The sequence below is a fragment of the Pajaroellobacter abortibovis genome, from assembly GCF_001931505.1.
GTDB classification, from domain to species: Bacteria; Myxococcota_A; Polyangia; order Polyangiales; family Polyangiaceae; genus Pajaroellobacter; species Pajaroellobacter abortibovis.
The window spans coordinates 1,049,986-1,107,656 of record NZ_CP016908.1; the positions used below are offsets into that span (position 1 = coordinate 1,049,986).

Here is a 57,671-nt window from a genome sequence, read left to right on the forward strand (position 1 = left end):
ACCATTTCCACCTTTACCTCCTTTTCCTCCTCTGCATCCAGAACCAGGACCACCACCTGCTCCTCCAGTTCCTCCCTGTCCCCCCTCTTGTCCATCTCCCCCTCTCCCTCCCTTCCCTCCTGAACCTACATAAATCTTTACTCCGTCAAGGAAATTAAGTTCGGACTCATAGGATACAATGCCAATACTCGCTCCTCCCGCTTCTCCACCTTTACCTCCACCCCCTCCGCATCCACCACAACCACCACCCCCTCCATAACCTATTGCACGATCACTACCGCCTGCTCCACCCCCACCCCCTTGACCTGGATCTCCAGCTTGCCCATCTGCGCCAGCTTGTCCCCTCCAGCCTTCATCTAACACTCGTCCAACGATTTCAGCACCTTTGCCTCCTAAACCATCGGAACCAGGGTTACCATTTTTTCCATCACCCCCCTCTTCTTGGCATCTCTTTCGACCCTGCCCCCGCTGCCCCCCTCCCAATGGAGGAAGTCCATCTTGAGCCAAATAATTTTCTGCTGTCCCACACCCAACTCCCCCTCTTCCACCTATCGACCCTTTATTATTTGAACATAGGTGGTTGCAGTCCGATTCTTCTCCCTCCACAGAGTCTCCTGCTTGTTTCCCATTATACTGCAAAAGCATTTCGGGATTATAATTAGACTGTGTTGTGCCATCCTTCCCATCTTGTCCATCGCCTACACTCACTTCTACGCTATCAAATGTAACAAGCGCATGATAGCTGATAGCCCCGACTTGATCCTTGCTCTCAGGCTCATTCTCTTTAGAGACAATAAATTGAAAATTCTTGATCAAGGCAGTATGGTTACGAATTGTCAGAGGGATGCTCCCTTTAGGAGGAGCAACTTGCACCATCTCCACTTTGTTGTATTTCCATCCATCCTTACATGAGAATCCGCCGTACAATCTTATTGCTGGATCATCGTTCAAGATGATACTTTTTCCTTCTATTATTATCGCCTCGTCATACTTTCCACCACATACGTATATGTTAGGCAGATTTTTCTCCGCTGCTAATTCAAGCGCCCGTTTAAAACTATTGACAGGTTGTTTTTGAGTTCCATCTCCCCCTTTAAACCCCTCAAAAGAGACAAAAATACCGCATCTATCCTGGACAATGTCTGGGGCCTCCTCAAAGTCACTCATACACTGCTGCTGCTGTGCCCCCGATGGCTTCCAACGACGCCCGCTCGAAGGTGCTTCCCCCCTCTTTTCTTTATCCGATGAACAGAACAAGTAGTCAGAACGCACCTCACAGTAGCCTTTGATATCTTCGTAGTTCGGGCAACCCATCAATCCGCTCCACACCACCATCCAAAGAGAACTCCATCCAAGACGATTGCAACGCCACGTGATCGCTTTCCAATGGTTTTTTTTTCGGCGTCGGCGAACCTCCATCCGCTCTTGCACCAAACGAATCGCAGTACCCATGAGAAACCCCTCCTTCAATAGCCACTTGCTATCTTCCAACAATTCAAGATAAGTTTTGATCCATTGAAAACAAATCAGAACTACAATTTACCTTCAACTTATTTCTCTGGATGAATCGAATTATTAATACATACATATCCTTACATTATTCAATAAAAAGTACCTCCGATGTCCACATGACCTAGCCCAAGCTGCACTTGCAACGTCGTCCCTACTCGGGTTTTACTGGAAGGAACAGCCGGAAGAGAAGGCTGCAGATCAGAAGACAATGGATAAATCCATTCGATTGCGGCTAATGTCCCCACACCCAATGCTCCTGTCCAAGCAAGAATGCTGATCACATTAAGCACACGCAGATAAGTCCTCTCTTTATCACAAAACCGATGCTGAAGACAGCTGTATCGCATCTCCTTCGCTTCGCTACTCATCAAGAGGTAGGTAATGGTTCCTCCGGTCGCCAGCGTTGCTGCCCCAACCGTCAATCCAATCGCCATCTTGTTGGATTTTTTCAGAACTACGCTGGATTCAGAAGTATCCGCTGGAGAAGGGATAGGCTCCAGCGCTTTGGCCACCCACGGCACTTCATAAATAAGACGTTCGCCTTCCTTAAAATCAATTTTCTTGGAAAAAGGTGGATAACCCGGAGAGCTCACGGAAAGCCAACGAGTGCCCGGAAGAATCCAAACGCCTTCATGCAAGATTGCGCGGTGGTCAAGCTCTTTCTCATCCAACTTGATCGCAATCTGTTGAGCGTGGAAGGCAGGCGGAAGAACAAGCTTCACGTGCGCCATCGGCACCAGTGACACTAAATGATCATGCACTTCCCCTTTTGCCAAATAGACCGAAGTCTCATAGGGAACATATCTTTCTGCATCCACCTCAAGCAAATGCATTCCAGGGGCTAACCACATCCCCCATTCATTTGTTTCAGAACCCCACATCATCAGTTGATGATCCAGTTTGATCGAGTCCACACGCTGAGAAACCCTCAGCCTGAGAAAAGCACCATATTGTTGCAGCCGCTTGATCCCCTCATGAGAGAGGCGAATCACTTGCATCAAAGTGTCCTGCCTTCTGATATTTCGCTTCTCCCGATTAAAAAGTTGCGCGGCAAGGACTTTAGCAGCTTCGTAGTCAACAAGCGCAGCGAGAGGCTGTTTCAGATTCTCCCTGCACCACCCCATGTGATAGCGAGCACTCGCAGACTCTCTCAAAGAAGTGATAAGCGTAAAACGCTCCAAAGCAATCTCCCACTCGCCGCGATCTTCTGCACGTTGCGCTTGGCTAAAGAGATCTTTTAAAGCTTGCGAAGGGGATTCCGAAGCAGTTGACTCAGACATATTAGCCCATACATCTGAAGTAGGCCGCACGATAACCCATAACCAAAGGCAAACAGACCATAGAACAGGATAATTACGCATCTTGAGGCAACAGCACTAAGCAATAAACAGAAAAGAGGATAAGAAGATAAAGAAGAGCAAGTAGGCACAAAGAGAGAGAAAATTACTTCATTCATGATCTGTCTGCTCTCGATCGATCCCGGGATAAGTAGGATCTCCTGGCTCGTGACGAGGATTCTGCGTTTTGGTTTCTCCTCGAGTATTGGTAAAACTTAAAAGTAGATCTTTGGAATAGATAAATTGATCGCGAGAATCGTAGGGGGCTGGATGGATCCCTGTATCCATTCGAATGGCATCACAGGGACATGCTTCCACACAATACCCGCAAAAGATACAGCGCAATTCATCAATGACAAACCGAACAGGATAGCGCTCATATCCCCGCCGCGGATCCCCCTCAAGATATTCTCCCGCCTCGATAAAGATGCACTGTGCCGGACAGGCAGTGGAGCAACAAAGACATGCAACACACCGAACGCTCCCATCTTCACGGGTAGTTAGGCGATGCACCCCTCGAAAGCGTTCCGGATAGGGGCGCTTCTGTTCTGGATAGGAGATCGTTACAATGCCATCCTCTAAACCCTCCTTCACAGGATCAGGACGTTGTGCGCGCACCATATCCTTAATGTTATGAAAGAAGTGCTTCATCGAGACCCCTATCCCTTTGATTACTTCTGGAAGATATGCCCGAATCTCTAACGTCTTAGCAGGAGAAGAGACCACTTTCACTTTCGGGTCAGGAGAAGACTTTTTCGGAAAGGTAACATTCATGAGACTTCCTTAGAGCAAAAAAATCTACAGGAAAATCATATTTTGCATTAGGGCTGCATTAACGATTGAGGAGACCCCCTAAAGCAGCCACCTGTCGTGCAGAAGAACCCATTGGATTCCATTCCGATTTCTTTTTGGGCTTGAAAAATCCAATGAATGCTTCCACAAAAGCAATCCATACTCCTAGCACAATGGCCGCTTGGCTCCAATCAGCAACAAGCTTTAAAAAGGAGGCACAAGCATCCCCACCCGCTTGGACGAGGAAATAGAGAACTCCTGTCACGAAAATATTCGCTAACGAGATAGGGAGGAGTCTTTTCCAACACAGTTTCATCAGCTGATCATAGCGAAACCGCGGAAGGCTCCAGCGGATAAAAGCCTGCATCCAACAGACCGCGAGCACTTTAACGAAGAAGGCAACCACACCCAACACAATCACACAGAGGTGAGGCAGCTCCCGATGGAACCACACAGAGTTCCCAAAAGAGATGGTCACACCGTCCGGATGAAGGAACGGTAGCTGCCAGCCCCCTAGAAAAATAGCCACCAACAGCATGGAACTCGTGACGATTTCCATATATTCAGCAAAGTAAAACATGCCGAATTTCATTCCCGAATATTCTGTAAAATATCCAGATACAAGCTCGCTCTCCGCTTCGGGAAGGTCAAAGGGAATTCGTTTAGACTCTGCAACCGATGCAACAAAAAAGATAAAGAAAGAAACAGGTTGGATAAAGATGCCCCACGTATTTTCTCCCTGCCATCTCACCATATCCTCTAAGCGAGTAGTCCCATAGATCATCATGGTACCTACAAGAGACATCCCCAAAACAACTTCGTAGCTGATCATCTGACTGGCTGCACGCAGAGCTCCCAACAGAGAGAACTTATTATCACTACTCCATCCTGCAATCGCAGCCCCCACAATCCCCTGCCCAGCCAATGCAAACATATAGAGAACGCCGATGTTCAAAGTGGAAATTTGGAGTGGGATCACCCATCCCCCATGCTCTGGATGAACTCCATAGCGAGGTACAGAAGGGAAAAAGAGATGTCCATCTGCCCCCATCTGCCAGAGAGAAGAGACAGAAATCGTATCTCCAAAGGGGATAACCCCCACTAACCCGAGCACAGCAACCATCACAAGAATCGGTGCGAGACCGAATAAAAGCCTATCCGCTTTGGGAGGTATAAAGTCTTCTTTAAAAAAGAACTTGATCCCATCCGCTACAGTATGCAGCAGGCCTGCCAATCTCCACTCTGTGCCAAACAATTTGATCATAGCTCGATTGGGACCGATTCGATCGTGGATCATCGCGCTTTGGCGCCGATCCAACCACGTGAGCACCCCCCCTACCGCAAGAAGGAAATTAACCATGACTGCGATTTTGAGAATCGTAGCTATCCACTCAGCGATCGTCATTAATTTCAACCTCCACAACAGAACCAGGGCTTATCAACTTGAAACATTTCTTACGAAGAAACGGGAGAGGCCTGAGAAGCAGGAAAGGATGAATTCGATCGCCCATGAGAGGAAAGAGAATACCCTGCTCGCAGAGAGGACCAATCCACTTCAAACCCTAGACGATGTGCCAATTTAGCCAATAATTGCCATCCTGGCTGAGTATCGCCTGCCGGCTTAATGGCCTTCTTCGATACCTGATGCAGCCCCTGCGCATTGACGTAAGTGCCATCCGCTTCCGCCCACGAGACAGCAGGTAGAACCACATGAGCCGCGTCGACGAGGGCCCCTTGATGAGCAGCTACCGTCACGAGAAAAGAGAGGGATCGGAGAACAGCCGCATCCGTTGCACGCTCCCCAGGCGTAGCCCCCCCCAATGCCAAAACGCCTGTGACCAAGCCAGAGCGCACGTGCTCCAGAAGCTCCGAAAAAAGTTTTACGTCAGGAACGAGGTGAAGTACTCCTTGCGTGTTTGAGTTTTTATCCCGGTGGATCAAGATATCGTCCTCATATCCCTCCCCCATCCCCGTCATGTACAGCCTGGTAGAACCACAGAGGAGAGCCCCTAATTGGAAGAGAGCCCAGTTATCCTCCAAGGAATGCTGAGCCGAAAAAAGTATCCCCATGGAACCGAGTGTTTTCTCATCAACCTGCTTTTGAATAAAGTCAAGCGCTTGCTCTATAGAAGTCGCCGTCCCTTGCACATGTGCTTTGAGAACACGCTCCTGGTGCGCGCGCTGGTAGGAAAGCATCCCATTATCACACATCCAGTATTGGTTGACCTCTTCGTTTGGGCGAGGGCGATAGCGATAGATTCGGTTGGAACGCGGGTCGTAATCTAAATATGCATTGCATCCTGTCGCACACCCTTGGCAAATACTTTCCGCGCTACGTAAAAACCAGACGCGCGCTTTAAAACGAAAATCTTTGGTCGTGAGCGCACCAACAGGGCAAACATACTCAGTCATAAACGTGTATCGACCATCTAACTGCCGACCTGATGCGACGGTAATTTCATTGAGATTACCGCGTTGCCGCATATCAAGCACATGGTCTTTAGCGATTTCATCCATGAAGCGAATGCAACGAGTGCACATCACACATCGCTCCGCATCGTACACGATTGTAGGACCAAACACCACCGCTTTAGGCTTATGGATAGGCTCATCGCGCATCCGTTTTTGAAAGCGACCGTATTCTAACCAATAATCCTGCAGTTTACACTCTCCCGATTGATCGCAAATAGGGCAATCCACAGGATGATTGAGCAGGAGGAATTCCTGAACCCCTTTGCGCGCTGTCGCCACATAAGGGCTCGTCTCTGAACGAATCTCCATCCCCTCTGCTGCCGTCAACTGGCAGGCCGGTTGAAGCTTCAGTTTGACGCGTGGGACATACTCGTTAAGGTGAGAATCCCACTCAAGAACATCCAACATGATAGGTCGCTGTCCAGGTGGTGGCACAACTTCCACCAAACACATGCGGCAATTGGCAGCAACGGACAGGCCTGGATGCCAACAATAGTGAGGAATTTCAATACCTTGCCGGTAAGCAGCCTTAATAATCGTTTCACCTGGCTCAAAAGGGATAGAGGTCCCGTCAAGCTGAAAAGTTGGCATATGCGTTTGTCCCATTCTCTTTGGATGACTGCTGAACTCCATCAACTCACTACCCTTGCAGGCGTCCTTTCTATGATAAGCTCATAGAGAGGACCGAACAACAGAAAGACCAGCGCGGATACCTGAAAAGAGGAGAATTTAAGTTAGGTTACTAAAGAAAGAAAAAAAATAAAAGGGAGAGAAAGAGTACTGGGCTGATTCCTGCTTTAAAAAAAGCACTTTGATTGTTAATGATCGCATTCCCCTCCTATCATATTGAGCGAACCAAATGTAGGGACCACATCACTCAAGAGGTGCCCTGTGATCAATTGGCCCAGTCCTCCGACGATCGAAAAACAAGGGGGTCGAATGCGAACGCGATAAGGGGTGCCTGTTCCATCCGAAACCAAGTAGAATCCGAGCTCTCCATTCCCCCCCTCTGTATAAGAATAGACTTCGCCTGCAGGGATTTTCACCCCTTCCATCACAATCTTAAAGTGTTGGATCGTTGCTTCGATCGTCGTGTACACCAAATCTTTGGGAGGATATACAAACTGAGGGTCCTCTACACAGACGGGCCCTTCATTGGACATCCGTTCTATACATTGCTGAATGATCCGAGCCGATTGCCGAATCTCTTCGAGGCGCACGAGAAATCGGTCCAGATTATCTCCTTTCGTACCGACAGGAACTTCAAAATCAATTTCATCGTATTTGAGATAAGGATGTGTTTTTCGAACGTCATAAGCTAGCCCTGTAGATCGCAAACAAGGGCCCGTCCAGCCCAAGGAGACAGCATCTTCTTGCGAAATGGACCCCACACTTTCCAGCCGGTCTAAAAAGATCCTGTTTCTGAGTAGCAGCTTTTCCCCTTCCTCTACAAGAGCCAACACTTTAGGCAAACCGAGTTGACACATCTCTTTAAAAGCAGCAGTAGGCGGTTTAGCCATCCCCCCAATGCGACCAAAAGAGTGCGTGAGCCGAGCACCAGTCTCTTCTTCGAGAACATCCCATACGATTTCTCGACCTTTCATGAACCACAGAAAGGGAGTGAACGCACCTAGCTCCATCGCGACAGCCCCATTACATGTGAGGTGATCGCTGATCCGAGCCAACTCGCTTAAAATCATACGGTACCACTGACATCGCTCAGGAACACAAATATTGCAGAGCTTTTCGACAGCAAGTGCATACCCAACATTGTTGAGCATCGGGGAGACATAATTCAATCTATCCGCATAAGGGAAGACTTGACACCATGTTCCCCGCTCACACATCTTTTCAAATCCACGGTGCAGATAGCCGATCTGCACGTCCGCTTTGGTAATGATTTCTCCTTCGAGCTCAACCACAATCCGCACTGTCCCGTGCATCGCCGGGTGGGATGGACCTATATTGAGACGCATAGGCTCGATAGGGAGCTCAAGGGGGTTTCCATCCACATCAAGATCAAGAGATTCCATACAATCTATCTTTCTTTTTCATCATTAAGAGAAGTGTTCCACACCTTACGACTAAAACTCATCCCCTCATCGGGACCAAAAGGAGGTAGTTTGTTGAGAGGGACGCCTGCTTCTTCTTCCGTACGATAAGCAACCAGCGGTTGCGTTCTATCCGCCGGGTAATCTTTGCGAAGCGGATATCCCACAAATTCAGGATACATCAAGATTCTACGTAAATCCGGGTGCCCTTGAAATACAACACCCATCATGTCATAGACTTCTCTTTCCAACCAATTAGCCGCCTTCCAAATGGGGACGAGCGAATCGAGCACTGCCCCTTCTCCATCCACACCACCTACCGCTGTCTTGATGCAAACGCGATGTTTTTTTGGATGGGAATAGAGATGCAGCACAACTTCGAATCGAGGCAACCTATTCGGATAGTCGACTGCGCAGAGGTCGACAAAAAAATCGAAAAGAAGCTCTGGATCAGAGCGCAAGTAGGCAGCGATCAGCTTCCACTGCGCAGCTTCCACCCAAGCTGTGTCATCACCTAATGCACTGTTCGTTTTTACAATAGCAGAGCCAAATTGAGCCTTTAATTTTTCGAGAACTTGAACACTCATGCTTATTCCTCTTTCCTAAGGAGAGCAAAACGAGCACTTTCGTGTTGTTTGCGGAGAGGGGTTAATACAGGATCTTGACGAGGTTTTACAATTCCTGGAGTACAATCCCCACGTGAAATTTTATCCTGCAGAAGCAGAAGACCATCCAACACCGCCTCTGGCCTAGGGGGACACCCTGGGACATAGACATCACACGGGATAATTTTATCGATCCCTGGGACAGTCGTATAGTTGTCATAAAATCCACCGCAGCTCGCGCACGTCCCGAATGCAAGTACCCATTTGGGGTCCATCATTTGCTCATAGATACGGCGCAAAACAGGGGCTTGACGCTGGCTAATCGTCCCCACAACCCACAGGAGATCCGCCTGCCTGGGCGAAAAACGGGGCACTTCCGCACCGAAACGGGCCACATCGAAACGAGGACCCGCTGTCGCCATAAATTCCATCCCACAGCAAGCTGTCACGAATGGATATTGAAAAAGCGAATATTTACGAGCCCACTGCAAAATGGAATCCAACCGGGTCGTTGCAAAACCAGTTTGATCGCCCTGAAGTGATATTAACTCTCCCATTCGAGAGCTCCCTTTCTCCACACATATATCAAAACCACAAGCATAACGCTTAGAAAAGCGACCATCGAGCTAAATCCTATCCACCCCAGTGAACGAAATTCAACCGCCCAGGGGTAAATGAACACAGCCTCAACATCAAACACCACGAATAAAAGGGCCGTCAGGTAGAATTTAACCTGAAGCCTCACATGATTTGCCCCTGTGCTCTCCGATCCACACTCGAAAGGGAGCATTTTCTCCGGTGTCGTCTTCTTTTTACCAAGTATACTAGCACCTAGAAAAAACAGCGCTGCAATCGTCAGAGAAATGAACAAAAGCAAAAAGATAGGAGCATACATCGCGTGCATGAGACATCACACTTATCGAGGTTTTTAAGGTTTCTTACGGATGTAATCCCCACCAAAGATAAATGTCAATGTGTCCTTTGCTGTTTTGAGATCGCTCCTCATTTTTTATTCATTGGGAGAGGCGGTGGGGGAGGGACAGACCGCTGTACCCCTTTTCTCCACTCTCGAAGAGGAGCTCCCAATCTCTTTTCCACCCTGGCGAATAAACTGTTCAAGCTATCCCGAGGAACCCCTACCTGTACAGCCTGTTCCAGACACGCAATAGCCGCTACATAGCACTTACGCAGAAAGAAAGACTGCGCAAGCAATGGAAGAATCTGCTGCGCCTCAAACCCCAATGCGAGAGCCCTCCGAAAGTACCCTATCGCTTCCCCTTCTCGACCACTATTGAACTGAATTCGACCCAACGTAGCAAAAATCGATGCTGCTGCAGGACCCTGGTGAACATATTTTGTCGCCAATCGCAGGATATCTCCCGCTTCTATCCATTCCCCTAATACAGCGTGCGCCAATCCTAACAATTCAAGACCACGCGCGATCCACAAACGAGACTGAGGAGCTAAGGCCTTTCCTTCAGGAGTGCGCCAATAATGAATGAGAGGGACAGGCCACGCTCCAAGCAAAAGGATAATCTGACTCCATTCTGAGCGAGCAGCGGCAGCTTCTGCTTCCATGACCATAGCGAGATCGATCACATAAGGAGATGAAGATAGGGGCGAAGCTTCCTCAAATTCTTGCATCAGATGACCTTGAATCCTCAATTAAAACTCTTTAAGAGCAATGCGTTGCTCCATTCCTCTTGCTCCATTCCTCGATAACAGACTTGAAGCTTCACATCCTCTTCGATCTCTTGAAAAGAGAGCAATACATACCCATACAAATGAGCGAGCAGCAGCGTACAGGGCCCAAATACGCCTCAAGCGCATCAGGATTCCACACAGCAGGCACAACGCGCTGATGAATTGCTTGCTGCTGCTGAATTAAAGCAGGAGAAGTATAGTGGCGAAATCGAATCAGGTCAAGTCGCTTTTGAACTTGAGAATGATCCCCTTCGGCCTCTACAAACAAACTCAACTACACTTTACTTTGCGCAACATGATCGTGCCCCACCCCACTGCCCACTATAAAGAGCAAGGATCTGAACCCCGCGATCGCGCTTATAAAATAGCCAACCCCCCTATTATTTTATAATTCCGGAAAGTCTCTAAAGAGCTGGAGCGATCGCTTTCATTCTTCTTCTACGCGAAGAGAATCCAACGGGAACATAGAGTGTTTGATATGTGTCCACAACGGTTAGAGGCTACCCTCTCCCCCTCAAAATTGATTTGAAAGCATTATATGCTGGAACGATTCTATTGTCCTTCTATTCTTTTCAAGGAAACAACCGGCCTTTCTCTTCTCGCCGCCAATGAATGCACAGAGGCAGAACACCGCACCCCCGACATCGCACTTCATCGCGACGGGAGGGGCATTGCTGAAGCATCCCTAAATGACAAAGAGCAAAATCATATTTTGTGGGGTCATCGGGATCGAGGCGTGCAAGACCAGCAGAGATTTCCTCTGTAGTCTTCCATGACGCGGTTTTTCTTTGTGTAAGGCCCAAATTTCGTGCAAGTCTGCGAATATGAACATCAACAGGAACCAAAAGATGAGAAGTCGGTAGGTTCCATAGCCCAAGATCGATCCCATTAGAAGGGCGAACCATCCACTTGAGAAACAGAAGCAACCGTTTTGCTCCTCCATTCGCGCGAACATCAGGGAGCAGATGCAAAGGGCCCCGCCTGCCCCTTTGGTGTCCACTCCCTTTGCCCATAGCTTTTTGTTCCCTCTTCCTCCCTTTGCTAACAGGAAGAAGCAATCCTCCCTCTTTGCGAACGGTATCGCAAAACCGAGCGAGCGATTCACGAATTGAATGGGTTTCTTTAAATTGGCGTTCGACATAAGCCCCCAGAGAACCGTACTGCTGCTGCACTTTACGAGCTCCTCCTAGAAGGCGTGCGAGGTCTTCCCCTTTAAAGAGACGATGTTTCCATCCTTCTACGCGAGCAAATAGCTCTGTCTCTCGCTCAGCTATCTGCGCTGGAGAAGGTCTTAAACGTTTAAGTAAATTCTCAATGCTATTTCGAATTGACTTCACCTGCCCAAAAGCAACCGTAGAAGCAAGAAGAGCAACCAACTCTTGATTTTCTCGATCAGGATAATTGTGAACAAAATGAACTGGATCGAGCAGAATTCGTTCCCTTTGCTCGTAACGAGCTCTCACTTTTTCAAGTGTTTGTTGAAACAAAAGGAGCTCTTGGTGAGTCCATTCACTTCCCATATACAACCTCATTACTGATCCTAAGGCTCATCTAATATCTTTTCTGTAATTTAAAGAGGTTTACTCATCTCGAAACTCTCGTTAGAGGAATTAAAAAAACGATAAAACCTCTTCCGATATCGAATTGGCAACCAAATTGACTGCCTTCAATTGCAAAAGTGTAACGAGAGCCATCAGTTCCTCGTTTCTACCGTTCCATCCATGAATCGTAATTGCTTCAAGTGGGGGAATTATGCAAGCAGTCAAACAATCTCATGCCTTCTGCTCCTGCTGCAAAGGAGAGGTAATGTCAATTTTTTAACCGTAGCAGAAGTAAGGAAGAAAATCCTTGATATGCCACCCAACTGTTCAGAGAAAATTTTTCAAGGGACGGAAGGTACAGAGAGATATTCACCCAATCAGCAGTAGGTACGTTGAATTGAATTCGCTTGAGTGAATTAATCACCCAAGATATTCACAGTTCCATACATAATGAGAAATATCAGAGATCGGATTCAAATAGATTTCTATGTTTTCGAGGTATGGCAAGAGAAGGAAAGTGTTTTGGTATCATCCTGCATGAGGTCGTGCTCATAGAAAAGAGCTAAGGTTTGGATATTCTAAAATTTCGCTAGATCCGAGAAATGAGAAGGAAGAGAACTGCCAACGAGACATGTTCAGAGGTTTTAACTGATGCACTGGTGGAAGATGGTTCAGCATCGTAGAAAAAGCCTTTGATTGCCATCACAATCGCGGAGTTCAAGTACTTCGAGTACTTTTAAATGGGCCCATGGACTCAGATGCATAAGGCGCCTTCTCTCGACAGTTATAAGCAGTAGGTAGAACACCCCTTATCCACCCTAACGTAAGTTTCTCTACTGTAGATCCTACTCCTCTCTTTTCTAAGAATAGATAATCTTTTGAAGCTCTTGGTTTAGCATGAAGGGAATGGAGATTGGGAAAAGAGGCAATTCAGGCAATTTGGATATACTTTAGAGCCACAAAAACTTCCTAAAAAGATCTTCTCCATCATAGCCATAGCAAAATGTAAAAGCATGCAGATTCCCCACCAAGACAGATTTGCTCGCAAGTCGATCGATGTCCTTCGCTGTAAGAAAACACCATTTCAGCTCCAACTGTTCTATTGACAAAGAGGCAAGGAGATCTAATTTTCACTTCTTCATCGACAGGATAGAAAAGGAAATCGTCATTTTAGAGAGAGGAAAGTTAAGTGCATGCATTCTCGATGTGTTCTTCAAATATTCCTAAATTTCCATGATCACTATATCTCCTTCCCTCCAACTGCCTGAATCTGAAATCTGAAGAGAAGATCTCACCACTATTCCTTGCTGGCCATAACTTTCAAGCAGCTGATGCCTAACGCGCTCGCACTGCTGGTTGATTCGACAGAAAGAGGATAAGGATATCGGCAGGTGGGATATGCTTTGCAGTATGTCTCAAGACACCATCGTTTAGGTCTTCAAAACCAAGCCCCCAAGAAATCACAGAATGGGATTCCTCCTCGCCCATATTATTGCTTCACCGATACACTGTACCAATCCCCAAACAATAAGCAACACTAGCCACCGACGTGTATTGGCCAGCTTATACTTCATTTCCCCTTCTTTTCACATTCATTTTCTTTCTCTCACACCACGATGAGACACATTTTTGCTACAGTCTAAAAAAGGATGACGAATTAGAAGGATTTCATCTCGACGAGAGCCAACGCTAATTAAAATCAGAGGGCAATTAACACTTTTTTCTATCCAATTGAGATAGTTCTGGGTAGCCAAAGGGAGCTCGTTCCGATTCCGAATTGAAGAGAGGTCCTCTTTCCAACCAGGAAAAGTCCGATAGATGGGAGTAGCGCTCTCCAATTCATCTAGAGGGAAGTCCTCTGTCTCTCCAGACGATGTCTGATATCTGACACAAACTTTGATTTCATCTAAACCCGTAAGCACATCGAGTTTGGTCAACACCAATCCATTGAACCCATTGCGATCGGCTACATAACGAAGCGCAGGAAGATCAAGCCAACCAACTCGACGAGGTCTTCCCGTCACAGACCCAAACTCAGCCCCCATTTGCCGCAGCCGCTCACCCAAAGCCCCCTTAATTTCAGTAGGAAAAGGTCCTTCCCCCACCCGCGTACAATACGCCTTCGCGAGTCCAATCACATGCTCTAGACGAGATGGGGCAATTCCCGATCCAACGCAAGCTCCTGCTGCAAGTGCATACGACGAAGTGACATAAGGATACGTTCCGTGTTCGAGATCTAGCAGCGTCCCTTGAGCCCCTTCGAAGAGCACATGCTTATTTTCCTTTAACGCATTTGTCACGAACTTGGTCGTATCCGCCAATAGAGGGACAAGCCGTGGCATCCACTGAGCAAGCGATTCCATGTTCTCTTCATGGGAAGGTGGCTGCCCTCCAAGCGCAACAATCAGTGGAGACCAATGCGCCAACGATTGCGTGACAAGAACGGAGAGCTTTTTAAGATCGCGCAGAGCTCCACAACGGATACCGCGCCTTCCCACTTTATCTTCATAGCACGGTCCTACTCCGCGCTTGGTCGTTCCAAGGGAGTGCTTGCTCTGTTCCCTCAGTTGATCAACCAAAATATGATAAGGGAGAAGTAAATGAGCGCGCTCTGAAACCATCAGCCGAGAGAGAGTGAGACAACCTCGTTGGGATAACTCGTCGATTTCCTGTAAAAGAATGGCTGGATCGATCACCATCCCCTGCGCCAATACACAAAAAGCATGGGGTCTCAAAAAACCACTTGGAATCAAACGAACAATTATTTTCTGGTCGCCAACGACCAATGTATGACCTGCATTTGGCCCACCCCCATAGCGTACCACAACATCTGCAGAATCCATCAATACATCGACAATTTTCCCCTTCCCCTCATCCCCCCATTGCGCACCTACAATCACAGCGGTTGTCATTTATCGATTCCTACTCTAGCCTGGTTTTAAGCATACTCATCAGCCGCATCAAAAAATGCTTAAAGACAGTTTACGACTCAGGAGAAATGATCATCCATGACCCATCACGATCGAGAAGACACACTCCCCCCTCTTACATTAGCCTGGACAGAAGACGCGATTGAGCGCCTTCGGCAAATCCCCTTTATGGTCCGAAAAGGGATCGCTTATCAAATAGAAAACTACTCTATGAAGAAAGGCTACCAAGAGATCACGGTTGCGACTATGGAAGAGGTCAAGCAGATGCGCTCTCAGGAAGAAAGAAACCCCTCTGGAACAAAAAACACCGCTTCGTCTGCTGAGACGTCATCGGATCCCATTCAAAAAGAGAAAAAACGGCAGTTTGTGTCCTTCGCTTTCTATCAAATCGACCCCTCCTGGCGACGACTTTCTGTAGAAGAACGAGAAGCCCACAAGGTAGATTTTGCTAAGGTTTATGAAGGCTATACGCCTTCCGCAAGCATTCTCTGCCGCACTTATTCCACAGTGGGCATTCGAAGTGATTGCGATATCATGTTCTGGCGAATCTCCTATCAGTTAGAAGCGATTCAGGAGATGACAGCCCATTTGCTTAATACTCCCTTGGGAGGATGGCTCCTCCCAAGACGTTACCTGCTAGGGACCACCAAAATGAGCATGTACGCGGATAAACTAAATCCTCATCACGAACAAGCTCGCCTCACCATCATTCCAGGACGTGCTCGCTATCTCTTTGTTTACCCCTTCATCAAAACAAGAGAATGGTATCGATTGACTCCCCACACGCGCCAAGGGATCATGGACGAACACATCGAAATAGGATCGAAATATACCCGCATTAAAATCAATACGACGTATTCATTCGGGATTGACGATCAGGAGTTCGTCGTTGCGTTTGAATCCAACCACCTGCACGACTTTGTCGACTTAGTCCAAGAACTGCGAGAAACCGAAGCGAGCCGGTATACAGCTCATGATACCCCTACGTATACATGCATCGCTCATCCCCTTCAAACAGCGCTAAACCTGCTTGGATAGTGTGTGAAACCGCGAGCTTCACAAAGAGGGCTCCCTTGTATTGATTTCAATAGTGCACCACAGCATTTCTATGCGCTCTCCAGAATACAAGAAACCCTCTCAAGATACTTGCATCACGCTTCCATCGCTCACTGATATCAAGCATCGATAAACGGTTTAAGCTCTTTGCTCCGAGAGGGATGCCTCAACTTTCGAACGGCTTTCGCTTCGATCTGCCGGATGCGCTCACGTGTCACCTCAAAGTCTTGACCAACTTCTTCCAACGTATGATCGCTTTTTTCCCCAATCCCAAACCGCATGCGCAGAACCTTCTCTTCTCGAGGAGTCAGGGTCTTAAGGACCTTTCGAGTCTGCTCTGCCAAGCTCATGGTAACTACAGCCTCTGAAGGCGAAACCACGCTCTTATCTTCGATAAAGTCTCCCAAATGTGAATCTTCCTCTTCCCCAATAGGCGTTTCGAGACTGATCGGCTCTTTGGCAATCTTGAGCACTTTCCTCACTTTATCCAAGGGGAGCTCCATCTTGCTTGAGATTTCTTCAGGGGTAGGCTCTCGACCATACTCTTGAACTAGGTAGCGGCTTGTCCGAATCAATTTGTTAATGGTTTCGATCATGTGCACAGGAATACGGATCGTGCGGGCTTGATCTGCAATCGCACGGGTAATCGCTTGGCGAATCCACCATGTGGCATAAGTCGAAAACTTATAGCCTCGCTTGTATTCAAATTTATCCACCGCTTTCATAAGGCCAATGTTCCCCTCTTGAATCAGATCTAAGAACTGAAGCCCGCGGTTTGTGTACTTCTTGGCGATGGAGACCACCAACCTCAAATTGGCCTCAATCAACTCTGATTTAGCCCGCTCAGCAAGTTGTTCCCCTTCACGGATCGTGGCGTAGGTCAGTTGAAGGGCTTTCACATCCACATTAAGTTTTTTTTCCACGCGTTTGAGATTCTTCTTGGCTGCTGAATGACTTGCCAGCACTTCCTCAGCAGCAATCCCATGCTTGCGCAGAAACTTTCGCTCCGCCGCAGCATTTCCCTTGGCCCCTTGAGCTTCTTTCTTTAATTGCTCCTTCCGAATCCCTGTGCGCTGCTCTAGCTCTGAAGAACCTTTTTCTGCGCGTTCCACTTTCTGAATTAACGAGCGGAGCTTCATCACAATCATATCCAATGTTTTGCGATTGAGACGCATCTCCTGAAGCATTTCGACCATTTTCGATCCATTCTCACGGCTCTCTTGTTCGAGCGCCTTCTTCTTAGAGGTTGCAGTGGTAGCAGCTAGCTTCTTCTGAAGTCCAGAAGTGACTTTCTCAAGATGCTTTACCTTATCGATCAACCGTAAGACACGATGAGACACTTCCTGCTCATCGAATTCTCGATCCTCATCATCTACATCGCGAACAATATCGCGAACACACACTTTCCCCTTTCTCAGTTTATTACCGAGCTCCATGATTTCCCGCACAGCAACAGGGCTGTTCAAGATTGCAGTAAGTATTTTATGCTCCCCTTGCTCGATCCGTTTGGCAATCTCCACCTCCCCTTCACGTGTAAGCAGAGATACGCTCCCCATCTTCCGCAAATAGAGTCGAACAGGATCATTGGACTTCGAGTAGTAGGCATCTCCCTCGTCTTCTTTCGAAATGATACCCACTCCCATTCGACTCTTTTTCTCACTGACTTCCTCTTCTAAAAAGCGCTGGGGAGTCAATTTGACATGAGTCGTAGCCTCCACAAATTCAATTTCCTCATCGACCAAAACCCCTAGCGCATCATCCACTTGCTCCCCCACGACATGGGCAGAAAGATTGTGTTGTTCCATCTCCTCCAACGGGAGATTCTTCTTTATAGTAACCAACTCTCTCTCCTGATTTCGATCACGATTCTTTGTCGCCATCCTCTTGATTACCTCATTCCCTTCTTCGTTGATTGTAATCCGTGTTTAAGTCGAGCCCGTTCTTCAGCCTCTCGTGCCAAGAGAGCCTCCGCCTCCCAATCGCCTTCTATTTTTCTTTGCGAACGAGCAATATCCAACGTCTCTCTTGAGAGCACAAATCTTCTTAATTTCCGCGCATTCTCCAAAAAGCACAATTTGGCTTGCTCACTATTTTCATGACAGGGAGCGGTACAGCGCTTTAACACAAAAGAATGAATCGCTGGAGGAATCTGAGTAAGAAAATAAGGAATATCCAAAAAGACTTCTTCAGATGATTCGTCAAGCCTATTTGCGAGAAGAGAAATCACCTGTGCTGAGACACCTTCTAACAGATCCAATTCAATTTGCACTTCCTCGTCCCTGAGAAGGGACGGAAACTCTAAAAGAGCACCAACCATCTCCCTCCGCTCTGCATGACCTGGCGTATGAGTGCGAATACGCCCCCCTTCCCTACTGCCCAATACAAACTTCTGGATTTCTTCTCCTCCTTTTTTAATAGCCTGAACTTTTTTAGTAGCTTGCAGTTTTTTTTTAACCACCTGCTCCAACGCTCGAAACGTATCCACCGATCGCGCCAAATCAAGACGGCCCGCGAGCTGATCCGCATATGTTTTGGCCATGTTTCTAACGAGCGGATCATCTTCCTCGGCGAGAAGCTGAGCAACTCGTTCCACACGTGCAGCCCGCTCATAAGCATCTCCAGAGTGGAAAGTTTCATCGAGTGCTGTTTCAATTAAGTACTCGAGCATCCCACGGGCCCGACGAACACATTCAAGAACCGCATCCGATCCATGAACGCGTACCTGCTCATCCGGATCAAGGCCAGAAGGGAGGCAAGCTACTTTACCGTACAGACCGCTCTTCAATAAGATATTCCGCGCCGCATGAACCGCCTTCTGCCCTGCAGCATCTGCGTCAAAAAGAAACACAACATGCGATGTAAACCGCTTAAGAAGCTGAGCTTGTTCGGAAGTAAATGCACTTCCCAAAGGGGCCACCACATGAGTCAACTGGTGAGCATAAAGAGAAAGAACATCAAAATTGCCCTCTACTAAAATGGCCTCCCCTCGCTCACGGATAGACTGACGCGCCTGATGAAGCCCCAAAAGCGTACTTCTTTTTGAATAAATGAAGCTTTCTGGAGAATTAATATATTTAGGAGCACGCCCTACGGGATTTTGAACCCATTCAGAAGAGGGTAAAAGACGGCCGCTAAATCCGATCACCCGACCATGCATATCCTGAATGGGAAACATCAATCGGTGTCGAAACCGATCGTAGTATCCTCCATCTGAACGAGCAACGACCAGCCCTGCCTCTTCACAGAGCGCCAAAGAAATCCCTTGAGCCTTCAAAAAATGGGCTAGCTCATTCCATCCTGCAGGTGCATAGCCGATCCGAAAGGCCTGTATTGTTCTATCCACCCAAGAGTTGCTCTGCTCCGACACCCCTTTTTCTTCTATTGGAATCGTATCCCGCGCCCATGAAGGAAGCAAATTACGCCGCTTCAACTCTTCCCACGCGTATCTGCACTGAGGGTGCTCGCGAAGCTGCTGTTCAAAAAAAGTAGCTGCAAGGTGATGGACGGCCAAGAGATCTTCCTGATATTTTTTCTTGCGATCGACATCAGCAGAGGTTTTCTCCGTTTCATCAATCACTTTAATTCCAAGCCGTTCTGCTAAAAGATAGACCGCCTCTCGAAAAGTGTATCCATCCTGTTTCATTAAAAAATCGATAACGGATCCTGATTCTTTACATCCGAAACAATAAAAGAGCCCTCGCTCAGGATTGACATGAAAACTGGGTGTTTTCTCAGCATGAAAAGGGCATAAGCCTACAAAATGACGCCCTCTCTTTTTAAGAGAAGGGACCCTCTCCTCAATCACTGACACAATATCAATATGAGTACGGATCGCAACAAGGGTTGAAGGAGAAATCAATGGATTAATCCTTGCCCAAAAGAGATCATAGAAAAGCTCTTAGGAAAAGAAAGAAAGAAAGAATAGAATCGACTCCAAATAAGAAAGATCGTTGGGATCGCAGCTAACTCACCTACCATTTCTAGGTCTCCATTAACACCATTCCCCTCTCTCTTCCATACTGCTTGGCCAGCAAATGGCAAGTGGGAGGCACTTTTTTATTAGAATTCATGTTTTTTGGAACAATCTAAAAAATTTACCTTAATGGACGAACAAACAAGTCAAATATTTTACTTAATCAAAAATAGTGTAGCGTTGAACTTATGTCCCCTTTGTGATAGAGGCGCAGCGTCTTCAATTTCTTTGTGGTCTTTCACAAAGAAGGAGTTTTAACGACTATGGTTCTTTCCCCTCCAGCAGCATTGGATAATCTCAGAAGTAAAGGCAAAATTGTGCAGGTCATTGGTCCCATTGTGGACGTAGAATTTTCGCAAGGAGAAATCCCCAATATTCTCCACGCGCTCAAAATCACTAACCCTGCTCTCTCCAATGCAGAAGACAATCTCACACTTGAAGTAGCTCAGCATTTGGGGGAAAATCGAGTACGTGCTATCGCTATGGACTCTACAGAAGGGCTCGTCCGCGGCATGGAGGTGCGCAACACCGGCAAGCCAATCACAATTCCTGTAGGTTCCAAGTGTTTAGGGCGCATTCTCAATGTCATTGGAGAGTCGATCGATGAAGGTGGTCCTATTCAATCCCCAAAAATGGCCTCCATTCACCGTGCTCCCCCCACTTTTCAAGAACAATCCACCAAAGTGGAAATGTTTGAAACAGGGATCAAAGTGATCGATCTCCTCGCGCCTTATCGAAAAGGGGGAAAGATCGGGCTGTTCGGAGGGGCTGGAGTCGGAAAGACCGTCCTCATCATGGAATTGATCAACAACGTAGCAAAAGCCCACGGTGGGGTTTCCTGCTTCGCTGGAGTCGGTGAACGCACTCGCGAGGGGAATGACCTGTGGCTGGAAATGCAAAAATCCCAATTAGAATCCGGAGCTTCTGTACTTTCCAAGACCGCGTTGGTATACGGTCAGATGAATGAACCCCCCGGAGCACGAGCGCGGGTCGCACTGTCGGCTCTAACCATCGCAGAACACTTTCGCGATGAAGAAGGTCAAGATGTTCTTCTATTTATCGATAACATTTTCCGCTTTACCCAGGCAGGTGCAGAAGTATCAGCGCTCCTTGGACGCATTCCCAGCGCAGTCGGGTATCAGCCCACGCTCGCCACTGAAATGGGTGCATTGCAAGAGCGGATCACATCAACTTGCAAAGGATCGATCACCTCTGTGCAAGCAATTTATGTGCCCGCAGACGATCTAACCGACCCAGCACCCGCCACAACGTTTGCCCACTTAGATGCGACGACTGTGCTCTCTCGAGCGATTTCAGAATTAGGGATTTATCCAGCTGTGGATCCTCTGGATTCCACTTCGACGATCCTAGACCCTCAAATCGTGGGAGAACGCCATTACCAAGTGGCTCGCCAAGTACAACAGATCCTGCAGCGTTACAAAGAATTGCAAGATATCATCGCTATTCTAGGCATGGACGAGTTGGGTGAGCAAGATAAATTGCTTGTTGCACGCGCTCGGAAAATTCAACGCTTCCTATCTCAACCATTCTTCGTGGCTGCCCAATTTACAGGTTCTCCAGGCAAGTTTGTCTCTCTCCAGGAAACAATTGAAGGGTTCGAACAAATCACTCTCGGTCAATTGGATGAACTTCCCGAACAGGCCTTTTATATGGTAGGGAATATTGAAGAAGCAAAAGAGAAAGCGCGCATCCTACAAGCTTCATAAAGCATCCTCTAGGATCGCATATTAGACTAAATAAAGCCTTTTTAGAGAAAGGCACCTCCTGAAAGCAAACGATGCAAGTGGATGGAAAGAAAAAAGAAAACAAAATTCAGATCGAGATTTTGACTCCTCATGGACAAACATTATCCGTTCAAGTGGACGAAGTGACGATTCCAAGCACAGAAGGGGAACTTGGACTTTTACCAGGACACAGACCGATAATGGCAGTTCTTAAAGGAGGGATCGTAACTTATTTACAAGAGAAAGAGACCAAACGAGTTTCCGTCAGAGGCGGTTTTGCACGAGCAGAAGATGGGAAACTGCTTCTTATGACAGATAACTGGGTCCAACGTGAGGAGATTGATCCAGTTCAAGTTAGAAAAAAATTGATGGAAATTCAATTGAAATGGGAACAGGATGAGCATTTGAGAGGTAGTAAAGGGCCCCTCTCCGCACAAGAACGAGAAGCCTTAATGGAAGAACATCACTGGTTAGCCATTCAACTCGAGTTACACGGCGATCCCGCTCCGCCAAGAATCAACTCCTATGAAGAACCCATCCCTTCTTCTGTAATCCCTCAAGAAAGCAGCACTTCGTCTGAACCCTAATGCTCTAAGAGAACCATGGACCGATTTTTCTATCTTTATGTTTTAGTCCCAGTGGGGATTCTTGCTCTCCTACTCACATGTCAAGAATGGACTGTGTCTCCTGTCGTGTCTCATGCACCCTGCAAAGACTGCAAGGGGGGCCACTTTAAAGGAGATCCTTTCTCTCAAGAAGAGAATGAGCAACCGCTCGAAATCGTAGAGAGCGAAGAGAACATGTTAGAAGAGAATCTACAGCCCTCACTCGAGCAAGATGGAAGGGATAAAGCTGCTTCAACCATCCGGATAGGGTTTATCTTAATCACACATATAGGAGCACAGAATGCACCACCCCATACGCGCTCTTTGAAAGATGCGCAAAAGCTTGCAAATCAATTAGCTCTTCTGGCAAAGAGCGACTTTGCTGCAGCGGTGGCTCAGGGAGACACGGAATCTCAACAGGATACTGGTCCCATCTCAAGGGGGGTTTTAGAACCTACCGTCGAACAAAACGTGTTGCGGTTGTCTGTAGGAGAGGTGAGCCAGCCCATTGCCACCTCACGGGGTTACTGGATTGTCAAACGATTGGAATAAAATAGCATTGCACAACGAAGCGAATTTAAGAACGCGAGAATTAGAATAAGGAGAAAAACGAATGTCCACAATTACTGCACAACGCCCCCACACAATGCCTAAAGAAAAAGCTAAAAAGAAGGCAGAAGAGCTAGCTAGCCATCTTGCACAACGGCTGGGAATCGAATGGCAATGGAAGGGGGATGTGCTCTATTTTGAAGCACCTTCAGGCACCGCCAAAGGGACCAAAGGAGAAGTTACTGTCACCGATACGGAGATTGCGGTCGCTGTACAACTCCCCTTCCTCTTAAAAATGATGTCTCCCATGATTGAAAGCAAAGTCAAAGAGCAATTAGACACAATTGTAGCTTAATCTACATACTTATCCCAAATATAGAGTCTACAAAGGAGGACCCTATTTGGAGAAACTCCTAGTCGGTCAGAGTGTGTACTGGCTCACACCATAGACAAATCAAAGGCGATGAATACTGGGAAGAGCGGGTTCTTCTCTTCTTTTAGCTCTCTCCTCATTATTTTTCGCTTGGGGGGACAGTTTTATCGACGTGTTGTTGGTACACTGGAGAGCATCTCTCATCTCCAAAGGACTCTTCAGCTCTCCACAAGACCTTATGTGGTTGAGTCATCCAAAAGTAGGATGGAGCTCTTTTTTTAAAAACGCCAAGGTGCTCGTACGAGCCTCTATATTCAACCCGATGAACTTCACGATCTTTATTTAGTTCAGGCAAAGTGATCGCCCAAAGGGGCTTTCTTAGAGATCCAAGAGATCGATCCACTGACCAACACTCCTGATGCAGACGAATCTTTCTTGGCAGTAGAGGATTTTACCATCGCGTCTATATCACGCGGGTAGATGACGTGGTTACTGCGCTTCACACGCTCTGATTTGAACCGGCTCCAAAAGTGGCAGGTCCGTTTCATCAATCTGCAGACAACAGACCAGATGGCAGGCTTCGTCCACCATTTTTTCCCTTTGGCAGACCCAACCTCTCAAACCACTTCCTATGTAAACAACAAGAAAGAGCTGTTCGTCGATATAGATCGCTCCCTGCTGCGCCTCCAACTCAAGACGGGGGAATTAATAGAAGGGACAGAATGTGTCCGGGAGATTTTCCCTCAGGGGGAGATTTCACCTCCTGGCAGTTTGCTCACTTGGCTTGCGGATCGAACACGCGCCATGAGTTGCTTTGAAAATCGTGGAATTCAGTGGGTAAAGGCAATCAGCCTTACGATCCTGCACTGGATCAGACATATTATCAAAAATACGTTTTCAGAGCAATTAATCGAATCGGAAGTGATGACAGAACTAGGTAGTAGGAATCAAGAAAATCCCCATTCTACGTTCACAGATCCAGAAATAAGGTGGACACCAGCTCCCATTCTTACTCTCGTGATTCCTCCACTTGCAGGGGCAGAGGAATGGGATTCTCTCGACGGAGATCCCTTCATTGGTCACACCCAGGGAAGTTCTTCTGGCTTTGTGACCTTGTTCACACATCCTAACATCCACCAGTCACTGCTCCGCATTTATATGAGCCTATGGGATCCACCGCAGATTCAGTTACATATGGCAGCAGGAAGCGTAGAACCAGTAAGTGCAACTAGAGAAACAGGCACAGGGTTCATACCTCGAAAGATCCATATCCTCCGCCGTCTCGTTGCAGGATTTAACGAAGGATTCCAAGCAATCCATGGGGAATCCGGGATGCAAGTCAACTGCATACTCTATTTACCACCCAAACCTTACGCAGCCACAATCCTCACCTTAGAAGACGGAAGCAATGCCATGGGATCTTGGCCAGCTTCCACCGAAATTCCCTCTGAGGTGTTGAGCTATCGACAGAATTTGACTGCACTGATTGAAAATGGTAAGTTCAATCCATGGCTGAGAACGTGGTGAGGGGGTATACCTCCTGGCTAGCCAGACAACATTCACACCACCCGGAGTAGACTCTGTCTTACAGAAGAAGGATGGATGGGATATCTCTGGGGTTCTCATATTTCTCCTGAGGCTCTTGCCACTGGAACGATCGCTGCCCGCTGTCACTACGCCATGCACCTGAACATGAATCCTGGCCTTGCAGGCTTTGAGTTTTACCATGGAGGACTTGCCAGTGGCACCCTTTGAAGCGACCTCTTCAGAACGAATGGGAATACGAAGGGACGCTAAAAGGAGTTCCAGAAATTATATACCGAGCTCGACGGATGGTTAATAAGGCTGTCCCACATTAACTTTCCTCACTACACTATATGCATAAAGATAGTCAGGACTTCTTTTATTTAACGAGACGTCCAATCATGCCTTCCCCCAACCTCACTCCTTCGCTCTCTACGCCTCTACCCCAAGAAGGAACATGGCGCGTGCAGGGGCTTCTGCAATACGGGTTCCCCTATGCCATAGCCACCACCGAAATTACACCTGATGGCCATTCCCTCAATGAAAGGTTCAACTCATGAGCGTCGATCCCCGTTCGATTCAGCTCCTATCGAATCATTCAGTAGACACATATCAACAGGTAGTCCTTTTCCTGATTACCACTCCATCTCATCAAGAACAGAAAGCTACCAAAAAAAAAGAAAAGGGCTCTGGTATCACCAATCTGCACTTTTCAGAGGCGACCCCCCCTCTTCTGAAGATACCCCACTTTTGACTGGAGCTGATCCAAAAGAAGAATCTTCCCCCTTCGCCTACCCGGATTGCAATAGGAGTTGACGAGGAAGAAGGGATCCTCTTCTAGACTGAGCTCTCCCCCGAATCAACAGTCAGCCCGATAATCCCTTCCCTCCTTTCCCCCTTATTGGAAAGTGTAGGTTGCTCGAAATTGCTCTTCGTCTCGAATCACACCCACACATTAATTGGAGGAAAACTTGACTTTAGAGGGAAACTTGCCCAAGTTGTCAAGGGCAAGAAAATCGACTTAATACGTAGAGAAAGAAAAGGGCCACGGCGCCATTTTGAAAACTCTTCTCCTGTATCTCCAGCCATATGGCAACCTCTTCAACGAAAGAGAATACGTTATTTGCGACCAATCCTTTCTCTCTCCTACGTCTATACATCCTTTTCCAACACCTCCTTCTGATTCTATTCCTGATCTTTTTTTAACCTCCTGGAAGAATCAACTGACAGCGTGAAGGAATAGATCGCGGCATATTTTAGAGAAGTAACAGAGGATCTAGCAAAAAATATTTTTTTCTGGTTAGGAAGTGTAGAACGATTAAAGTAGGCTATTGGTCAAATGAACACAAAGAAGCGTTCCCCTGTTCCTCCTCCCCCCCATCAACCAGAAAAGCCTTCACCCCCTATTCGGTCGGAAGCATCCAAAGTCTCTGATCCTGCACCATCCATCCATCTGGCTGATGAACTGGAACCTTCTGTCATACCACCTCCAGTTCAAGAAGAGCACATGCAGTCTTCCCTCCTCGAAGAGACCATCGCAGCTCCTATCCCTCTCCCTATCGAATGGGAGGCTAATCCAAACAAGCCAAATCAAAGCCCATCTAAATCTGAAATTCTCCATTCCCCCATCTCGCCAAACGATCTGAGAAAGCGACAAGACCCACGTGCATATCTCCCCTCCCAAACAGCTGCTCATGTCCAGAAGGAATCTGCGATGGGGACTACATCTCTCAAAAAGAAAAAACGGTTGGTGGGGGGGGGGCTGATCACGCTCACCCTTTTGATAGCCATGGGAGCCCTGCGAATATGGCTAAACCAAGGGGGTGAGATCAACTTAAGCGCAAGCGACAGCAAAGGGGGAAGCGCGATTTCCAATCTAACAGTCTTATTGGATAAAAATAAATTAGTGTGCCAGACCACACCCTGTACACTCAAGAATATACCCCCTGGCGAACATATTTTGGAAGTGGAAGCAAAAGGTTATCAACCACACCCTGCCAAAATAATAACGGTACAAGTGGGAAATGCGACCATTGTCGATTTTTCTATGGTTCAGTTAGCTCTCAGCGGGTTACAGTTCCGTACCTCTCTCTCCTCAGGCCAACTTTCCATAGATGGACAAACAGTAACCGGAATTCCTCAAGAGCCTTACCCACTAAGCCCTGGCTCACACACCATTCGCTTTGAAGCAGGAGAGCGTTACGAGCCAGTAGAAAAAAAGATTCTGCTCCAGGAAGGCACCATTGAAGAAGTGGTACTCAATCCCAAGGTGATTCAAGGAAAACTCACCCTTCAACTGGGCACTCCAGGAGCCAGAGTATTTCTCTTTCTAGGAAAACAAAAGAAAATCATTCATACATTCCCTTTTTCTATTGAGCTCAAACCCGATCAGCGCTATCGGATCGAAGCGCGGAAAAAAGGGTATGATCCCTTCGAACAAAACATTTCTTTCGAAGATGGACAAGCAGAAAAAGTCATTTCTCTCGCCCTGACCTCTACTAGCCGTGAAGAAAATACTAAACATTATCACCATCGCACAAAACACACAGAGCAAGAAGAAGACAGCGATGACGACACGTCCTCCCAAGACGAAGGCAATATCTCTACCTCCACCCAGGCCGATAAAAATGTATCTTTCTTAAACATCAATTCAATCCCCCCAGCTCTCATCCAATTAGATGGCAAATCGTTAGGAAATACCCCCAAGCTGAACCTCACGGTATCTCCAGGCTCGCATACGATCTTATTCACGAACAAAGAAGAAGGGATCCAAAAAACAATGACTATCACCTTAAAACCAGGAGAAACTAAAACAGCAGCAGTGAAATTACGCGAATAATTTTCCCCCTTCTCAACCCTTTCCAAACAGAGAGGTTCGATGTTTCCTCTTGCAGCTGTATGCAGCTAGCTACTCGTCGCAGGGCTTCAAGGAGAACCCCTTTCCCTTTTTTTCTGCGTTGCCTTCAACAAACTGGATTCGGCGGTGTTATTCTTTTCCGGCGCAACTTGAGACACTGTAAACAAGAAACAATGGAACTCAAGGTGATTCTCCATGTGACACAGACTCTTCACAACAATAGTCCTTCTGATTTACCTTCCCTTCTTCTAGGAATTGATCAAGAAGGGGGACGAGGGACACGGATTAACTCACTCGCCCTACGGATGCCGAGCGCAGCCCAATTAACATCCACAGGATCCTCTCCTCATCGAACAACCAACAGGAATTCAGGCGACTGAATCAAAAGCGATCGGATTCAATATCAATTTCGCCCCTGTCCTGGATATCTGTTCCAATCCTCAAAATCAAGTCATTGGAGACCGATCTTTCGGAATAATACCAGCTTCTGCGAGCTCTTCTGGGCTTGCATTCGTTAAAGGGATCGAAAAAGGGGGGATTGCGTCATGTGGAAAACATTTCCCTGGACATAACAACACGTTCAAAGGTCTCATATCCATCTCCCTTTTGTCGACTTTTCTCCCATTGAACTAGAAGCTATGGAGTTCGTACCTTTCCAAGCTGCTATTACAACAGGCGTTCCATTCTCTTATGATGGCTCATGTCATCTGTTCTTCGCTCGATCCTTATCTCCCCGCAACCTTATCGCGCATCCTTCTAACCCCTTTATCAAAGGATCAATTTAGTTTTAAAGGCATTGCTTCTTCCGACGATCTTGAAATAAAAGCCACCACCTCTCAATGATCTATTAGTGAAACAGCAATTTTAGCAACAGAAGCAGGTTGCGATATGCTTCTGATCTGCTCAAGCGAAGAAGAACAAATGAATGTACACCAAGCATTTTTGAAGCAAGCAGAAAAAAAATGCACTGTTTCGAGCACGATGCGAACAGGGTGTGCATCGAAACCATCGCCTCCGCACGTACTATCCCCCTCAGCCTGCTTCAGAGAAGGATCTCCCCTCGCTTTTTGCATGGGAGCATCCCCCCTCTAGAAAGAAAATGAAAAGGTTTTCTCTTTCAAAACTAGAACGATTGTTCCCGATTCGAGGTCCAAGCAGTGTGCTCTGCTAACAGTTGCGGATTGACCTGAATCCCTAAAAGAATCCCGCTATTCGTCATCACAAATACGCGATGACCATAAACACTAGGTGTCTGCGTGATTCCTGTTCCAACATGAATGCCGTCAATCACTTTCCCATTCAACGGAGATAAGAGAAAAAGACCACGTCTTGGAGCACCGATTAAAAGGGCGCCCGCAACACTCACCATCCCTGAGAGCCCCCCTTCCGGAGCTGGAGCTCTCCAGAGAATAGCACCGGTCTCAGGATGAAGCGCCCACACTCCCGTCATCGAACTGACAGCAAACAGCACCTTACGCTCTGAAACCACTCCACCCCCCCGTTCAGGACCAAAAGAGGTCGGCAAGTGGGCACGCTCCTTCCAGAGCATTAGTTCCGTAACTCCTGTCGCGTGATGGTTCACCCAGAGACGGCTCCCGCTATTGGAGTTGAGCGCATACACCCCCCCTCCATAACTGGCCACAAAAACAGGAGAGTTTTCAGGAAAATCCGGATCGATTACAGGCGTCGTATCCACATCTAAACAACGTGTAGGGTCATTAACACCTGTCCGTTCTAAATCGAGGGAAAGATCGACAGGAGTCCAGACCTCAGAGCCATCTTGTGCCGAATAAGCCATTACATGACCATCAGAATAGGCAAGAAAGACTTTTCCTTGTGCCACGAGAGGGCCCGCATGTCGAGCAATCTCCATTCCCAATGCAGGAGTCCGACGGACCTGCCACAAAGACTTTCCTGTCTTTCGGTCAATCGCGAACAACTGATCTGAACCATTCACAACATAAATCGTCTGACCGGAGATAACCGGTTTTCTCTCGACTTCTGCCCCTGTATTAAAACGCCAGAGAAGCCCTCCATCCTGGGCTCTAACAGCGTACAGAGCCCCATCATAAGAACCAAAGAAAACCATATCTGAGACGGGATCATAGAGAGGCTCCGCCCGCACTAAGCCAACTGTCTCAAAACGCCAAAGCACATGACCATCGCTCGCTGCAACTGCATACAGTCCACGATCAGAAGATCCGACAAAGATCCGATTCCCTCGCGGATCGATCGCAGGTTGCCCCCGCTCTTCTTCCTCCCCTTTTTTGCGTTCAGCCGCTGTGATCGGGTGACGTAAAAACACATGCATCGATCCATCAGGCCGATGGAACCATAAAGGTACATCAGGATTTAGGTAGTCGTAAGCGCGGGGATGAACATTGCATCCTGCGATACACCATGAAATCAAAATGGAAAGAGTTTTTTTTCTCATGGACTGCGCTGTTTTGGAGCAGCTGGCACACCTTCACTTCCTGAAGATTGGGGAGAAACCGGCTTTTCGATCTGCTTAAGCAGCTGATTCAGTTGGGCTTGCGTCAGACTCTTCCCTCCACCTTCCTTTTTGTATAACGCGGAGAAGACTTCCGGATCGAGAACCCTCAGTTTTGCTTCAACAACCCGTTTAAGATAGACAAAGAGCCCTGCTGTTTCCGTGGATTGATGGGTGCGGTGATAAACATCCCATAAGAGCGCTTTTGCTTTCTCTATATCCCCTTGGGTCTCATAACAACGCGCTTGATGATACAGACCGAGCTCCTTAAACCCTTTGCTATCGATCGTCTCCAGCTCGCGAAAGGCCGCCAGCGCAGAGTTCATTGCATCTGATTGCTTTTCTACACGGCTTTGAAGCTCATAAGCAAACCCAAGCCCCTCCACGGCTCGCCCATAGATCTCCTTATCCAACTGCGCCAGCACAGAATTCCTCACCTCAAGAAAAGCGAGGATAGCCTCCTGAGGATAGCGCATATCCAATAGCAGAGACGCTTCATGCAACCGTGCAAGCTTCGCAGCAGCAGTAGAAGAGAACTGAGCTTCCAAACGGCGATAAGCCTTGAGTGCAGCCGCTCTTCGTTCTTCGAATGTTTTAAAAGAGGGTACAGATGAAGTTAGAGTGCGTCTCTCCCCTCTTTTATCCTCTAGAGGTGTATTCAAGAGTTGCATGGATTTCGTTAACTGGAGTACAGCCTGCGCCTCTTTTTTTTGGCTAACATAGAGATAAGAAACCAACGCCAAAAGAGCAACTCCGATCGCAACCGCCCCACTGATCACAATAGCACGGCGCTTTCTGATCCAACGCAGCCCTTGAAGTAGGTAATCAAAGAGTGGATCAGAAGGCAAGTGAGCAGAAGATACTGTGCTTAGCTCAGGAGATTCAAAATCAGATAATAAATTTAACTTCTGAGGCAAAATGCGCTCCTTCTTCTAATCTGGAAAGACAAATGGCTGTACCCTATTTTTCTTTTCCCTCCCGGTCAATGCTGCATGCCTAAATGAGGAGAGGACACCTGTTCCTTGATTGCATTCTCCTTAACTTCAGTCTCAGAAGCACCATCGATCGTGTGTGAATGCCGAGGCACAATCCACAGCGCTTCAATCGAAGAAGAGGAGATTACTTCCACCTGAATTGACAAAACTGATGGAAGCTGATTTACATTCGCAAACCACACAGTTCCGTGTTGTTCCATGTTAAGGAAGGAGTGATTAAGAGATACTTGAAGCGTTGCTTGGGGATCACCCAAGAGCACGAAAAGTCTATGATAAGGTAGAGAGGAATCTACTCTTAAACGCGTTTGAAGTAACTTCTTTTTTTGTGAGGAGGGACCAGAATAAGACCATCCTCCCTTATCTTCAGTTAAGAGATGAGCCTCTCGAGCAAATAAAATGGCTTCCAGCATCGGATCATCGAGTCCTGCAAAAGAAGCAAGAGGAGGAAACATTTTCTTACTCATTCCCAATTGAATAAGAGCTTTCGCTTCAGAGAGACGAGCCCTTGTATATTCCTCTTTTGAGAAAATCTCAAGCAAAGGTTGCGCAGCCTGTTGATCTTTGATCTCCCCTAGAGCTTCTGCTATAAATGGACGCCATCTGACTTCTTCAAGAGCTCGGATCAACAAAGGAACAGCCATTTTTAAATGGAGCACGGCGAAGACTTTGCTCAACTCTTCAGCTTCTTTTGTATCGAGCTTCGTTTTTACTTCTTCCCACCACTTGATGAGTTCTTGCTTCCCCCTCGGATCTCCCTGCTCTCCAAACGCAAGCGCAGCGCGGCGCCTCCACTCCAACTGCGGATGATTTATCAATTCCCGTGCCATTAAAGAAGAAGAAGAACCCATGCGAACCAATATTAAAGCTTCCCACTGCCGAACTTCTTCATTCGGCTCTTGCTCGAAAATCGTTTGAATCTTATCGCGAACAGATGACTCATGCATTTTAAATAACACCTCAGCCGCTCTTTTTCTCTGTTCGAGATCACCTTTTTTCAGAAGATGAAGAATCATCTCCAGTTCTTGCTTATCCCCTTGGAGACTCAAGCGAACCGCATCGGAAGCTAAAAAATGAGGTAATTGCTCGTAGTGTCCATGGCTTCTGCGAGTGAATCGCATACGCTGGGATAGCTGATGAAATTCATCGGGATAGCTTGAAGAAACATCTTTCAATTCGTTAGGATCGCGCTCCAGGTGGTAGAGAGAACATGTCGAGACATTCCAATGACAGATCAAACGAGCTGTTCCTTGAGCAAGCAGTGCAGTTCCTTCAGTCTCTACAAAAGCAAATCCGAGCTCCTGTCGCTCAGGTACATTCTGAGTAGAAGAGTAAAGAAGGGAGCTAATGTCTCGGCCTCGAATCCGAGCAGGTTTGGGGGCCCCTAAAGCAGAGAGTACTGTGGGGAGCAAATCGATGACTTGAACCACGGAAAAGACTGTTTGCGGTTCGATGCCAGGTCCAATGAGCAGCAAAGGGACTCTAACCTGTTCTTCATACACCGTAGAGCCGTGGTAACGCCCTCCGTGTTCCCCGAACTCTTCCCCGTGATCCGCTGTGATCAAAAATACTGTATTGGGTCGATCAGCACGGATCCGATCAACCATTTTTCCTATCAATTCATCAGAAACAGCGATCTCACTGTCGTATGCATCCACAGGACGAGGGTTAAGCTGATCTCCAAACAGATGTTTCGGGTGCATGATGTAAGGCTCATGAGGTTCGAACAGATGAACCCACAGAAACAGAGGATGATCAGGCTCAGCCATTTTAAGATAATCGTCCACCTGTTGCAAACGGAGTTCAGCAGAAGCAAATTCAACCTTACGATACTCAAAATCAAGCCCGCGATCGCGGAGCCAAGTAAAGCGCTCTTCGTCCACAAAGAACACTGCAGGAGGATAGAACGCAGCTGTTCGATAACCATAGAGACGTAAATATCCAGCCCATGTCTCTGAGTCAGTCCCCAATCCCATCTCGATTAAAGGGCGCATGTACTTACTCGTCATCAACGAAGCAATCGAATAGGAAGTATGCGGGGTTGCGCAATAAGCATGTTCAAATCGAGCCCCCTGTAGCGCTAATGCATCCAGAGAAGGGGTAGTAGATCGTTCATAACCATAAGAAGAAAGATGATCCGCACGCAAGGCATCGACTGTGATCAGAACAATATTCTGACCTTGCCAGTCCAGCACACGGGATCCCCCTCCCTGAGAACCCTCATCACTCACAGGAATGTCCTGCAGCAATGAACGGTCTTCTCGAGAAATCAAAATAGCCACTCGACCGAGTATAGGAGCTTGCTCAGCGAGGATAAAACGGAGGTGATCGTATGATGTCAGTCGTCGCAAAGCATGAGGGGACCAGAGCAGAAGAAAGCCCATCCACACGATGATTCCAAGCGAGAAAGAGCATTTCCTTTGAAGAGTGCTCTCTTGTGCTTTCGGATAAGGTCTGCCTCTTAAGGCATCTACCAAGCCTACGCTGGCAAGTGTACAGAGTAAAAGCCCATGATGAAAAGAAGGATAGAGTCGAGGGAGCATCCATCGGTCTGCTGACCAACTCGCGGCAGCTAAGAAAAAACCAGCCCAACGAAACCCCCATGAGCCAAGAAAGCGTTCGGTTAAAAAAGGGAGCAACCACCCCCCCATTCCACCGGAAATTCCCCCGATTGTTATCACAAAAAGGAGCCGGAGCTCGAGATGAGCAAAATGTCGACCAGAAGAAACACCATACGCGATCGAGCCTCCGACCAAACTGCTGGTTATCCCAAGAAGGAGCCTGGTTTTTAAAGAGGAAGGAGCACGTTGTACTTCACGAGCCCACGCAACTGCGATAGGAACGAATGGCAAGCTGATGAGGGCTGCCAGTGGAAAAGCGTATAACACGACTCCTTCCATTTCCCAAATCCCTATAAAATAAGGGCTTGCGAGGAATAGAACAAGCAGAGTCTCCGCCATCAAAAGAAACAGCCAAGCTCTCCACACACAACCCGCAGACTTGAGGTAGGAAAGCGCTTTAGAAGGGATTCCGTTCAAACTCAACAAAAGAATTCATAGGTAAAGGAGTTCCAGAATTTCGTAGGCTCGAGCTCCACCCGGTGTCCGTATCGTCACCTTATCCCCTACCTCTTTGCCGACCAGAGCTCGAGCAAGAGGGCTCGAGATACTTAAAATCCCTTGATTGACATCTGACTCGTCCGCCCCGAGGATCTTGTACACAGTGATCTCTTCCGTGTCTGTATTGTAGAGCTTTACAGTAGCTCCGAAGGCAACTCTTGATCCCTTTACCTGTGCGGGATCGATCACTTCAGAACGGCTGAGTTTTTCTTCAAGCTCCTTAATGCGCCCCTCAATGAACGATTGTTTTTCTCTGGCGGCATGATACTCCGCATTTTCACTCAAATCGCCGTGTTCACGCGCAGCAGCAATCGCAGTAATAATGGACGGTCTTTCTACAGAGCGCAAATGCTGCAACTCTTCGCGTAACCTGGCAAAGCCTGTTGGAGAGATTGGATTTTTTTCCATCGTGTGTTTACTCTTTTTGTATACCCTGTTCAAAAAATTGTAAAACTAGGTGTTAGAGAGGGGCAACCAAAACGCTTGCAAGAACAACCATGAGACGACCTATTCTATCTCTACTCTCAATACAAAAAACGAGCTGGAAGGTACCTTTTTCTCTCTGTTTATTGCTCCTATGTTCTTGCCACCCACAAGCATCACACCCTTCTTCCCCTTCTCCGAATCGAGATCAAGCAGAAAAAGCTTATGAAAAAGCAATGGAGCAGTTCCACCAACACGAATGGATAGAAGCTCAAACGTTGCTAACCGATGTTAAAAAGCGATTCCCCTACTCCCGATATGCACGGTTAGCAGAGTTGCGGCTCGCTGATATCGAGTTCGAACAAGAAAAATACATCGAGGCACTTGCTCAATACCGTCAGTTTATCTACTTGCACTCCACAGAAACTGAAGAAGTGGAATATGCACGGAGACAGATCGTAGAATCCCAATACCATCAGATTGAGGATTCCTTGTTCCTCCCATCCAACGAAGAAAGAGATCAAGGGGGAGTGCTGGACACGTATAAAGAGCTTTGCGCTTATCTTCAGGACTATCCCAAGACGGCTCATTACCAGCATATGCAAGCCCTTTTCGCTCAAGTGACCGAGCGACTCATTCAACATGAAATTGCAGTTGCCCACTTTTACCTAGATAAATCGAATTATACTGCAGCCATTTCACGCCTGAAATATGCTTTGCAGACTTACGGCGATCCCCCCTTAAAATCGCAACCGAATCCGAAAGATCCCCCTCTTCCATCCGCTCATTCATTAACCCCAATTTCCAATGCCAGTGCGGAAGTGCTCCTCCTGCTAGGAGAGGTCTACCTCTGGACACACCAATGGCAGGAGGCTCAATCTGCCTTTTCTATACTGCGTCAATCTCGTCCCGAAAACAGGCTAGTAGAACAAGCCAATCACTATCTGCAATCGATGAGGGAACGTGGTCTCTTATCCCCTTAATCCACACGATCCTTTTCTGGATTCTCCAAGTGCTAAAACCGTCCTTATTGTGGATGACGAAAAGAATATTCGCCGAACTCTCCAATTGATTCTTGAGGGGGAAGGTTATCATGTATTGACCGCAGAAAGTAGTCATACAGCGCTTACTCTCTTATCCAGTCCAAGCACGAGCGTGGACGTTGCCATCTTCGATGTCAAACTTCCAGACATAGGAGGTTTGGAAGTCATTCAACGGATTAAAAAGGACGAGGCCACGAAACACATCCCTTTTCTCGTCATGAGCGGACATGCCACTGTTCACGACGCTGTTGTAGCGATCAAATTAGGAGCGAGTGATTTTATTGAAAAACCGCTCACACGAGAAAGGATCCTGGTCAGCCTTCACAATGTGCTCGAATCCACACGAGCCAAAAATATGCTCAAACAAGTGTCCATTGTCGAAGCACAACGATACGAATTGCTGGGTCAGAGTGCACCGATGCACAAGCTTTTAAAGGATATCGAAAAGGTTGCTCCAACAAAAGCAAGCGTATTGATCACGGGAGAAAGCGGTACAGGGAAAGAGTTAGTCTCTCGCGCGCTCCACAGGTTGAGCTCACGTGCAGAAGGCCCTTTTATCCGGGTCAATTGTGCCGCAATCCCCCGAGAGCTAATTGAAAGCGAGTTGTTTGGACATGAAAAGGGGGCTTTTACAGGAGCACAGCACCGCAAGCGCGGATTGTTTGAGCAAGCCCATCGCGGTACTCTCTTTCTAGATGAGATCGGAGATATGGATCTGGTCGCGCAAGCAAAAGTCCTTCGTGCACTTCAATCTGGTGAGATCCTACGAGTAGGAAGTGAGCAAGGGATGCATGTCGACGTGCGAGTATTAGCTGCAACCAACAAAAATTTGTTGCAAGAGGTAGAAAAAGGCAAGTTTCGAGAAGATCTCTTCTTTCGCCTCCATGTCTTCCCCATTCACTGCCCCTCTCTTCGGGAAAGGGTAGAGGACATCCCTCTTCTCGCTCAAGCTTTTTTGCAAGCTTTCTGTCGAGAAAATGGGACAAAAGCGAAAGAATTTCACCCTGTTGTGCTGCAAGCCCTATGTCAGCGCAAATGGCCTGGTAATGTACGAGAGCTCAAAAATCTTGTAGAACATATGGCTATTGTAGCGCACGATCAATCTATCATTGCTGAGCTTCCAGATAGTCCTTTTTTCTTTCATCAAAGCGATCTGCAACAAGAGAGCCCCGAAAGCTTATTCCCACAACCCACTGAAGCAGATCTCCCCCCCTCTTCCACTCACCTCTCTGAACCCACCAGTGCGATGACACTGCGAGCTTTCCGAGAACATGCAGAGCGAAGCTATATCCTCGAGACATTACACCACTGCGAATGGAACATCTCCCGGGCTTCTCTGCGACTAGGCATCGAACGCACTCACCTCCACAAAAAAATGCGGCAGTTTGGAATCGAGCGAGGAAAAGACTGAAGGTCCTCCTTAATGCAAACCAGTAGAGCCATATCCACCAACCCCTCTTGAAGTAGAAGGAAGACACTCCGTCGGTATCCATTCGACCTGAAAGAAAGGTGTAACGACCAGTTGCGCGATACGCTCAAGCGGGGCGATTGAGAAAGGGGTCTCTCCTAGATGGATTAAAAGTACTTCAATCATCCCACGGAAATCTGAGTCAATTGTGCCAGGGGAATTGAGGAGCGTAACCCCATGATTTGCAGCAAGCCCGGAACGCGGTCTCACCTGCCCTTCAAACCCATGAGGCAAAGCGAGAGCAATGCCGGTAGGAACCCGCACGCGTTTCCCTGGCTGGAGGAGAACTGGCTTCTGAAGAGCTGCCTGGAGATCCATACCAGCCGATCCTTCTGTCTGATAACGGGGCCAAGGAACCTCAACAGGTCCTACTCGCTGAATTAAAACGTGAAGGTGGTGGATAGTCTTTACCCGCGTGTCATTCGGCATGCTAATATTCCTTGTATGTCTCATTCTGGTCAATTTGTTCTCATTCTCGATTTTGGATCGCAATATACTCAACTGATCGCCAGACGAATACGCGAACAAGGGGTCTATTGCGAAATTCATCCTTCTACTCTCTCCCAAGAAAAAATCCGCAGTCTCAATCCCGCTGCCCTGATCTTATCTGGTGGACCATCCAGCGTATACGACGAAGGAGCTCCCCCTTTCTATCCTTACTGGCTTGAATTAAACATACCGATCCTAGGCATCTGCTACGGGATGCAACTGATCGCTCACCAACTCGGAGGGAAAGTAGAGCTAACCTCTCGCAGAGAATTTGGAACCGCTCGGATTGTTGTACAGGAGCCTCTCGGGATCCTACAGCGATTCTCTCAAGGTCAATCGCTCGATGTGTGGACGTCCCACGGGGATCAGATCACCGCTCTACCTCCCGGCTATATTCAGCTAGCCAAAACAGAAAGCACCCCTTTTTGCGTGATAGGCAATCTGGAAAAGAAGATCTATGGAGTCCAATTTCATCCAGAAGTGGTTCACACGCCTCAAGGGACTCAGATCCTGGCTTCCTTTCTGTTCGATGTCGCCCAATTAACACCCGACTGGACCCCTTCTGTCTTCACAAAAGAGGCTATCCAAAAAGTGCGTAATACCGTAGCTCATCATGAACGCGCCATCTGCGCCCTCTCTGGAGGGGTCGATTCATCGGTAGCAGCCATGCTATGCCATCAGGCGATCGGCGATCGCTTGACCTGCATCTTTATCGACACCGGATTGCTCCGTTTAGGAGAAGCAGAAAAAGTGATCACCACACTCCAAAATCACTTCAACTTCCAATTTCACGCCGTCCGCGCAGAGGACCGCTTTCTTACTGCCCTTGAAGGGATTACCGACCCAGAACAAAAGAGAAAAATCATTGGCAAAGTCTTCATTGAGCTCTTTGAAGAAGAGGCCACCAAGATCAAGGGAGCGCACTATCTCGTGCAAGGGACGCTCTATCCAGACGTCATCGAAAGCGTCTCGTTGAAAGGTCCAAGCGCTATCATCAAAAATCATCATAACGTCGGTGGACTTCCAGAACGCATGCATTTCACGCTGATTGAACCATTGCGCGAATTGTTCAAAGACGAAGTCCGTCAAGCTGGCGCAACACTTGGTCTCACAAGTGAGCTGCTCGAACGGCATCCCTTCCCCGGTCCAGGTCTCGCCATTCGCTGCATCGGAGAAGTTAACCGAACCCGCCTCCATATCTTGAGAGCAGCAGACGCGATTGTAGATGAAGAGATGAAAGCTGCAGGTCTCTATTCTTCTCTCTGGCAAAGCTTTTGTATTCTTTTGCCTGTGCGTACCGTGGGGGTCATGGGAGACGAGCGTACCTACGAAGAAGTTTGTGCTTTGCGAGCTGTTCAATCGACAGACGGCATGACCGCAAACTGGGCGAGACTTCCGCACGAGATACTTGAACGGATCTCCACACGTATCATCAATGAGATTCGCGGGATTAATCGAGTAGTTTACGATATCTCCTCAAAACCTCCCGCAACCATCGAATGGGAATAAATAAGTAGTCGGTAAGGCTTGACGTGCGCCTTTTCTTCCTTTATGCTGTGATGTGTAGTCATCTAAAAACATCAACACACTTCTGAATGAGAATAAGTCGATGGCAAATCGTGCAATTTGGAACATGAAAAAACGACATGAATGGCTTGGCAAGCCTCAGAAGGCCAAGCGTATCAAGCGAGCAGCTCGTTTACGCTGTGGTTTCCAAGACGTCATCGATCGCAAAGGGGTATCTTCCCTGGCTGCCAAGAATTAATTTCTCAGCCATGTTTGCGGGACTAGCTCAGTTGGTAGAGTGCCAGCTTCCCAAGCTGGGTGTCGCGGGTTCGAGTCCCGTGTCCCGCTCTCTCTATTTTCCATTGCAACCCTCATGAGTCGCTCCTCTCTCATTGACGCGGAAGCGATTAAAAGATTAGCTAAGCTTGCTTCTATTTCTTTGACGCCAGAAGAAATTAAAGCTTTCGAAAACAATTTCGATTCCATCTTAGGCTATATCGATACGATCGAAACGCTCGACACTGAGCTTATCCCCTCTACTTGGGATGTCAGCTCCGGCGGGATGCGCTTACGTCAGGATGAAGTCAAGCCCAGTCTCTCTCGAGAAGAGGTGCTCTCCCAAGCTCCACACCACAATCAAGAGAGCTTTGGCGTTCCTGTGTTCATGGAGGAATGAGTTGACAGTAGAAACATGGGACATCTGCACACTCGTAGACCAAGTTCAGCGAGGGGAGATCAAAGTTACAGAAATTGCGGCTATGCTACTTCAACGTGTAGACACGCTCAATCCTCGTCTCAATGCTTTCCTGACGATCAATCCAGAGCAGATCCTCGCTGAGGCCCAAGCGATTGATGATAAGCGGGCAGCTAAAAAGCCATTAGGGCTGCTTGCCGGCGTTCCGATCGCGATCAAAGATTCCATTGTCACCCGCGGTGTCCGAACAACATGCGCATCCAAAATTCTCAAAGATTACCTTCCCCCTTATGATGCAACCGTCATCCATCGGCTTCGGGCAGCGGATGCTCTTCTCTTTGGCAAAACCAATTTGGACGAATTTGCCATGGGATCTTCAACGGAAAACAGCGCTTTCGGTCCCACAAGGAATCCGTGGGATCTTGAGCGCACCCCCGGAGGTTCCTCAGGGGGGAGTGCAGCAGCAGTAGCAGCTCGACTCTGCCTAGGTTCATTGGGAAGTGATACAGGAGGATCGATCCGTCAGCCTGCTTCGCTCACAGGAATCGTAGGGATCAGGGGTTCTTACGGACGCGTTTCCCGTTACGGACTTGTGGCGTTCGCCTCTAGTTTAGATCAAATCGGGCCTCTCGCGACTGATGTGCGCGGTGCCGCCCGGATGTTGAGTATTTTAAGCGGCGCTGATCCCCACGATGCGACTTGTTTAAATCTTCCAAGTGAGGATTTCGAAGCAGCCTGTACCCAGAGCGTCCGAGGGCTCCGTATTGGAATTCCGGAAGAATACTTCGGAGAAGGGCTCGATCCAGAGGTCGAAAAAGCGATCAGTCATGCGATTGAAGAATTAAAGAATGCAGGATGCACCCTCCATCTGATCAGCCTCCCTCACACCTCTTTCGCCCTCGCAACTTATTACATCTTAGCTAATGCTGAAGCTTCAAGCAATCTCGCGCGTTTTGATGGGGTAAGGTATGGGTTGCGGCTGGAATCCTTAGACGAATCGCTCTTCTCCAAGAATCTCGCCTATGAAGTTGCATCCATGTATGGAACAACACGCAGCGCTGGATTCGGGCCTGAAGTCAAGCGCAGGATTTTGCTCGGCACGTTTGTGCTTTCCTCCGAATATTACGACGCTTACTATCTCAAATCACAAAAAATAAGGACGCTGATCCGAAGTGACTTTGATAATGCATTTTCCCATGTCGATGTCATTTGCTCTCCCACAGCACCCACTTCTGCTTTTAAGCTGGGTGAAAAAATAGACAATCCCCTGGCGATGTATTTAAGCGATGTGTACACACTCCCTGCAAGTTTAGCTGGAATCAGTTCCATGAGCGTTCCTGCAGCGTTCACATCCACAGGGCTTCCGATTGGGCTTCAGATCATGGCGCCATCCCTCCAAGAGAGCACGATGCTCACAGTAGCAAAAGCATGGGAAGAGCGGGCCAATCTACGACATAAGGTACCAGCTTTTCTCTAAAGTATCATCATCAAGTTTTCCTTCAAAGGCCAACGATTTCAATGCACCAAGTCACTCGATTCACATGATCGGCGGGATAATGTTGATTGATAAGCCTCAAGGGCTGACCAGTCATGATGTGGTCGCAAGGATCAGAAGGATTTTAAAGATAAAAGCCGTGGGCCACGCAGGAACGTTGGATCCGATGGCAACGGGTCTTCTGACAATAGCCGTAGGAAAAGCCACTAAACTGATCACTTACCTCACCAACACCACGAAAGCTTATGAATGCACGATTGTGTTCGGTCAAACCACAGAAACCCTAGACGGAGATGGCCATCTTTCTTCACAAAAGCCTCTCCCACCCGCTTTGATTGACGAACTTACCTCCCCTTTCCCTTTACCCAGTGACTCTTTTATAGAAAGAGCGCTTACCTATGAGCGCACCCGAATAAGTCAGATCCCTCCTGCATACTCCGCCATTAAAATCAATGGAAAACGAGCTTACGCCCGCGCTCGATGCGGAGAAGAATTTGAAATCCCAGCACGCCCTGTACAAATGAAACACCTTGAGGTGCTGAGAAAAGGGATCAACCCTAACCCATGGATTCAACTATCGATTGAGGTTAGCAAAGGATATTACGTGCGCTCGCTCGCACGCGATCTATCAACCGCTCTCGGCACAGTAGGATGCCTGTCCCAGCTCCGACGAACCCACGTGGGGCCTTTTCAAGTCAGCGCAGCATTACCACTCGAAACCGGTAATGCTGCGACTTTGTTAACTCATCTAATTTCTATAGAAGAAGCCGCAAAGCAAATCTTAACCCCCCTCTATTTGGATGAACAACACCTTGCTCCTCTCTTGCATGGACGCCCTCTCCACGCTGATTTAATCCCAGCGATTCAATCCGCACCTGTTGGAACACTCTACGCTCTCTTCTCTCCACAAGAGACCTTACTGGCCATCGCTGCCCCTCAACAAAACGGAAACGTCCAAATTTTTCACAGATTCGGACATACCAAATCATAGACTGCATTTGTTTTGGTGTTTTTAATTTCAGAAAACGTATCCAAGGCACACTTTTCGATCGCTCTTTTGAAGCACTACAGAGTAAGGAAAACATAGAATCAAACTGCGATATATCTGAGAAGACTAGTAAAAAAGTATTAAATATGTGTTACTTACATTCTTTTCACTCGTATTTTCGCTATTCCAATTGTTTGGCGCTTTCGATTGCCCTTAGATAATATAATAGATGGTTCGCCATCTGATAGGTTGTCTATTTGCTCATTTAATAGCTCATCAAAGCCTAGATTTAAGTTAAAAAACATCAAGAATTCCTGTTTATTCTTTGATAAACAGGGGGGATTCTAAGAGAAATCATAAAAAGTCGATCCTTATTACGGCTTTATTCGTCCAAATCAGTTTTTGGGAGTGTGGTCAGTCACTTAATCGAAAGCTTTCAGAAACAACAGAGCATCCGCATCAAGTTCATCTCTCTGGAACAGACTCAGACAATCAACCTTTTGCACTCGATACGATGTATGGAGGTAAATTCCAAAATGGGTATCACAACATTTTGTTCATTGTGTACGCGATTTTGGAAAATAATCTACACGGTTTCAAAGTAGAATCGGAAGGGGTGCTCATCCTTATCTCTGCTTGCCCAAACAAGATGAAATTGATTACACGTGGGCTATCCCAGAAAATTGACTCTATGTGGCCAACAAAATAAGGTGGGTTGTTACAGCGAATTCACTTGTCAAACGATGGAGACCTGAACCAAGTTACTTTTAATGCTGAATCGGAACTTTTAGGAGCTCAGAAAAGCATACTTCATCCTAAGTCTCCTCATCTTTACATTCTTCACGCGAATAACAACATGAAGCGGATTTACGATCTCTATCAACAACAAATGAGAAGATGAGAAGAAACGTTGGTCCCATTCCCCAACCGTTTCTACTCCAATGCCAACAAAATCTTCAACGATTTCTCCATATAACTACCCAGTCATGGGAAGTCTTTCTGATCCTTGTTCAATAAGAAGAAGGGTAAGAAGAAAGGCGAGAGGATACTCCTATCAAGAAACCCCTTTTGGTGTGGAATATCCTCTCTCTTGTTGAACATACTTGATTTAGCTTCAAGACCAACTTAACAGGGGGATGGTGAGAAATGTATATATCCTCGACAAAACACAGACAATTTACGATAATAGAATCGTTAAGCGAAGGTGGCGGAATTGGCAGACGCGCTGGATTCAGGTTCCAGTGGGATCACTCCCGTAAGGGTTCAACTCCCTTTCTTCGCACTGATGATACCGTCCCGTGCGGATGGTGCTGTATATCGGGAGTTCCTTTTAAATAGAATGGCCTCATTCGAGGAAATCATCCGCAACAACTTTTATGAACTATGCTAGTAGTACATCCACCATGGTGGATGTACTTATTTTACGCAGCGTAAGAGCAATCGATCCTCCTCACCTCGATGAGGAAGAGATCGATCTTGTTATTGAAAGGGGAAGGATTCTTTCAATGGGGTACAGTGCTGCTGGCTCATGGAAGGCTTCTGATCGAGTCCGCATTCTCAATGGGAAAGGGTGGTGGGTTCTCCCCGGTCTAACCGATCTGCATGTTCATCTGCGTGAACCGGGCCATGAATACAAAGAGGATCTTCAAAGCGGTCTCAAGGCAGCAGCAGCGGGCGGTTTTGTCAATGTCTGCGCAATGCCCAACACATCCCCCATCAACGATACACGCGCTGTAACTGAAATGCTGATCGCAAAAGCAAATCTGATCGGTGGTGTCCGCGTCCACCCCATTGCCGCGATTACTATAGGACAAAAAGGGGAAAAGTTGACTGAAATGGTCGCTCTCAAAGCGGGGGGCGCTGTTGCTTTTTCCGATGATGGACGCTGCGTCACCTCAGCCAAGGTGATGAAGCAAGCATTCGAGTACGCATCAACGCTTGATCTTCCTCTGATCCAGCATGCAGAAGACCATAGCCTCACTCAAGATGCCCAGATGCACGAAGGGGCTATTTCCACTCAGCTCGGATTGAAAGGATGGCCTCGGATTGCAGAAGATTTGATAGTTGCGCGCGATGTACTTCTCGCGGAATACACAAAAGCTCGCTATCACGTCGCCCACCTTTCAACTCAAGGAGCCGTTCGGATTGTACGGGAAGCAAAATCACGTGGCCTTTCCGTAACTGCAGAAGTCACTCCCCACCACTTGCTGCTCATCGATCAAGACGTGATCGGTTATCGTACCGCATGCAAGGTAAACCCACCGCTGCGAGAAGAAGAGGACAGAGTCGCTCTCCTCGAAGCGCTCGCAGACGGGACCATCGATTGTATCGCAACGGATCATGCTCCTCATAGCCCGCTCGAAAAAGAATGTGAGTTCTCCCGCGCATTACCAGGGATGATCGGACTTGAGCTATGCCTCCCTCTTCTCCTCCCTCTCGTGCACCGTGGGCTCTTCCCTCTTGCACGGTTCATCGACGCCCTTGTTTCGAAGCCAACCCGGATCGTGGGGCTTATCCCCCCTACTCTTCGAGAAGGGGCTCCAGCCGATTTGACAGTGATCGATCCGCATGCTCAGTGGACAATTGATGCTGATCAACTTTTGAGCAAAAGCAAAAATACTCCTTTCCATGGCTATCAAGCGCAAGGCCGTATTATGATGACCCTGATCGGAGGTCAAATCGCCTTCGAATCTTCTCCTTAACCAGAAGAGGTTTCATGAGCGATCCTACAAAATCTGAACGTGCCTGGCTCGTATTAGCAGACGGGACAACATTTGAAGGGCGCCCCTTTGGTGCTCGAGAGGCGACTGCTGGAGAAGCTGTTTTCACCACTGCACTCACAGGTTACCAGGAAATCATTTCAGATCCTTCTTATTGCGATCAGATTGTCGTGATGACCACCCCTCACATAGGCAACGTGGGGATGAATCGACAAGATCACGAATCAACTTCTGCCAAGCCCTCCCTAGCAGGGCTTGTCGTACGGGATCGAAGTACACTCTTTTCGAATTGGCGAGCCGAGCATTCACTTGATCAATACCTTTGCGATCACGGAATTGCAGGGATTACGGAAGTGGATACGCGGAAATTAACCCGCCATCTGCGTGATCACGGAACGCAAAATGGAGCTTTCGGATGCCAGCCCCCTGAGCAGCTGTTAGAAATAGCGCGAAAGGCACCCAATCCAGAAGGGCTTAACCTAGTCCACAAAGTTACTTGCTCAGCGCCTTATGCATGGACGGAAGGAAACGGTTTGTGGGCGTTGCCTTTTTGCAAAAATGATCTGCATGTTGTTGTGCTCGATCTCGGCGTTAAGAGAAACCTTCTCCGCTCTTTGGTGGACATGGGGTGCAGGGTCACCGTGGTCCCTGCCTTTACCTCTGGAGAAGAGATCCTCTCCTTCGCTCCCGATGGTATCCTGCTTTCGAACGGCCCCGGAGATCCAGCTGTCTTGGAAAAACCGACCGAAACTATCCGCTTTTTGCTGGGAAAGAAACCGATCTTTGGCGTTTGCCTCGGGCATCAACTGCTTACCCAAGCTTTAAAAGGGAAAACGTACAAACTTAAATTTGGTCACCGAGGTTGCAATCAACCCGTCCGAGATAAAGCGACAGGGCGGATTGAGATCACCTCCCAGAATCACGGTTTCTGCGTCGACCTTCAATCGCTCCCAAGCGACGTGATATCGACGCATATCCACCTCAATGACGGAACGAGCGAGGGCCTTGCTGTCCCTTCCTTAAAAACATTCAGTGTGCAATATCATCCTGAAGCCTCAGCTGGACCTCACGATTCCCTATACCTGTTTCATCGCTTTTCGGATCTCATGACGAGTGTCCGTCCATAACAATTGTTGTTGGTTATTATCACGAGTGATTGATTGATGTCGTCTCTTCAGCCTACTATTTACTTTGTAAGTCTCGGTTGCACCAAAAATCGAGTGGACAGTGAAGTCATGCTTGGAGTCGCTGAACAATCGGGCTACCGTCTCACGGATTTTCCCGAAGAAGCTTCCGTTATCGTTGTCAATACATGCGGATTCATAGAGGAAGCAAAAAAAGAATCGATCGAGACAATTGTCGAGCTCGCTTCTTGGAAACAAAATGGAGGCTGCAAAAAGCTCATTGTGACAGGATGTCTTTCTCAACGGTATCCCCAAGAGCTTTCGGCTCAAATGCCCGAAGTCGATCATTTCTTGGGCTCTAGTGATATGCTTCGTCTTAAGGATGTACTTCAAGATCGAGCTGATCGCATGCTTGTGGGAAATCCAGCCGATTGGCTCATCTCCTCTGCCGATCCACGGGCCCTGACACAGAGTCGGGTCAGCGCTTATATCAAAATCGCTGAAGGGTGCGATCGGAAATGCTCTTTCTGCGCGATCCCTCAATTTCGAGGGGTTCAGCGCTCCCGAGACCCACAAGACATCCTTCGAGAGGCAGAACATCTTATCTCTCTTGGAGCTGTTGAACTCAATTTGATCTCTCAGGATACGCTTCGCTATGGGCATAATCTTCCTTCCCAGAAAAGGATCCCTCTCTCGAAACTGGTTGAGCAGATCGCCAATTTGACAGGAGTCCAGTGGGTCCGTCTGTTCTATCTGTATCCTCAAAAGCTAGAAGAGGAACTTCTCGAATTACTCGCAGGGCATCCACATGTTGTTCCCTACGTTGATATGCCACTCCAACATGCAGCAGATCCAATGTTAAAGCGAATGAAACGAGGGTGTGGGAAAGATAGGCAGAAACGGATTGTTGAGCAGCTGCGACTTGCTGTTCCCCGCCTCACCTTTCGAACTGCCTTTATTGTAGGGCATCCAGGTGAAACACAAGAAGAATTTGAAGAACTGTACGAGTTTGTCCAATGGGCCAGATTTGAATATGCCGCTGTATTTCGGTATTCCGATGAAGAGTCTTGCCCCTCTTATCAATTGGAATCAAAGGTCAAGCCTCTTGTCACCGCCAATCGACAGCGGCGGCTCGTAGCCTTACAAGAACGGATTGCAAGAGAGAAGAACCAAGCCTATCTCGACCAAGAACTCGATATACTGGTAGAAGGGCCAAGCGAAGAACATAAATGGGTGTATCAAGGGCGTCATGCAGGACAAGCTCCTGAAATTGATGGACGGGTATTTCTATCTGGAGAAGCATTCATTCCAGGGGAAATCGTGCGTGTCCAAATTTCTCAAGCTACCACCTATGATCTGGTAGGAGAAACGCTCTATCCTCCTTCCTCCCCTGTTCATACCGCTAAGGAGAAAAAGAAAACGAAAAGGCGATTTCTTCCTCTCTTACCTCATAAGCCCACTTCCCCTCTAAATCATTAATCACCATAAACAATTTAGGAACCACTAGACGGTAAACGGATGGCCACTCTTTCTTTGCGCAATATTGTGATTGTTGCAGATGTTGATCACGGGAAAACCACTTTAGTCGACCATATGTTAAGGCAGGCAGGAACTTTTCGAAGTACGGAAACACTTGTCGATCGTGTGATGGATTGCGGTGAACTAGAACGTGAACGCGGAATCACCATTATGGCCAAGAACGCGAGCTGCCGGTGGAACAATACCAAGGTCAACATCATCGACACCCCTGGCCATGCCGACTTCGGAGGAGAGGTGGAACGTACGTTGATCATGGCAGACGGGGCTCTACTTCTGGTCGATGCTGCCGAAGGCCCTTCCCCTCAGACACGGTTTGTCCTCCGCAAATGCCTTGAATTCCACTTTCCCATCATTGTTGTGATCAATAAGATCGACCGTACAGATGCTCGACCTGAAGAAGTTCTAAACGAAATTTTCGATCTCTTTTGCGATCTAGAAGCAAGCGACAAACAGATCGACTTTCCTGTCCTCTACGCGATCGGAAAACAGGGGATTGCCAAAAAGAATCTAGAAGATACTTCCACTTCATTAGCCCCCCTCTTTGAATCTATCCTAGAAACAATTCCTCCTCCAAAAGGGGATGAGAAACAACCTCTCCAAGTACTGATCAGCAATCTGGACCATGATGATTACGTCGGACGGTTGGCTATCGGACGGGTGATGGCAGGCACGCTCAAGACCAATCAAGCGGTTGGGATTCTTAAGAAAGGCCCCCCCCTCAAAGGTGCGATCAAAGCTTTACTATCCTTTGAAGGGTTAAAGCGAACACTGACGACGGAAGCCACGGTGGGGGAAATCGTAGCAATTTCAGGTTTTGAAGACATTGAGGTAGGCGATACAGTTGTGGACCAACATCCTGAATGGGAGAAACGCGCACTCCCACGCATTGAAGTAGAACCCCCTACGCTTAAGCTGAAAATTGGAATCAACGCTTCCCCGTTTGCAGGCAAATGCAAACAGTCCAAATTTATGACGGGACGCCATCTGCGCGATCGTCTTCTCAGGGAAACCCGAAAAAATCTCGCTCTCCGTTTGGAGGAAACGGATTCTTCCGATACGTTGCTCCTTCTGGGACGGGGAGAACTGCAGCTCGCCATCTTAGTGGAAACGATGCGGCGAGAGGGATATGAGATGCAGCTTGGAAATCCTCAGGTCATGACCAAAAAAGTCGATTCTACTATTTACGAGCCTTATGAACTTGCTGTGATTGACGTTCCAGAGGCCTTTATTGGAATCGTTATAGAACGGACGGGGGAACGAAAAGGGCGTATGATGAAAATGGTAGGCCCCCGCTACGGGCGAGCCCGCCTGGAATATCGGATCCCGAGCCGCGGCCTTATCGGATTTCGCAGTGAGCTGATGACTGCCACACGAGGGAGCGGACTCCTGCACACGCTGGTAGATGGCTGGGAGCCATGGGCCGCCGGAATAATACGGCGACCATGGGGAGCCATTGTAGCCGATCGCGCAGGAGTGTCCACCAGCTATGCTCTCCATCATCTCCAGCCCCGAGGAGAATTCTTTATTTCTCCAGGGGTAGAGGTTTATGAGGGGATGATTTTAGGCCAGCACAATCGACCAAACGATACGGACGTCAACGTCACAAAAGAAAAGAAGCTTTCCAATATCCGCAATCACGGAAAAGATGAAAACGTGGTTCTGTCACCTCCCCGTCTTCTTACCATTGAAACCGCTCTCGAATGGATTGACAACGACGAGTTGGTTGAAGTGACACCCGAAGCAATCCGAGTCCGGAAACAGATTCTGAAAGCCAACGCTCGACCGCGACGGGGAGATGCGGAAGTAGATTAACTTTCAATCAACAAGGTATGCAATCGATTCTGCACCTCTTCTAGCCGAGATAAATCAATCAACGTGCTGACACGAAAGGGACCACCCGTCACAGACAGGGGGTTGATTTCATCTTCTTCGAGATGATCGAAAATGTCTGTCAACCGCTCTAGAATCTTTTTCCTCCCACCTATCACACTGATAAGTCCCATAGGCGGGGTAAATGTTAATGAATCCGCAAACTCTTGCTTAAGAGATTGACAGCAATACTCCGCATCGGGCATATGAAGGAGAGGAATCAGACATTTGATAGTGTTCTGAGCCCCGTAGAAATCGAGCGGAGGTAAGGAAAATTCCGTAATGCGCCGAAGAAGAGCAGACCATTGTGTCCGCTCAACGCACGCCTGCACTACTTGAGGAAAACTGACCACGGCGTAGATCTTCTCTTGGACGGCCCCAGTCTTCGGTTCGGAAGCGATTGTTTCTCGGAAAGAAGCATCAGGGCGGTGATGATCACTTGCTTTCCGCGCAACAATATGGACATCCTTACGACGAGCCCATTCGATGGCGCGCCCATTGATTACTTTTGCCCCTACCTCCGCCATTTCTTGAAGAATCGGCAGCTCGATCGTAGGCCAATGGTACGGTTCTTTGACAATCTTCGGATCTCCCGAATAAACCCCATCGACATCGCTGTAAATTTCACACCGTTCAGCTCCAAGGGTAGCAGCCAGCGCGACTGCCGTCGTGTCTGAGCCCCCTCGCCCAAGGGTTGTCACTTCTCCTTTATAACTCACGCCTTGATAACCAGCTACGACCACTACACGACCCTGTTCAAGCTGCTGCTTCACGCGAAAAGGGCGTACTTCCATGATCTGAGCATCAAAATGATCGATACTGGTGATAATTCCAGCTTGACTTCCCGTCAGACTGACAGCATTGCATCCGCGCGCGTGGAGAGCAATACACAGCAATGCCATGGACACGCGCTCCCCTGTGGAGACCAGCATATCCAATTCCCGACGAGATAACTCAACCGAGTAATCTGCACCTGTTAAAGCAGCCTGATGAGCAAGAGCAATGAGCTGATCAGTCGCCTTCCCCATCGCGCTAACCACAACCACAACTTGATAGTCTATCCTATATGCGGCATTCACTTTATCAGCGACATGACCGATCTTTTCCATGTCCGACATGGAGGACCCACCATATTTTTGAACCAAAACCTTCATATTCTTGTTCTGAACACTCTACAGTTGAATAAGCATTTACGATGTTCTTTCCACAACCACCCCCTCAACCAAAGAAAAATATGATTTCACGATCTTCTTTTTTCCCAAAACGAAGTGAGCATTCGTTTATAGGAACATTGTGCTACGTATTTTTATTTCAACCCTTTCAAGGACAAAGATGAACTTTTTGACGCTCTCTGAACCATCCCCTCCGTTCTAACCATGCATCTGCTCATCCTTTCTCGCCGCAGCCACCTCTATTCCACAAGACGACTCATGCTTGCTGCCCGCGCACGAGGTCATCAAGTGACTATCGCTGATCCTCTCGATTTACGGCTCGTTATCAGTCGCGGGCGCCCCTCCATTTTTTTAGGGAACCATCCTGTCCCCCCTACGGATCTCGTACTCCCTCGGATAGGTGCATCGAACACCAACTTTGGTCTCGCTGTTGTGCGCCAGTTCGACATGATGGGGATTCCCGTTCTCAATACCGCCATAGCGATCGCCCGTTCTCGGGATAAATTGCGAGCGATGCAGCTTTTAACCAAGAAACATATCAACGTTCCGAAGATGGTGTGCGCACGACACCCCAATTCCGTCGATTTAGCCCTCAGAATCGTCGGGGGGGCCCCCGTCATCGTTAAGCTACAGCAAGGAACACAAGGAATCGGGACGATGATCGCAGAAACGCCTCAAGCAGTCTCTTCCCTCCTCGGAACGCTATGGGCCATGGGGCAGGATATTATCCTACAAGAATACATTGCCGAATCAAAAGGGCGAGACTACAGAGCTATTGTCGTGGGAGGACGTGTCGTCGCTGCCATGCGCAGACAAGCCAAAAAAGGAGAATTTCGTTCCAACCTGCATTTAGGAGGTTCAGGGGTTAAAATACAGCTAGAAAAATCTTACATTCAAGCTGCTATTGCAGCCACTAAAGTGATAGGGTTAGAAGTCTCAGGGGTTGACATGTTAGAAGGGAAAGATGGACCGAAAATCTTAGAAATCAATAGTTCTCCTGGGCTGGAAGGAATTGAAAGGGTCAGTAGTATCGACGTAGCAAGCATTATTATTCGCCATGCGGAGCGATTCCTTCTTAAACGAACCAAACAGAAAAAACGAAGAGACATTGTGATTGAAGAGGAACGTCTTCCTTACCGTTTAAAACCGCTCCATCTGTCTCCCTCTGATCTTTCCTTTCTGCTTAGTCAATCTTAAAAAACACCTGTGACGGCTTCTCTCCATGTTTCTACTCTGCATTTCAGATATCCACGGTCACCTAGAGGCTCTCACAACCGTGCTAGAGGCTTTTAAAGATCGCAACGTTCATCGGCTTCTCGTAGCAGGCGATCTGATCTTTCCAGGCCCTCACCCATTCGAGACGTGGAAACGTCTTTGTGCAGCTAACGCTGTGATGGTACAGGGAGTCACAGATCGAGCACTCGCCACACTCAATCTAACTTCTCTCAAAGCCATGACCTCTCACGAACAACAACGGCTAGAGCGGATGCAAACGATCCGGAAAGAACTAGGACAGTTGATTTTGGAACGCCTCAAAAGACTCCCCACGTCCGTTCGTATTCCTCTCGAAAGCGGCGGTGATTTGTTGCTGGTCCACGGGGCTCCTGCAGATCCCATGGAACCGATGACCCACGACATGACCGATGAAGAACTGCTCCCCCTCTTAGGAGAGGAGAGCGCAGAGGTGGTGGTCTGTGGCATGAGTCATGTGCCTTTTGACCGGACTGTCAAAGGCACCCGTATCATCAATGTGGGGAGTGTGGGAGAAGCTCCTCACTTTAACGGAGAGGAATACACTCCTATCGCCCATGCAACCTGGATCGAATCCACAGCCCTCGGTCTTTCTGTAGAGCACATCACTATCCCTTCCCTTTCTCGACCCAAGTCTGAATAGCGGACAGGGAAGACCTTCAGTAAAAAATGACAGCTTCATCCCGTCTTTCACTACATCTAGTTCATGAGAAATTAGTAGCCATATGCCACCTTCTCACTCTCATAAAGCTTCTGCATTTGTTTAGAAGTAAGCGCATCTCTGAATGTTCTGAGTTTGGCAATAAATCGTTTAGGAAAAAAGCTTAGTTGATATCCTATCCCAATTTGTGTCGTATTGTTCTCATAAGACAATTCAGAAGCTTCATCCCGATTATTTGCGTTTCTCATCGTTTTCGTTACCCCATTGATATAAACGCTTGTTTGTTTACCTCGTTCTACATCATCTTGTATAGACAACAATCACTCAAGCCCATGTCTTTTCCGGTACTTTGTCATTCATACTCCGGATAAACGAGCTCCCTGACTTTCCAGCGCTGAACTATACTTTTGCTTTGCAGCAATTGTAAGCTGCTTTTTAGGCCGAAGAGCATCTGAAGGAGAAACGATCAAGTGCTTGTTTATTCCTTTTCCCTTGGAATGAGAAATACTAAAAGCTACATGCTTGGCACTGTATGGTGTTCTCAATTGAACACCATGGTTATACGTTTGACTGGTTGTTGCAACTGCCGCCACTGGCATTCCAGAACCCTACAGGTGCAGGTATGATCTGAGGTTGCTGATGATCATCTCCACACCCTCCTCGAGACAGGTCGTTGTTCCCCTCTTCTGTATCTTTTGTGTCATCCTTCGACTCGTCATCCGTACTGTCTTCACTATGATTTTCCTGTCTATCTCCCCTCCTGACGAACCGCCATTCGTATTCTTTTTTCTCTGCTCTTCTCTATCCCTCTCTTTATTTTATTATTGTTCTTACCGTTTCGTTTGGGTTATTTCCAGGATTAGACTTCGTGTCACCCCCTTGTATCCGTTCATGAGCATGATCTGGATCCTGCGATGAACTACACCCACACAACACAGAGAAATTATATAATAATCAATAAGACAAGCATGACCTTTCTATGCATATGATCTATTTCACCTATTTTAAACCTTAATGTCAGGGCTCAAGTTATTTCTTTCTCTATATCAAAAATTAGAAAAAGTCTGTCTCATTAGAGCCTATCTGTTTATTGTTGTACCCCATCTCGGAAGTTACACAACTCATCCCTATAAAGTACAGCCATACACATTCAAACAAAATAGAGGTTCACCGCTTTCCTAAAAAAACAAAAGAATAATGCTCTTTTTTCAGGAGAATACTATTCCTTCTTTTATATTCCTTTGTCTACGGAATCATTGAGCCTGCTTACTGCCAAGCAGTAAAATATTAATAACCAAAGTCACCCTTTTCAGACTCATAAAGACTTTATACCTGCTCAGGGGTGAGCGAGCCCTCAAATACTTTATTCTAGTCCATTCTCTGAGGCCCAAAAAGGCTTAGCTAATATCCAACTCGAAGGAGCGCGGTGGGATCATAAGATATCACCTTCGGTGAATAAATCATTTGTAGGCTCCAGTGAAGTAGGTAATCCATCTACATAAAGTCGGATCCTTTCATTGGGTGCTGCATCACCCTGACAAAAAGCAATCATCTGAGTCCATGCTTGATCTTCGATGACATTTCGTACAGCATATGAAAAGACAGTATGAGAAACTGAAAAATTGATATTTGCACCATGGTTTTGATTGATTTGAAAAGGACCTCTCAAATTTAAAGCATAACCAGAGGAGCGAGCTGGATTATGAAAGCCAACAATAGGCATATCGCTGTTTTTCTCTCCAATAAAACCAAGTAGCAATCAACAGCTTCTTTGCTAGTCAAAAGGCACCAGGATTAGAAACTTGCAAATAGTTTTCATCTGGTATCGTTTGAACGAAACGAAAAGGCTTTACGTCCGCCTACTTGATCATTCACCTGACCAACCACCTTCGTTTGATTTCCGCCCCCTGATTGATCTTGGTCATCATCCGTAACTTTCCAAAATCCCACCAGAGGAGGCATCGCTTGGGGTTGTTGATGATTTTCCTAGGCTCCTTATCCGTTTTTTTCCTTATTTCCCCCTCCCGCATTCTCATCGTCTTCCGAATGTTCATCATCCGTACTTTGTTCATCTCCGCTTCCCTTCCACCTCCTGAAGAAAGATTATCCCCCTTCTTATTATTCCTTTGCTGTTCCTTCTCCTTATCCTTATTACCCAGCTTGTTCAGAAGGGGTTTTCTCTGGCTGACCGGAATCACCACATCCATACAAGAAAGAAACACTGGATAAGCAAAAACAATAAATATATAGTTTTTTTATGGTTTCTTCTTTTACCTTGCTTTGGAGAGCATATAGCTCATCCTTTATTATTTATGTTCTATCTTCCTAGTAGGGCGATCCCACTTTCTTCATCCAAAGAAATACCGAGAAGAACAGCACCCATCCCTCACAGACCTTCAAACCCTCTTCTCCATCAGAGAAGGCGTCGGTGGGCAAGGCAAGGTATTCTTTCACGAACATATTCCTGATAATCCCAGCAAAGGGTCGCAACAGCGATCCCCTCCTCTTCTGAACACTGGGCTACCCTATCACCCCACGGGTCAATGATCAGACTCTTGCCGTATGTACGTCTCCCCTCACCATGAAGACCAAATTGGGCAGGGGCCATGATATACACCTGATTCTCTATCGCTCGAGCCCGCAACAAGACTTGCCAGTGAGCTTTGCCAGTCTCTAAGGTAAACGCCGCAGGAACTATAATCAAACGAGCACCCCTAGACGTCCACAAGCGAAACAGTTCAGGAAACCTCAGATCATAACAGATAGCCATTCCAACAGACACACCATCCACCAGAACAGGAGCGAGATCCTGTTCATCCACAGGTCCTGGCGAGAACAAGCGGCTCTCTTCATACCTGCTCCCTTCCTTAAGAACCGCATCGAACAAATGAAGTTTCCGGTACTTCCCTTCCACTTCCCCAGTAGGTCCTATCAAAACGGAAGTATTATAATAGCATGCTCGTTCGATCGACTTCTCTGGCATACCCCCTGCCAGAATATAGATTTGAGAAGCGACAGCAAAATCAGCTAACTGTGTTAAAATAGGTCCATAGACAGTTCCATCGAGAACTTCTGCAATCCTGGTTTGTTCTTCAGCATTGCCCATGAGAGCAAAATTTTCAGGAAGCGCCACCAATCGCGCACCTTCCTCAGCAGCCTGTCGTACCCACCCCTTTATCTGTCTCAGATTACAAGCCACATCCCCCTGACTTGAAAGCTGAACGACAGCCACACGCATCTTACTCATCGCATCCCTCCAATCGACCCCCATCAAGAAAAACTACCGTTTGTGCAAAAATTTGGTAATCCATACCGGAGGAGCCGATCTATGAACACCCGTGAGACTACGGATGTTTTATATAAACAAAAGAGATCATCCCCTGATTATCCGAACTATCCATCCTCAGGGAACGGATAGAAGCTTTATTAAAGATCAAACAGATACGAGCGTCCGGATCAGGACCCAAGCGATTACTTTTTGGCTTTACCGTTTTTTTACGATCCTAACAGTGCTGATTTGATGCATTTATCCCCGGAAGTGGTCCAATCAAGACGACACCTAACCATCACGCTCCATATCAATTACGCGCGAGAAACTACAACAAGAATAGCAAACTGTACCACCGCCCAACTCCGAAATTCAACCTAAAACTTCACACCCAACCCACACACTGTCGCCCCATCCATCTTGTACACAGATCTTCGGCTAGAAAAAGCTAGGTTGACGCAAGTCTTTTCTCTTGATTCTATTCCCCCGAGGACTCAGAACACTCACAATCCAGGTTGCCACCACCTCTTCCGATCGGAAGGCGATCTCCCCCATGAGAGACTATGACGTGTGAACAGAATCGCTTGACTCAAAAAAAAGGCAAATTAATGATAAAAAAACGATTAGTTATCCCATGGGGATGGCTAGTTTCCGGGCTGCTCTATCAAATTCCAGCAAGTGGAGCGGATTTAAGACAATGCCAGACCCTAATCACTGCTCAAAATGTAGCCCAATGCGCCTTAGCCTCCAATCCATCACTTCAGGCAGAAGCCGCTGCTCTCCAAGCAAAAGAAGGGGGACGTATCAATGCTCAGCGCTATTTCCCTTCGAATCCTACCTTAAATATCTCTGCCGCACGGCGAGGGGCCAAAGGGATGGAACCAGAAGCGTTTAATTGGTACCTTACCCTCGGTGAAGAAATAGAAGTTGGTGGACAAAGAGGGGCTCGAAAAAAAGCGGCTGAAGCAACTTGGGAAGCCCAAAAAAAGAGGATACAGGGAGTTGCGCGCGAGATCGCCAAAGAGGCTTGGGTCGCCTTCTACGAAACCCTCGCCTTCGAAGAAACCCATGCGCTCGCCCGCGAGCTTGAAACCATTTCGAACCGTGCAAAAGAAGCAGTCCACGCTATGGCAGAACGAGGGCGCCTGTCTCCTCTCGAAACCCACTTGACCGACATTGCAGCGACCCGAATGTTTCAGTTTGTCCGGGCAAGCGAGCGGAAGTACTACACTTCTCGCGCTGTGCTAGGGACTCTAGTAGGTGTGGATGCTCAGAATGCAGCTTGGAAGATCGAAGGAACGCTTGATCCTTCCTCTTTTCCCATCCCGCTTGCTCCCCCCAAAGACCAGATGGCACAAGAGGACCTCACTTCTCCTGAAATTGAGAGCCTTCAGGCAGAAGAGCAGTCGCTTCAAACGACTGCCGTCCTCCTGCGACGCACGCGCATTCCCAACCCCACCTTTTTTTTCTTTGCCCAAAATGACGGCTATAACGAGAAAGTACTAGGAGGAGGGGTATCGATCCCGATCCCTCTCCCTGAACCGATCGGTCAAACCTACAACGGAAATATCCAGGAAATGGAAGCCTCCGCTCAACGGCTTGCGTTTTCCCGCCAGCAAGCTCAACGTACACTGCGCCAGCAAAGAAGGGTAATCTGGCATAAAGTGGAATCAACTCGCCTGGAATTACAAGCTTTTTCCACCTCTAAAATCCAACAAGTAAAAGAGGATCTC

General features: G+C 47.6%; 50 protein-coding genes, 2 tRNA genes and 1 pseudogene (1 of these 53 running past the window's edge). 27 read left to right on the top strand and 26 right to left on the bottom strand.

Annotated elements, in window-relative coordinates; all coding sequences use genetic code 11:
* From BCY86_RS09760 to BCY86_RS05345, 13 genes are all read right to left on the bottom strand, one after another.
* Positions 1 to 1,452, bottom strand: a 1,452-nt coding sequence (locus tag BCY86_RS09760) for a hypothetical protein (protein WP_172824814.1), incomplete at its 3' end; no start/stop codon positions are given.
* Positions 1,453 to 1,601: 149 nt separating this feature from the next.
* On the bottom strand, positions 1,602 to 2,873 hold the full coding sequence (locus BCY86_RS05290; RefSeq protein ID WP_156865092.1) for a hypothetical protein: 1,272 nt from the start codon (positions 2,871 to 2,873) through the stop codon (positions 1,602 to 1,604).
* Between the two features lie 87 nt (positions 2,874 to 2,960).
* A complete protein-coding gene (locus tag BCY86_RS05295) occupies positions 2,961 to 3,623 on the bottom strand; it encodes a NuoI/complex I 23 kDa subunit family protein (RefSeq protein ID WP_075276802.1) in 663 nt (220 codons plus the stop codon).
* A 58-nt stretch (positions 3,624 to 3,681) separates the two neighbouring features.
* On the bottom strand, positions 3,682 to 5,046 hold the full coding sequence (nuoH, locus tag BCY86_RS05300; protein WP_075276803.1) for an NADH-quinone oxidoreductase subunit NuoH: 1,365 nt from the start codon (positions 5,044 to 5,046) through the stop codon (positions 3,682 to 3,684).
* Between the two features lie 50 nt (positions 5,047 to 5,096).
* The gene (locus tag BCY86_RS05305) at positions 5,097 to 6,719 is read right to left on the bottom strand and encodes an NADH-quinone oxidoreductase subunit G (protein ID WP_172824815.1); all 1,623 of its coding nucleotides are present in this window, start codon (positions 6,717 to 6,719) and stop codon (positions 5,097 to 5,099) included.
* A gap of 212 nt (positions 6,720 to 6,931) precedes the next feature.
* Positions 6,932 to 8,146, bottom strand: coding sequence for an NADH-quinone oxidoreductase subunit D (locus BCY86_RS05310; protein WP_075276805.1), 1,215 nt, complete (start codon positions 8,144 to 8,146; stop codon positions 6,932 to 6,934).
* Between the two features lie 5 nt (positions 8,147 to 8,151).
* Positions 8,152 to 8,751, bottom strand: coding sequence for an NADH-quinone oxidoreductase subunit C (locus BCY86_RS05315; RefSeq protein WP_075276806.1), 600 nt, complete (start codon positions 8,749 to 8,751; stop codon positions 8,152 to 8,154).
* A 2-nt stretch (positions 8,752 to 8,753) separates the two neighbouring features.
* Positions 8,754 to 9,326, bottom strand: a complete 573-nt coding sequence (locus BCY86_RS05320) for an NADH-quinone oxidoreductase subunit B (protein WP_083604217.1) — start codon at positions 9,324 to 9,326, stop codon at positions 8,754 to 8,756.
* A complete protein-coding gene (locus BCY86_RS05325) occupies positions 9,314 to 9,673 on the bottom strand; it encodes an NADH-quinone oxidoreductase subunit A (protein ID WP_075276807.1) in 360 nt (119 codons plus the stop codon). Before BCY86_RS05325 ends, BCY86_RS05320 begins: the two co-directional genes overlap by 13 nt.
* Before the next feature lie 98 nt (positions 9,674 to 9,771).
* Complete coding sequence (locus tag BCY86_RS05330) at positions 9,772 to 10,413, bottom strand: tetratricopeptide repeat protein (protein WP_156865094.1); 642 nt, start codon at positions 10,411 to 10,413, stop codon at positions 9,772 to 9,774.
* A 91-nt stretch (positions 10,414 to 10,504) separates the two neighbouring features.
* The gene (locus BCY86_RS05335; protein ID WP_156865095.1) at positions 10,505 to 10,747 is read right to left on the bottom strand and encodes a hypothetical protein; all 243 of its coding nucleotides are present in this window, start codon (positions 10,745 to 10,747) and stop codon (positions 10,505 to 10,507) included.
* 298 nt (positions 10,748 to 11,045) lie between these two features.
* Complete coding sequence (locus BCY86_RS05340; RefSeq protein WP_075276810.1) at positions 11,046 to 11,993, bottom strand: TIGR02757 family protein; 948 nt, start codon at positions 11,991 to 11,993, stop codon at positions 11,046 to 11,048.
* Between the two features lie 1,613 nt (positions 11,994 to 13,606).
* Positions 13,607 to 14,926 carry an adenylosuccinate synthase gene (locus BCY86_RS05345; protein WP_075276811.1) on the bottom strand — a complete coding sequence of 440 codons (1,320 nt, stop codon included), beginning with the start codon at positions 14,924 to 14,926 and terminating at the stop codon, positions 13,607 to 13,609.
* Positions 14,927 to 15,022: 96 nt separating this feature from the next.
* On the opposite strand from BCY86_RS05345, the gene BCY86_RS05350 reads away from it, so the two are divergent.
* Positions 15,023 to 15,982 (top strand): chlorite dismutase family protein, encoded by a 960-nt coding sequence (locus BCY86_RS05350; RefSeq protein WP_075276812.1) that lies wholly within the window; start codon positions 15,023 to 15,025, stop codon positions 15,980 to 15,982.
* A gap of 137 nt (positions 15,983 to 16,119) precedes the next feature.
* Here BCY86_RS05350 and rpoD read toward each other — a convergent pair whose 3' ends face one another.
* Together rpoD and BCY86_RS05360 are read right to left on the bottom strand one after the other, a co-directional pair.
* A complete protein-coding gene (rpoD, locus tag BCY86_RS05355) occupies positions 16,120 to 17,880 on the bottom strand; it encodes an RNA polymerase sigma factor RpoD (protein WP_075276813.1) in 1,761 nt (586 codons plus the stop codon).
* Positions 17,881 to 17,888: 8 nt separating this feature from the next.
* Positions 17,889 to 19,859, bottom strand: coding sequence for a DNA primase (locus BCY86_RS05360; protein WP_075276814.1), 1,971 nt, complete (start codon positions 19,857 to 19,859; stop codon positions 17,889 to 17,891).
* 377 nt (positions 19,860 to 20,236) lie between these two features.
* Between BCY86_RS05360 and atpD the strand changes: the two genes are divergently transcribed.
* From atpD to BCY86_RS10610, 10 genes and pseudogenes are all read left to right on the top strand, one after another.
* Positions 20,237 to 21,700: a F0F1 ATP synthase subunit beta gene (gene atpD, locus BCY86_RS05370; protein WP_075276816.1), complete on the top strand. Its 1,464-nt coding sequence runs from the start codon at positions 20,237 to 20,239 to the stop codon at positions 21,698 to 21,700.
* Positions 21,701 to 21,771: 71 nt separating this feature from the next.
* Positions 21,772 to 22,305, top strand: coding sequence for an ATP synthase F1 subunit epsilon (gene atpC / locus BCY86_RS05375; protein WP_075276817.1), 534 nt, complete (start codon positions 21,772 to 21,774; stop codon positions 22,303 to 22,305).
* 15 nt (positions 22,306 to 22,320) lie between these two features.
* Positions 22,321 to 22,875, top strand: a complete 555-nt coding sequence (locus BCY86_RS05380) for a peptidylprolyl isomerase (RefSeq protein ID WP_075276818.1) — start codon at positions 22,321 to 22,323, stop codon at positions 22,873 to 22,875.
* A 61-nt stretch (positions 22,876 to 22,936) separates the two neighbouring features.
* Positions 22,937 to 23,227: a polyhydroxyalkanoic acid system family protein gene (locus BCY86_RS05385; RefSeq protein ID WP_075276819.1), complete on the top strand. Its 291-nt coding sequence runs from the start codon at positions 22,937 to 22,939 to the stop codon at positions 23,225 to 23,227.
* 498 nt (positions 23,228 to 23,725) lie between these two features.
* Positions 23,726 to 24,772, top strand: coding sequence for a hypothetical protein (locus tag BCY86_RS05395; protein WP_075276821.1), 1,047 nt, complete (start codon positions 23,726 to 23,728; stop codon positions 24,770 to 24,772).
* Positions 24,773 to 24,847: 75 nt separating this feature from the next.
* The gene (locus BCY86_RS09765) at positions 24,848 to 25,000 is read left to right on the top strand and encodes a hypothetical protein (protein WP_156865096.1); all 153 of its coding nucleotides are present in this window, start codon (positions 24,848 to 24,850) and stop codon (positions 24,998 to 25,000) included.
* 325 nt (positions 25,001 to 25,325) lie between these two features.
* Entirely contained in the window at positions 25,326 to 25,523 is a 198-nt protein-coding gene (locus tag BCY86_RS05400; RefSeq protein WP_075276822.1) for a hypothetical protein, read from the top strand.
* Between the two features lie 585 nt (positions 25,524 to 26,108).
* Positions 26,109 to 27,608, top strand: a complete 1,500-nt coding sequence (locus BCY86_RS05405; RefSeq protein ID WP_075276823.1) for a carboxypeptidase regulatory-like domain-containing protein — start codon at positions 26,109 to 26,111, stop codon at positions 27,606 to 27,608.
* Positions 27,609 to 27,667: 59 nt separating this feature from the next.
* Positions 27,668 to 28,006, top strand: a complete 339-nt coding sequence (locus tag BCY86_RS10605; RefSeq protein WP_075276824.1) for a glycoside hydrolase family 3 N-terminal domain-containing protein — start codon at positions 27,668 to 27,670, stop codon at positions 28,004 to 28,006.
* 10 nt (positions 28,007 to 28,016) lie between these two features.
* A pseudogene (locus tag BCY86_RS10610) lies at positions 28,017 to 28,469 on the top strand (glycoside hydrolase family 3 N-terminal domain-containing protein).
* On the opposite strand, the gene BCY86_RS05425 reads toward BCY86_RS10610, so the two are convergent.
* The 5 genes from BCY86_RS05425 to greA all read right to left on the bottom strand — a co-directional run bounded on the left by BCY86_RS05425 (position 28,463) and on the right by greA (position 34,636).
* Positions 28,463 to 28,699: a hypothetical protein gene (locus BCY86_RS05425; protein WP_075276825.1), complete on the bottom strand. Its 237-nt coding sequence runs from the start codon at positions 28,697 to 28,699 to the stop codon at positions 28,463 to 28,465. The pseudogene BCY86_RS10610 and the gene BCY86_RS05425 sit on opposite strands and share 7 nt — an antisense overlap.
* Before the next feature lie 50 nt (positions 28,700 to 28,749).
* Positions 28,750 to 30,060 (bottom strand): outer membrane protein assembly factor BamB family protein, encoded by a 1,311-nt coding sequence (locus BCY86_RS05430; protein WP_075276826.1) that lies wholly within the window; start codon positions 30,058 to 30,060, stop codon positions 28,750 to 28,752.
* Positions 30,057 to 31,034, bottom strand: a complete 978-nt coding sequence (locus BCY86_RS05435; protein ID WP_075276827.1) for a YfgM family protein — start codon at positions 31,032 to 31,034, stop codon at positions 30,057 to 30,059. Before BCY86_RS05435 ends, BCY86_RS05430 begins: the two co-directional genes overlap by 4 nt.
* Before the next feature lie 65 nt (positions 31,035 to 31,099).
* Positions 31,100 to 34,153: a sulfatase-like hydrolase/transferase gene (locus tag BCY86_RS05440; RefSeq protein ID WP_156865097.1), complete on the bottom strand. Its 3,054-nt coding sequence runs from the start codon at positions 34,151 to 34,153 to the stop codon at positions 31,100 to 31,102.
* A gap of 9 nt (positions 34,154 to 34,162) precedes the next feature.
* Positions 34,163 to 34,636: a transcription elongation factor GreA gene (gene greA, locus BCY86_RS05445; RefSeq protein ID WP_075276829.1), complete on the bottom strand. Its 474-nt coding sequence runs from the start codon at positions 34,634 to 34,636 to the stop codon at positions 34,163 to 34,165.
* A gap of 89 nt (positions 34,637 to 34,725) precedes the next feature.
* Here greA and BCY86_RS05450 point away from each other — a divergent pair, with 89 nt between their 5' ends.
* Together BCY86_RS05450 and BCY86_RS05455 are read left to right on the top strand one after the other, a co-directional pair.
* Positions 34,726 to 35,634, top strand: coding sequence for an outer membrane protein assembly factor BamD (locus BCY86_RS05450; RefSeq protein WP_075276830.1), 909 nt, complete (start codon positions 34,726 to 34,728; stop codon positions 35,632 to 35,634).
* Positions 35,615 to 37,105: a sigma-54-dependent transcriptional regulator gene (locus BCY86_RS05455; RefSeq protein ID WP_245776201.1), complete on the top strand. Its 1,491-nt coding sequence runs from the start codon at positions 35,615 to 35,617 to the stop codon at positions 37,103 to 37,105. Before BCY86_RS05450 ends, BCY86_RS05455 begins: the two co-directional genes overlap by 20 nt.
* A gap of 9 nt (positions 37,106 to 37,114) precedes the next feature.
* Here BCY86_RS05455 and dut read toward each other — a convergent pair whose 3' ends face one another.
* Positions 37,115 to 37,615, bottom strand: coding sequence for a dUTP diphosphatase (gene dut / locus BCY86_RS05460; protein WP_275935818.1), 501 nt, complete (start codon positions 37,613 to 37,615; stop codon positions 37,115 to 37,117).
* Between dut and guaA the strand changes: the two genes are divergently transcribed.
* The 11 genes from guaA to typA all read left to right on the top strand — a co-directional run bounded on the left by guaA (position 37,607) and on the right by typA (position 49,529).
* A complete protein-coding gene (guaA, locus tag BCY86_RS05465; protein ID WP_075276832.1) occupies positions 37,607 to 39,160 on the top strand; it encodes a glutamine-hydrolyzing GMP synthase in 1,554 nt (517 codons plus the stop codon). The genes dut and guaA overlap by 9 nt on opposite strands.
* A 100-nt stretch (positions 39,161 to 39,260) precedes the next feature.
* A complete protein-coding gene (locus tag BCY86_RS09770) occupies positions 39,261 to 39,416 on the top strand; it encodes a hypothetical protein (RefSeq protein WP_156865098.1) in 156 nt (51 codons plus the stop codon).
* Between the two features lie 16 nt (positions 39,417 to 39,432).
* Positions 39,433 to 39,505: transfer RNA gene (locus BCY86_RS05470), tRNA-Gly, on the top strand.
* Positions 39,506 to 39,530: 25 nt separating this feature from the next.
* Positions 39,531 to 39,833, top strand: a complete 303-nt coding sequence (gene gatC, locus BCY86_RS05475) for an Asp-tRNA(Asn)/Glu-tRNA(Gln) amidotransferase subunit GatC (RefSeq protein ID WP_075276833.1) — start codon at positions 39,531 to 39,533, stop codon at positions 39,831 to 39,833.
* 1 nt (position 39,834) lies between these two features.
* Positions 39,835 to 41,328 carry an Asp-tRNA(Asn)/Glu-tRNA(Gln) amidotransferase subunit GatA gene (gene gatA, locus BCY86_RS05480; protein WP_075276834.1) on the top strand — a complete coding sequence of 498 codons (1,494 nt, stop codon included), beginning with the start codon at positions 39,835 to 39,837 and terminating at the stop codon, positions 41,326 to 41,328.
* A 64-nt stretch (positions 41,329 to 41,392) separates the two neighbouring features.
* On the top strand, positions 41,393 to 42,337 hold the full coding sequence (truB, locus tag BCY86_RS05485) for a tRNA pseudouridine(55) synthase TruB (protein ID WP_075276835.1): 945 nt from the start codon (positions 41,393 to 41,395) through the stop codon (positions 42,335 to 42,337).
* 1,195 nt (positions 42,338 to 43,532) lie between these two features.
* Positions 43,533 to 43,616, top strand: a tRNA-Leu gene (locus BCY86_RS05495).
* 94 nt (positions 43,617 to 43,710) lie between these two features.
* Entirely contained in the window at positions 43,711 to 45,036 is a 1,326-nt protein-coding gene (locus BCY86_RS05500; RefSeq protein WP_245776202.1) for a dihydroorotase, read from the top strand.
* A gap of 14 nt (positions 45,037 to 45,050) precedes the next feature.
* Positions 45,051 to 46,181 carry a glutamine-hydrolyzing carbamoyl-phosphate synthase small subunit gene (gene carA, locus BCY86_RS05505; protein WP_075276837.1) on the top strand — a complete coding sequence of 377 codons (1,131 nt, stop codon included), beginning with the start codon at positions 45,051 to 45,053 and terminating at the stop codon, positions 46,179 to 46,181.
* Between the two features lie 36 nt (positions 46,182 to 46,217).
* The gene (gene rimO / locus BCY86_RS05510; RefSeq protein ID WP_075276838.1) at positions 46,218 to 47,657 is read left to right on the top strand and encodes a 30S ribosomal protein S12 methylthiotransferase RimO; all 1,440 of its coding nucleotides are present in this window, start codon (positions 46,218 to 46,220) and stop codon (positions 47,655 to 47,657) included.
* Between the two features lie 39 nt (positions 47,658 to 47,696).
* Positions 47,697 to 49,529, top strand: coding sequence for a translational GTPase TypA (gene typA, locus BCY86_RS05515; RefSeq protein ID WP_075276839.1), 1,833 nt, complete (start codon positions 47,697 to 47,699; stop codon positions 49,527 to 49,529).
* On the opposite strand, the gene BCY86_RS05520 is transcribed toward typA, so the two are convergent.
* Positions 49,526 to 50,740: an aspartate kinase gene (locus BCY86_RS05520; protein ID WP_075276840.1), complete on the bottom strand. Its 1,215-nt coding sequence runs from the start codon at positions 50,738 to 50,740 to the stop codon at positions 49,526 to 49,528. The two genes, typA and BCY86_RS05520, sit on opposite strands and share 4 nt — an antisense overlap.
* A gap of 222 nt (positions 50,741 to 50,962) precedes the next feature.
* On the opposite strand from BCY86_RS05520, the gene BCY86_RS05525 reads away from it, so the two are divergent.
* Both BCY86_RS05525 and BCY86_RS05530 read left to right on the top strand, forming a co-directional pair.
* A complete protein-coding gene (locus tag BCY86_RS05525) occupies positions 50,963 to 51,955 on the top strand; it encodes an ATP-grasp domain-containing protein (protein ID WP_075276841.1) in 993 nt (330 codons plus the stop codon).
* Between the two features lie 25 nt (positions 51,956 to 51,980).
* On the top strand, positions 51,981 to 52,652 hold the full coding sequence (locus tag BCY86_RS05530; RefSeq protein ID WP_075276842.1) for a metallophosphoesterase family protein: 672 nt from the start codon (positions 51,981 to 51,983) through the stop codon (positions 52,650 to 52,652).
* A 374-nt stretch (positions 52,653 to 53,026) separates the two neighbouring features.
* Here BCY86_RS05530 and BCY86_RS05540 read toward each other — a convergent pair whose 3' ends face one another.
* The 4 genes from BCY86_RS05540 to BCY86_RS05555 all read right to left on the bottom strand — a co-directional run bounded on the left by BCY86_RS05540 (position 53,027) and on the right by BCY86_RS05555 (position 55,917).
* Positions 53,027 to 53,269 carry a hypothetical protein gene (locus BCY86_RS05540; RefSeq protein ID WP_075276844.1) on the bottom strand — a complete coding sequence of 81 codons (243 nt, stop codon included), beginning with the start codon at positions 53,267 to 53,269 and terminating at the stop codon, positions 53,027 to 53,029.
* Between the two features lie 833 nt (positions 53,270 to 54,102).
* Complete coding sequence (locus BCY86_RS05545; RefSeq protein WP_075276845.1) at positions 54,103 to 54,429, bottom strand: hypothetical protein; 327 nt, start codon at positions 54,427 to 54,429, stop codon at positions 54,103 to 54,105.
* A 112-nt stretch (positions 54,430 to 54,541) separates the two neighbouring features.
* Positions 54,542 to 54,742 (bottom strand): hypothetical protein, encoded by a 201-nt coding sequence (locus tag BCY86_RS09775; protein ID WP_156865099.1) that lies wholly within the window; start codon positions 54,740 to 54,742, stop codon positions 54,542 to 54,544.
* Between the two features lie 341 nt (positions 54,743 to 55,083).
* A complete protein-coding gene (locus BCY86_RS05555; RefSeq protein ID WP_083604339.1) occupies positions 55,084 to 55,917 on the bottom strand; it encodes a carbon-nitrogen hydrolase family protein in 834 nt (277 codons plus the stop codon).
* A gap of 629 nt (positions 55,918 to 56,546) precedes the next feature.
* Between BCY86_RS05555 and BCY86_RS05560 the strand changes: the two genes are divergently transcribed.
* On the top strand, positions 56,547 to 57,671 hold the 5' portion of the coding sequence (locus BCY86_RS05560; protein ID WP_172824816.1) for a TolC family protein. Its footprint extends 174 nt past the window's final position; the window shows 1,125 of its 1,299 coding nt (coding positions 1-1,125); it begins with the start codon at positions 56,547 to 56,549; its stop codon lies beyond the right edge, outside the window.

Coding starts and splice junctions, on each gene's coding strand:
- BCY86_RS05290 (WP_156865092.1), bottom strand. CDS start 2,873: ATGCGTAATTATCCTGTTCTATGGTCTGTTTGCCTTTGGTTATGGGTT.
- BCY86_RS05295 (WP_075276802.1), bottom strand. CDS start 3,623: ATGAATGTTACCTTTCCGAAAAAGTCTTCTCCTGACCCGAAAGTGAAA.
- nuoH (WP_075276803.1), bottom strand. CDS start 5,046: ATGACGATCGCTGAGTGGATAGCTACGATTCTCAAAATCGCAGTCATG.
- BCY86_RS05305 (WP_172824815.1), bottom strand. CDS start 6,719: ATGGGACAAACGCATATGCCAACTTTTCAGCTTGACGGGACCTCTATC.
- BCY86_RS05310 (WP_075276805.1), bottom strand. CDS start 8,146: ATGGAATCTCTTGATCTTGATGTGGATGGAAACCCCCTTGAGCTCCCT.
- BCY86_RS05315 (WP_075276806.1), bottom strand. CDS start 8,751: ATGAGTGTTCAAGTTCTCGAAAAATTAAAGGCTCAATTTGGCTCTGCT.
- BCY86_RS05320 (WP_083604217.1), bottom strand. CDS start 9,326: ATGGGAGAGTTAATATCACTTCAGGGCGATCAAACTGGTTTTGCAACG.
- BCY86_RS05325 (WP_075276807.1), bottom strand. CDS start 9,673: ATGCACGCGATGTATGCTCCTATCTTTTTGCTTTTGTTCATTTCTCTG.
- BCY86_RS05330 (WP_156865094.1), bottom strand. CDS start 10,413: ATGCAAGAATTTGAGGAAGCTTCGCCCCTATCTTCATCTCCTTATGTG.
- BCY86_RS05340 (WP_075276810.1), bottom strand. CDS start 11,993: ATGGGAAGTGAATGGACTCACCAAGAGCTCCTTTTGTTTCAACAAACA.
- BCY86_RS05345 (WP_075276811.1), bottom strand. CDS start 14,926: ATGACAACCGCTGTGATTGTAGGTGCGCAATGGGGGGATGAGGGGAAG.
- BCY86_RS05350 (WP_075276812.1), top strand. CDS start 15,023: ATGACCCATCACGATCGAGAAGACACACTCCCCCCTCTTACATTAGCC.
- rpoD (WP_075276813.1), bottom strand. CDS start 17,880: ATGGCGACAAAGAATCGTGATCGAAATCAGGAGAGAGAGTTGGTTACT.
- atpD (WP_075276816.1), top strand. CDS start 20,237: ATGGTTCTTTCCCCTCCAGCAGCATTGGATAATCTCAGAAGTAAAGGC.
- atpC (WP_075276817.1), top strand. CDS start 21,772: ATGCAAGTGGATGGAAAGAAAAAAGAAAACAAAATTCAGATCGAGATT.
- BCY86_RS05380 (WP_075276818.1), top strand. CDS start 22,321: ATGGACCGATTTTTCTATCTTTATGTTTTAGTCCCAGTGGGGATTCTT.
- BCY86_RS05385 (WP_075276819.1), top strand. CDS start 22,937: ATGTCCACAATTACTGCACAACGCCCCCACACAATGCCTAAAGAAAAA.
- BCY86_RS05395 (WP_075276821.1), top strand. CDS start 23,726: ATGACGTGGTTACTGCGCTTCACACGCTCTGATTTGAACCGGCTCCAA.
- BCY86_RS09765 (WP_156865096.1), top strand. CDS start 24,848: ATGGGATATCTCTGGGGTTCTCATATTTCTCCTGAGGCTCTTGCCACT.
- BCY86_RS05400 (WP_075276822.1), top strand. CDS start 25,326: ATGAGCGTCGATCCCCGTTCGATTCAGCTCCTATCGAATCATTCAGTA.
- BCY86_RS05405 (WP_075276823.1), top strand. CDS start 26,109: ATGAACACAAAGAAGCGTTCCCCTGTTCCTCCTCCCCCCCATCAACCA.
- BCY86_RS10605 (WP_075276824.1), top strand. CDS start 27,668: ATGCAGCTAGCTACTCGTCGCAGGGCTTCAAGGAGAACCCCTTTCCCT.
- BCY86_RS05425 (WP_075276825.1), bottom strand. CDS start 28,699: ATGCAAAAAGCGAGGGGAGATCCTTCTCTGAAGCAGGCTGAGGGGGAT.
- BCY86_RS05430 (WP_075276826.1), bottom strand. CDS start 30,060: ATGAGAAAAAAAACTCTTTCCATTTTGATTTCATGGTGTATCGCAGGA.
- greA (WP_075276829.1), bottom strand. CDS start 34,636: ATGGAAAAAAATCCAATCTCTCCAACAGGCTTTGCCAGGTTACGCGAA.
- BCY86_RS05450 (WP_075276830.1), top strand. CDS start 34,726: ATGAGACGACCTATTCTATCTCTACTCTCAATACAAAAAACGAGCTGG.
- guaA (WP_075276832.1), top strand. CDS start 37,607: ATGTCTCATTCTGGTCAATTTGTTCTCATTCTCGATTTTGGATCGCAA.
- dut (WP_275935818.1), bottom strand. CDS start 37,615: ATGAGACATACAAGGAATATTAGCATGCCGAATGACACGCGGGTAAAG.
- BCY86_RS09770 (WP_156865098.1), top strand. CDS start 39,261: ATGGCAAATCGTGCAATTTGGAACATGAAAAAACGACATGAATGGCTT.
- gatC (WP_075276833.1), top strand. CDS start 39,531: ATGAGTCGCTCCTCTCTCATTGACGCGGAAGCGATTAAAAGATTAGCT.
- truB (WP_075276835.1), top strand. CDS start 41,393: ATGATCGGCGGGATAATGTTGATTGATAAGCCTCAAGGGCTGACCAGT.
- BCY86_RS05500 (WP_245776202.1), top strand. CDS start 43,711: ATGAACTATGCTAGTAGTACATCCACCATGGTGGATGTACTTATTTTA.
- carA (WP_075276837.1), top strand. CDS start 45,051: ATGAGCGATCCTACAAAATCTGAACGTGCCTGGCTCGTATTAGCAGAC.
- rimO (WP_075276838.1), top strand. CDS start 46,218: ATGTCGTCTCTTCAGCCTACTATTTACTTTGTAAGTCTCGGTTGCACC.
- typA (WP_075276839.1), top strand. CDS start 47,697: ATGGCCACTCTTTCTTTGCGCAATATTGTGATTGTTGCAGATGTTGAT.
- BCY86_RS05520 (WP_075276840.1), bottom strand. CDS start 50,740: ATGAAGGTTTTGGTTCAAAAATATGGTGGGTCCTCCATGTCGGACATG.
- BCY86_RS05525 (WP_075276841.1), top strand. CDS start 50,963: ATGCATCTGCTCATCCTTTCTCGCCGCAGCCACCTCTATTCCACAAGA.
- BCY86_RS05530 (WP_075276842.1), top strand. CDS start 51,981: ATGTTTCTACTCTGCATTTCAGATATCCACGGTCACCTAGAGGCTCTC.
- BCY86_RS05540 (WP_075276844.1), bottom strand. CDS start 53,269: ATGCCAGTGGCGGCAGTTGCAACAACCAGTCAAACGTATAACCATGGT.
- BCY86_RS09775 (WP_156865099.1), bottom strand. CDS start 54,742: ATGAACAAAGTACGGATGATGAACATTCGGAAGACGATGAGAATGCGG.
- BCY86_RS05555 (WP_083604339.1), bottom strand. CDS start 55,917: ATGAGTAAGATGCGTGTGGCTGTCGTTCAGCTTTCAAGTCAGGGGGAT.